We start from the raw sequence: 57,671 nt of genomic DNA, 5'->3' as shown, positions 1-57,671 counted from the left end.
CGATCTGGTAATAAGGACGCTTCTTGGAACCGCCGCGTGCAAGACGAATTTTCAGGGCCATGTGTTTACTCCTTCAGGCTTTCTTGGACCGTTTGTTTCAAACGGCATTTAGGTTGCGCTGCCGTGCTCGGCAGCAATGGCTTCATGGTGACGGATCACTTCCTTGATAATGAAATTCAGGAACTTCTCCGCAAAATCCGGATCAAGCTGGGCATCGTGAGCGAGTTCGCGCAGCCGGGTGATCTGGTATTCTTCGCGCGCCGGATCTGCCGGCGGCAATTCATGTTGTGCTTTCAAAACACCCACTGCCTTGGTGCAGCGAAAGCGTTCAGCCAGCATATGGACAAGCGCTGCGTCGATATTGTCGATCGACTGGCGGTAACCGGCGAGCTGCTCCTTGATGGCGGGATCAATCATGCTGGTTCCTCATCACTTCTTCTTGGGCAATCCGGGAAGGCCACCAAGACCTGGCAGTTTCGGACCGCCAAGGCCAGGCAATCCTCCGCCACCCATGCCTGGCAGGCCACCGCCTTTACCAAGACCCATGGCATCGGCCTGCTTGGCCAGTTGTTCCATCTGCTTGGGATCCATCTTGGAAAGGTCCGGCATTCCACCGCCCATTCCGCCGAGGCCCATCTTGCCGGCAAGACCGCCCATCATCTGCTTCATCATGCCGCCGCCTTTGCCTTTGCCGCCCATGGCTTTCATCATATCGGCCATCTGGCGGTGCATCTTGAGCAGCTTGTTGATGGCAGCAGCGTCAGTGCCGGAGCCCGCAGCTATACGCTTCTTGCGGCTGTGCTTGAGCAGATCGGGGTTGGCGCGCTCGGCCTTTGTCATGGAAGAGATGATCGCCAACTGACGGGCGAACATCTTGTCGTCCATGCCAGCGGCAGCCATCTTGTCCTTCATGCCGGCCATACCAGGCATCATGCCCATGATGCCCCCCATGCCGCCCATGTTCTGCATCTGCTTGAGCTGATCGGCGAGGTCGTTCAGGTCGAACTTGCCCTTGGCCATTTTCTCGGCCATGACCTTGGCTTTTTCGGCATCGATCGTTTCCGATGCTCGCTCGACCAGCGAAACGATGTCGCCCATACCGAGAATGCGGTCGGCGATACGGCGAGGATGAAACTCCTCGAGTTCCGTCATCTTTTCACCAACACCGATCAGCTTGATCGGTTTGCCGGTTACCGCACGCATCGAAAGTGCCGCACCGCCACGACCGTCACCGTCCATACGGGTCAGAACAAGGCCGGTAATGCCAACGCGCTCATCGAAATTGCGAGCCAGATTGACAGCATCCTGACCGGTCAGCGCATCCGCGACCAGCAGGATTTCATGCGGATTGGACTTCTTCTTGATGTCGGACATCTCGACCATCAAGGGTTCGTCGATATGCGTACGACCAGCCGTATCGAGGATCACGACATCGTGGCCGCCAAGCTTTGCCGCCTGAACCGCGCGTGCCGCGATATCTGTCGGCGACTGGCCGGCAATGATCGGCAAGACATCGATCTTGATCTGTTCGCCAATCTGGCGAAGCTGCTCCTGCGCGGCCGGACGGCGCGTATCGAGCGAAGCCATCAGAACTTTCTTGCGGTCCCGATCCGTCAGCCGCTTGGCAATCTTGCCGGTGGTTGTTGTCTTACCCGAGCCCTGCAGACCGACCATCATCAAGACGACCGGTGCTGCTGCATGAAGATCAATGGTGACGCCTTCGGCACCCAGCATGTCTACCAGCTCATCGTGAACGATCTTCACGACCATCTGGCCAGGCTTGATCGACTTCACAACGGCGGCGCCAACGGCTTTTTCGCGCACCTTCTCGGTGAATTCGCGCACCACTTCCAGCGCGACGTCGGCTTCGAGAAGCGCACGACGCACCTCGCGCAGGGCAGCGGAAACATCCGCCTCCGACAGTGCGCCACGGCCCGTCAGTCCATTTAGAATGGATCCAAGGCGGTCCTGGAGGTTTTCAAACATCGGCTCTTCCTTGTCGTTTCGAGTTGGCTATAGCTTCGCCCGCAACGTTGGTTCTTTCGGCGGCAAAAACAAGACGCAAAGCCAAAAAGCACCCGAGGGCGCATCGCGCTGTCGGGTGTTGACCTCCGGGATCTGTTTATACCTGTTAGGGGTCCCGGTCGGCGGCTCAAGAGTCTGCTCTTGTCGCTGATTTCGGCGCGATAAACAGGAAATCCATCATAAAGTCAAGACTGCGGGGCCTTTTGCTTTAAGGTCAGCGTCTTTCAATTGACGTTATGAAGCTTAGGTAACACTGGACACGGTTTCGTTGCGAGGAGGGAAGAATGCCAAAGAAGCTGCCCAACCCCTATTATGATGGTCCGCCCTCCAAGCATTTCGACGGCGTTCGCTTTTTCAACCCTGGCGGCATCAAACCGGCAGGCCTGCGCGATCTGTTAAAGTGGAAGTTCAAAGGTGAACGGGCGAAATGGCCAAAGTCGGCCCCCAGCCCCTTTGCACCGACAAAACCGACACAGCGCATCACGGGCGATGGGCTTCGCGTCACGATGATCGGCCATGCCTCTCTGCTCATTCAGGTCGCAGGCCTCAACATTCTGACAGATCCCCTCTGGTCTGATCGCGCAAGCCCCTTGAGTTTTGCCGGGCCGAAAAGGGTGGCCAAGCCGGGGATCGCCTTCAATGATCTTCCGGATATCGACGTGGTGCTCGTGACACATAATCACTATGACCATCTCGACATCTCGACGTTGAAACGCCTCTATGCCGAGCACGGTGCCCACATCATCACGCCGCTTGGCAATGACACGGTCATCCACAAATCCATTCCCGACGCCAAGGTCTCGACCATGGATTGGGGAGAGCAGCTATCCTATTGGGACGGCGTAACGATTGATGCAGAACCTTGCCATCACTGGTCAGCCCGCGGGGTGACCGACAGACGTATGGCACTCTGGGCCGCATTCGTGATTTCAACGCCATTCGGCAAAATCTATCATGTCGGTGATACCGGTTTTCACGACGGCATAAACTATCGAGCAGCCCGGGAAAAACACGGTGGTTTCCGTCTCGCCAATTTACCGATTGGCGCCTATGAACCGCGCTGGTTCATGAAGGGTCAGCATCAAAGTCCGCAAGAAGCCGTGGACGGTATGGCGCTTTGCAATGCAGCCCATGTGGCAGGTCACCACTTCGGCACATTCCAGCTGACCGACGAGGCCATAGACGCGCCCGTCACCGCGCTGAGCCAGGCCTTAGCAGAAAGGGACATAGCGGCATCCCGCTTCCGCCCGCTTCATGCCGGCGAGGTGTTCGACGTGCCCATGCCCTAAACGGCATTGACAAATCGTCATTCGCGGAAGAACCTTGAAGCCATTCACCAGGGGTGTCCCGACAAGGGGCTGAGATTCCGCTAGGTTTGCATAAACAGCGCGGTGACCCGTTGAACCTGATCCAGTTCATACTGGCGTAGGGACGGTGCGAGCGCTGTGCAATCAAGGCCCGAATATTTTGGGGCTTGTGGCGTCTTTTCATCATTCCGGCTGACATGACTGGGTCTCCAAACCGAATACTTGGAGCCTCACGATGAACATTGCCTCGAAAATTCCAACACCCGAAGTCACCACTGGTCCGCTGCCGGCATCGACAAAAATCCATGTCACAGGCGAGGTCCATACCGATATCCGCGTTCCCATGCGCCAGATCAGCGTCCACCCGACCGCTGGCGAACCACCGGTCACAGTCTATGATTCTTCTGGTCCCTACACAGACCCTGGCAACACCATAAACATTGAACAGGGCTTGCCCCGCCTGCGAGAGGCGTGGATATCAGCGCGCGCCGATACGCAAGCCTATGACGGTCGCTCGGTGAAACCCGAAGACAACGGATTTGTCTCGGGTGAGAAACTGACCCCGCAATTTCCTGCCTTGCCGACACCCCGAAAAGCGCTCGCCGGGCAGGCTGTCACCCAGCTTGCCTATGCCCGCGCCGGCATTATCACGCCAGAGATGGAATTCGTGGCGATCCGCGAGAATCTTGGCCGCAAGGCCGTGAAGGAAATGCGAACACGCGATGGAGAAGACTTCGGCGCGGCGATCCCGGATGTCATAACGCCGGACTTCGTGCGCGAGGAGATCGCCCGGGGGCGGGCGATTATCCCAGCCAACATCAACCATCCCGAAGCCGAGCCGATGATCATCGGCCGCAACTTCCTGGTCAAGATCAACGCCAATATTGGCAACTCCGCAGTCACCTCCTCCATGGCAGAGGAGGTGGACAAAATGGTTTGGGCCACCCGCTGGGGTGCCGATACGGTGATGGATCTCTCCACAGGCCGCAACATCCACAATATCCGCGAATGGATCATCCGCAATTCACCCGTACCGATCGGCACCGTGCCGCTCTATCAGGCACTGGAAAAGGTGAATGGAATTGCCGAGGACCTCACCTGGGAAGTCTATCGCGATACGCTGATCGAGCAGGCCGAGCAGGGCGTCGACTATTTCACCATCCACGCCGGTGTCAGGCTCTCCTATATCCATCTGACCGTCGACCGGGTCACAGGTATCGTCAGTCGCGGCGGCTCGATCATGGCCAAGTGGTGTTTGCATCACCACAAGGAGAGTTTTCTCTACGAGCATTTCGAGGAGATCTGCGACATCTGCCGCGCCTACGACGTGTCTTTCTCACTCGGCGATGGCTTACGCCCCGGTTCGATTGCCGATGCCAATGATGCCGCCCAGTTTGCCGAATTGGAGACGCTGGGCGAGCTTACCCGGATCGCATGGGCAAAGGACTGCCAGGTGATGATCGAGGGCCCAGGCCATGTGCCAATGCACAAAATCAAGGCCAATATGGACAAGCAGCTCGCTGTTTGCGGCGAGGCCCCCTTTTACACCCTGGGGCCACTGACCACCGACATTGCCCCCGGTTACGACCACATTACCTCCGGCATCGGCGCCGCCATGATCGGCTGGTTTGGCACGGCCATGCTCTGCTACGTCACGCCGAAGGAACATCTGGGCCTGCCAGACCGCAACGACGTGAAGACCGGCGTCATTACCTACAAGATCGCGGCCCACGCCGCAGACCTCGCCAAGGGCCATCCGACAGCACAGGCCCGCGACGATGCGCTGTCCCGCGCCCGCTTCGAGTTTCGCTGGGAAGATCAGTTCAACCTCTCGCTCGACCCGGAAACGGCTCGTGCGCTGCATGACGAGACCCTGCCAAAAGAGGCGCACAAGACAGCGCAATTCTGCTCCATGTGCGGCCCCAAATTCTGTTCCATGCGCATCTCCCACGACATCCGCGCCGAGGCCCAGAAAGAAGGAATGGCCGCCATGGCCGAGAAATACCGTGCGGGCGGCGATCTCTACATGCCGGTCGAAGGGGGAAAGCAATGAGCCGCTTTCACGATCGACAATCGGGCAAGCCGGCTCATCACCCAGAGCAGGCTTCAGTCACGGAGTCGCGTCCATGGCTGTTCTGATCAAAGGCGCAGGCGTTGCAGGCCTCACGGCTGCCTTCGAACTCACGCGTCGCGGCATCAAGGTTGAGGTCAGTGAAACCCGCTCTGTCATAGGCCATGGCGCGTCGCATTATGCGGGCGGCATGTTGGCTCCGTATTGCGAGCGTGAGGCGGCGGAAGAGTGCATTCTTGAACTTGGCCTTTCGGCAGCCGACTGGTGGGAGGCGGCACTTCCAGGCTCGGTGAAGAAGAATGGAACTCTCGTCGTCGCTCCACCCCGCGATAGAGAAGAACTGAAGCGATTTGCCGGCCGTACGCGCGGCTTTCGCTGGCTGGACGCAGAGGAGATCGCGGCGCTGGAACCCTGCTTGGCCGGCCGCTTTTCCAAAGCTCTCTTTTTCCCCGAGGAAGCGCATCTTGATCCACGAGCAGCCCTGGCCGGTCTCCATCGGTCTTTGCAAGCAAGCGGCGTCACCTTTCATTTGGGTGCAAAAGCAAAGGACACCGGCTGTTTCGACACCATCGTTGACTGCACCGGACCAGCCGCCATTGGCCCCGCCAACAGCCTGCGCGGTGTGCGCGGCGAGATGCTCTATCTCGACACACCAGACATCACGTTATCGCGCCCGGTGCGCCTCCTTTATCCGCGCCACCCGGTCTATCTGGTGCCCCGCGAGAAACATCGCTTCATGCTGGGCGCCACCATGATCGAAGCTGCCGACGATGGCCCGATAACCGCGCGTTCAATGATGGAGCTTTTGAACGCGGCTTACGCGCTTCATCCCTCTTTTGGAGAGGCTCGCATCATTGAGACCGGCACCGGCATTCGACCCGCCTTTGCCGATAACATTCCACGCATTGAAGAGACGCCGGACGGCTTTGCCCTTGCCGGGCTTTACCGCCACGGTTTCCTGCTTTCTCCAGCACTCGCGGTCGCAGCTGCAGACCGACTTTCGCACCCGACGCGCAGAAAAGAAAGGCTGACAGCATGACACTGATCGTAAATGGCGAACCCGTTACAATCGAAGCTGTAACGCTTCTCGATCTCATGACAGCCCTCGACTACGAGGGTGATTGGCTGGCGACCGCCGTCAATGGCAACCTCGTTCATCGTGAGGATCGCGCCGTCCATCGCCTCGACGAGGGCGACCGGATCGAAATCCTGAGCCCCAAGCAGGGAGGCTGACGATGACGCTGATCCTATACGATGTCGCGCTTCAATCGCGTCTTCTGCTTGGCACGGCGCGCTATCCGTCGCCAACAGTCCTTGAGCAGGCCGTCAGATGCTCCGGAACTGAAATTGTCACCGTCTCGCTTCGCCGGGAAACAGCAGGCGGCAAGTCGGGTGGCGAGTTCTTCGATCTGATCCGGGCACTCGGGGTTCGGGTTCTGCCCAATACGGCCGGCTGCCACTCCGTTTCCGAGGCCATACTGACAGCAAGGATGGCCCGTGAGGTCTTTGGCACAAACTGGGTCAAGCTTGAGGTGATCGGCCATCAGGATACGCTGCAACCTGATGTTTTTGCTCTGGTAGAGGCTGCCCGCATTCTCTCAGAAGATGGCTTCAACGTCTTCCCCTACACAACCGACGATCTTGTGGTTGGCGAAAAGCTGCTCGATGCCGGATGCAAGGTGCTGATGCCCTGGTGCGCACCGATCGGCTCTGCCATGGGGCCGCAAAACATGGTGGGTTTGAAAGCAATGCGGGCCGAATTTGCCGATATCCCATTGATCGTCGATGCCGGCATAGGACGCCCCTCCCATGCACTGCAGGTCATGGAACTCGGCTATGATGCTGTTCTGCTGAACACCGCCGTATCCGGGGCCGGCGATCCGGCATCGATGGCGCAAGCCTTCGGCTCCGCGATCACTGCCGGCCGCATCGCCTATCTGGCAGGCCCGCTGGAACCGCGCGACATGGCTGTGCCCTCCACACCCGTCATCGGCAAAGGCGTTTTCGCATGAAGCTCGATCCCTTCTATCTGATCGTCGATAGCGCCGACTGGATCGAGCGTCTGGTCCCCCTTGGGGTGAAACTCGTGCAACTCAGGATGAAGAACATCGATGACACGATGCTCAGGCATCATGTTCGAAGGTCAAGGCGCATCTGCAAAGCCCATGAATGCCAGCTAATCATCAATGACCACTGGCAGATCGCGATTGAGGAGGACTGTGATTTTGTCCATCTCGGTCAGGAAGATATGGTCGAAGCGGATCTGGGTGCCATTCATAGGGCCGGGTTGAAGCTCGGTGTGTCAACCCACGACGATGCTGAACTCGACACGGCGCTTGCCGTCAATCCCGACTATGTTGCGCTCGGCCCCGTCTGGCCAACAATCCTGAAACAGATGAAATGGGCGCCTCAAGGGGTTGAGCGCGTAACCGACTGGAAGGCACGGATAGGCAACATTCCCCTGGTCGCCATCGGCGGTGTCACCTCGGAGCGCGCGCCTCTCGTATTGCATGCCGGTGCCGACACTGCTGCAGTGGTGACCGACATTACCTTGAACGACGATCCGGAGACACGCACGTGTCAATGGCTGCAAGCAACCGAGCAATGGAGGCGCCTGTAAAGCTGGCGACATCGGATAGCGTGGAAAAGTCGCCGTAAACCGAGACAAACTGACATCCGGTATGCGTATCGAAACTGCCTTAGACACTGGCAATTCACGGTCAATTCCGCCATATACACGCAAGAACCCCAAACGGAATGAAAATGTCATGGTCGCAATGGTCGAATTCGCAAAGATGAACGGGCTTGGCAACAAGATCCTGGTTGTCGACATGCGCGGCCGCAAGGATCATGTGACTGCAGAAGCCGCAATCGCCCTTGCGGCCAATGCCGAGACCACGTTCGACCAGATCATGGCCATCCACGACGCCGTGACGGACGGAACGGATGCATGGATCGACATTCTCAATTGCGATGGCACAAAGGCGCAGGCCTGCGGTAACGGCACCCGCTGCGTCGTGCAGGCACTTGCAGCCGAAACGGGGCGCAAGTCCTTCACATTTCAGACGGTTGCTGGAATCCTAGGTGCGATTGAGCATGACGATGGACTGATCTCGGTCGATATGGGACGTCCGGTCTTCGAATGGGACCGCATCCCGCTTGAGGAAGAATTTTACGACACAAGCCGCATAGAACTGCAAATCGGGCCGATCGACGCGCCAATCCTGCATTCGCCCTCTGCTATGTCCATGGGCAACCCGCATGCGATCTTCTGGGTCGACGGCGATCCCATGAGCTACGATCTGGAACGTTTCGGACCGCTTCTAGAAAACCATCCGATCTTCCCGGAAAAGGCCAACATTACATTGGCGCAGGTGACGGGACCATCTTCGCTCAGAACACGCACATGGGAGCGTGGTGCCGGATTGACGCTTGCCTGCGGATCTGCCGCCTGTGCCGCCGCAGTATCTGCTGCACGCACGGAGCGTACAGGGCGCAATGTGACGATTGATGTTGCTTCCAGCCCGATCCGCCAGCCACTCGTGATCGAGTGGAGAGAAGGCGATGGCAAGGTCATCATGACAGGCCCGGCTGAATGGGAATGGTCAGGTCAGCTTGATCCGTCGACAGGTGCCTTTGAGCGGGAAGCAGAAGCCGGAGTTTCGGCCAAGTGACGATGGACACGAAAGCTGGCATCGATGTCGTCACCTTCGGCTGCCGGTTGAATACCTACGAGTCCGAGGTGATGAAGGTTGAGGCTGAGCAGGCCGGCCTTCACAATGCCATCCTTTTCAATACCTGCGCGGTCACCAGTGAAGCGGTCCGCCAGGCCCGCCAGGCCATACGTCGGGCGCGTCGCAACAATCCGGAAGCCCGCATTGTCGTGACCGGCTGTGCCGCCCAAACCGAAGCTTCCGTCTTTGCAGCAATGCCTGAAGTGGATCTGGTGCTTGGCAATGAAGAGAAGCTGAAAAGCGAAAGCTATCAATCGCTTCCAGATTTCGGCATCGCGGCTGAAGAGAAGCTGCGCGTCAACGACATCATGAGCGTCACGGAAACCGCGCCGCAGATGATCGCCCATCTCGACGGCCATGTGCGCGGTTTCATCCAGGTGCAGAACGGCTGCGACCATCGCTGTACGTTTTGCATCATTCCCTACGGTCGCGGCAATTCGCGCTCGGTTCCCATGGGCGCAGTGGTCGATCAAGCGCGGCAACTTGTTGAATCCGGCTATCGGGAGGTCGTTCTGACCGGCGTCGATGCAACCAGCTATGGCGCTGATCTTCCCGGCCAGCCAAGCCTCGGCAAATTGGCGAAAACGCTTCTACGACTGGTACCGGAGATCGAGCGGTTGCGATTGTCATCGATCGACAGCATTGAGGTCGACACTGACCTTCTCGATCTGATCGCCGATGAATCCCGCTTCATGCCGCATTTGCACCTGTCGCTGCAGCACGGAGACGATCTGCTTTTGAAACGCATGAAGCGTCGCCACAGCCGGCAGGACGCTCTTGAATTTGTGTCGCACGTGAAACAATTGCGCCCATCCATGAGTTTCGGTGCCGATATGATCGCTGGCTTTCCTACGGAATCCGAAGAGATGTTTGCCAATGCGGAAAGCCTGGCGGAGGAGATCGGCATCTCCAATCTTCATGTCTTCCCATATAGCCCGCGTCCGGGTACCCCAGCGGCGCGCATGCCCCAACTCGATCGTCGTCTGATCAAGGAGCGTGCCGCGCGTCTGAGGCAAACAGCAGACAGACTTCGGCTGCGACATTTGAATGCTCAAGTGGGTAGCCGGCATAAGGTATTGGTCGAAAATGGCGGTGTGGGTCACACCGAAGACTTCACGGCCGTAGCAACCCCTGGCCTGACACCTGGGGACCTTGTGGCCGTCACCATCACCGGTCACAATGACCGTCATCTTGAAATGCAACTGGTAGGCCGTTCGGCAGCCTGATTTTCAAACGGACAAAAAAATGGCTCTCGGCTTCATCAAGAAAGTGTTCACGTTCGGCAAGGACAAACCCGCTACTGAAGAGGCGCAGGTGTCCGATGCCGAGCATATGGAAAATCTCGTCGAGGAGGCGGAAACCGCATCGGCTTTGCAAGAGATCCCGGTTGCGGCGGATCCCGTAGCGCCAGAGGAAATCGAAACGGCCGGCGGGCCGGCACCGGACGAGGTTGAGGCCGCGGCAGAACCTGCTGCGGAGCCTGATTTTGCCGAACGGGACATCACGCAGAACAAAAACTCTGACGCCGACAGCACCTCGGAATCCCCAGCGGTAGACGAATTCCACCCGCAGCCGGAGCAGCCAGTCGATCTGAGCCATGGCGAACTTCAGCAAAATGCCAACGGCGCGATTTCGCTTCCCAAGGGTTTCTCTACCGGTTCACTCGTTCCGGACCCATCGCCAGAAGCACCGACTGTCAGACTGACCTGGTTCCAGCGTCTTCGCCAGGGACTTTTCCGCACCTCATCGCAACTGTCAGGTCAGATCGCCGCCCTCTTTACCAAGCGCAAGCTTGATGACGACACGCTTCAGGATCTGGAGGATCTTTTGATCCAGGCAGATCTTGGAGTCGAAACGGCGCTGCGGATAACAGACACGCTCTCCGCCGAACGCTATGGCAAGGATGTGACCGGTGAAGACGTGAGCCGCATCATGGCAGCCGAGATCACCAAGGTTCTCAAGCCCGTCGCAAAGCCGCTTGCGCTCGACCTCAGCCACAAACCGCATGTCATCCTCGTGGTCGGTGTCAACGGCACCGGCAAGACCACGACGATCGGCAAGCTTGCCGCCAAGCTGTCCGGATCAGGATTGAAGGTCATGCTCGCCGCTGGCGATACCTTCCGTGCAGCCGCGATCGAACAGCTCAAGATCTGGGCCGACAGAACGGGATCGACCTTCATTGGCAGCAAGATCGGTGCTGATGCAGCAGGCCTTGCCTATGACGCATTCGAGCAGGCGCGCGCCGAAAAATCAGACGTCCTGATCATCGATACCGCTGGCCGACTGCAGAACAAGGCCGAGCTGATGGCCGAGCTCGAGAAGATTGTAAGGGTTCTCGGCAAGCTCGATCCGGACGCGCCGCACACGGTATTGCAGACACTGGATGCCACCACCGGGCAGAATGCATTGAACCAGGTCGAGATTTTCCGCAACATTGCCGGCGTTAACGGCCTGATTATGACAAAATTGGATGGCACGGCCCGCGGCGGCATCCTTGTCGGCATAGCCGCCAAACACAAGCTGCCTGTCTATTTCATTGGCGTCGGTGAAGGCGTTGAGGACCTCGAACCTTTCGAGGCCGAGGATTTCGCCAACGCAATCGCCGGCCACGCACATCAGGGATAAATGTCGACCATGGCTAATTTCGAAAGCGACACCAAGCCGACGACCGAAGAAAAGCACCATCCGCTGCTGAAGCTGGCATTGGAAATCGGGCCTCTGCTTGTCTTCTTCTTCGGTAATCTGCGTAGTGAATGGCTGGCGCAGAAATTTCCGGCTCTGTCCGTGATCGGCGGACCGCTGTTGATCGCGACGGCCTTGTTCATGGTGGCAACCGTAATATCGCTGATCGTGTCGAAGATTGTCTTCAAGCATCTGCCGGTGATGCCATTTGTCTCTGGCGTGGTGGTTCTCGTCTTCGGCTCGCTGTCGATCTGGCTCCAGGATGAGACCTTCATCAAGATGAAGCCGACAATCGTCAATGCGCTGTTCGGAACCGTGCTCCTGGGCGGCTTGTATTTCGGCAGGTCCTTGCTCGGCTACGTATTCAATGCCGCCTTCCAGCTTGATGATGAGGGCTGGCGCAAACTCACACTCCGCTGGGGTATCTTCTTCCTTTTTCTGGCTGTCCTCAACGAAGCGGTCTGGCGCAATTTCTCGGACGATGTCTGGGTGAATTTCAAGGTCTGGGGCACCATGCCGATCACCATTCTCTTCACCCTAGCCCAGATGCCGTTGATCATGCGCCACACTGTCGAGCAAGAGCCAAAGGACCAAAAGTGAGCGCGAGCCCGGGGGAAACGACGGTTCATCGCTCAACCGTGTTCTGGTCCGTGGCACTTGCAGCACTCATTCTGGCTCAGATCGTGACGCTTTATCTGATGGGCCGGGTGCCGATCTGCGAATGCGGTTACGTCAAGCTGTTCGAGGCCGGCGTCAATACGCCCGGCAACTCCCAGCACATCGCCGACTGGTATACGCCGTCGCATATTATTCACGGCTTCATCTTCTATGGTCTGGCCTGGGCTGTGCTGCGCCGGGCAAGCTTTGGTGCGCGCCTGACATTGGCAGCCGTCATCGAGATCGGTTGGGAAATCCTGGAAAACTCGCCGATCATTATCGATCGCTATCGCAACGCAACCATGGCTGTCGGTTATAGCGGTGACAGCATTCTCAATTCGACCATGGATACGGTCTGGATGGTCATTGGTTTCGTCTTTGCAAGCCGCGTGCCGGTGTGGATTACCATCCTCGTCGCCGTGGCGTTTGAGCTACTGACCGGCTACCTGATTCGCGACAATCTGACCCTCAACGTGTTGATGCTGGTCTGGCCGGTTGAGGCGATCCGGAACTGGCAGGCGGCGCTTTAACAGCCAGGTTCAGCTTGACGGCGAAGACAAGGCCTTCTCGATAGCCGGCTTGAGCTGTGTCTCGACCGATTCCGGATCGAACGGTCCGACCTTTTTGTACACGATCGTACCGTCAGCTGCGACGAGATAGCTTTCCGGAATGCCATAAACGCCCCAGTCGATGGCTGCCTTGCCATTGGGGTCAACCCCAATGGCGGCATACGGGTTGCCGAGCTCGCCTAGGAACCGCAGCGCATTTTCCTGCTTGTCCTTGTAGTTGATCCCGACAATCGTAATGCGCGGATCGCGGCTCAGCTCTTCGATGACCGGATGTTCCTGCCGGCAGGGCACGCACCAGGACGCAAAGACATTGACGAGTGTGAGTTTGCCACGAATTTCAGAGCTCGTCAGGGCCGGGACATTTGCCCCTTCAAGCGGCGAAAGAGCGAGCTGAGGCGCTTTGGTGCCAATCAGGGCAGAGGGAATATCAGAGGCATTCTTGCCGTTGAAGTCCTGCTCATAGAGCATCTTTCCCGCCGTCGCGGCAATCCCGACAAAGACCAGCAACGGAATGGCGGCAACCAGATAGCGGCCGATACCCTTGCGCTGGACAGCCACGTCCTCTTTCCCCGCCTGCTCACTCATCTTTGCGCTCCATCCGGCTTGACCGAAGAGCGACGACGAATACCTGCGGCCTCAAGGGCTTTCAGCTCCTTTTGCCGTGCGCGCCCGTCAAGCCATGTCCATAAAACGGCAAAGGCAATCAGTCCGAAGGTGATGAGGTAGGACGCAGTGATGTAAAAGGTGTGGCTCATGACTTGTCACCCTGGCTCGCCAGCCGCGCGGCCATTCGCCGTTGCGAAGCCACCCGGCGGCGCCAGATTTCGTTCCTCATGGCCATGATATGCAAGGTGAAGAACAGCAGCGTGAAGGCAATCGCCATGACGAACAGCGGCCGCAGAAATTCTGAATCGATAGTTGGCCCACCCAGGCGCATCACGCTTGCCGGCTGATGCAGCGTGTTCCACCAGTCGACCGAGAACTTGATGATCGGGATATTCACGAAGCCGACAAGAATGAGCACCGCGCTGAGCTTGGCCGCTTTGGACGGATCATCCATGGATCGGTTGAGTGCGATCACACCCAGATACATCAGAAACAGCACGAATACGGAGGTCAGGCGAGCATCCCAGACCCACCAGGTGCCCCACATGGGCTTACCCCAAAGAGACCCCGTGACCAGTGCAATCAGTGTGAAGATCGCGCCGAGCGGGGCGGCAGCCCTGTGGCTGACATCGGCGAGAGGATGACGCCAGACCAGTGTGCCGATCGCCGAGAGAGCCATCACCGTGTAGCACATCATCGAAAGCCAGGCCGCTGGCACATGGATATACATGATGCGGACCGTCAGTCCCTGCTGATAATCGCCTTCTGTCGTGAAGCTCATATAAAGCCCGAGCGCCAGCAACACAGCCGTAATGACCGCCATCCAGGGCAGAATACGCGCAGCCAGGGCCAAAAACCGCGTGGGGTTTGCCAGATCGCTAAGCTTGGTAATCGTGAGGCTATTGTCGGTCATGCGGCGTTTCTAGCCTCATCAGTAGGCTTCTGCAATTGATCTTGCTCAATCTGTAGCGTGACGCAGGGCAAGCGCTGCCGCAAGCGGACCGATGACCGCAAAGAACAGGGTGATCGCAATCAGAAACAGAAACGGCGGCATAAATGGGGCCGGATCCTCAACCGCAGCATAGCTCGCGCTCACGCCAAAAATCAGCACCGGAATGGCAAGCGGTAAGACGAGGATCGACACCAGGAGACCGCCGCGCGGCAAGGCGACGGCCACAGCAGCACCCGCAGCCCCGATAAATGTGATGGCCGGCGATCCAACCAGCAGCGTCAACACCACGGCGCCGATGGCCACTTCGCTCATATTCATGAAGAGCCCGAGCAACGGAGCGGCGATGACCAGTGGCAGGCTGGTGCCAATCCAATGGGCGAGACACTTGACGAAGACTGTCAGAACCAACGGTGTCTCCTGCATCAGGATCACATCCAGCGAACCATCATCGCGATCGGCCTGAAACAATCTGTCGAGCCCAAGAAGTGCTGCCAGCAAGGCGCCGATCCAGACAATCGCCGGACCTATGCGCGACAGCAAATTGAGATCCGGGCCAACGCCGAAGGGAATGACGGCTACCACGGTCATGAAAAACAACACACCGATCAGGGCGCCACCGCCAGCCCGGATCGAAAGTTTGATATCCCGAAAGAATAAAGCCGTCATGGCATTGGCTCCGGCTCGCCATACGCGAACCCGCGCATCCGGATTTCTTTGGCACCTTCCAGCCCCAAAGGCTGGTGAGTGGCGGCAAGGGCTATCCCGCCGTTTTCGAGATGTGTGCGAACAAGACCTGCAAACATGGCATCCGCGCTCGAATCAAGGGCCGCGGTCGGCTCATCGAGGATCCAGACTGGCCGATAGGCAACCAGCAACCTGGCCATGGCAAAACGGCGCTGCTGGCCGGCAGACAGATAACCGTATGGCAGATGCGTGATACCGCTCAGTCCAACGCCGTCGGCCGCCTCTTCCACCTCAATCCCCTGCCCGCCCTCAAAATTGCCCAGATGGGCTTTCCAAAAGGAGAGATTCTCCTCAACGGTCAGCTCGCGCTTCATCCCGTTGCGGTGGCCGAGATAGTGGCTTGCCTCGCGAACGGGCCGGCTTTCCCTCTGATCTGAAAGATGAAAATTGATTCGCCCCGCCTCAGGTGCCAGCAGTCCAGCGACAACCCGAAGCAAGGTCGACTTTCCCGACCCGTTCTTCCCGGTGAGAATCAACGCCTCTCCGGCGTTCAGAACAAAACTGACATCGGAGAAAAGAATGTCTTCACCGCGCTCAACTGCAAGGTTTTCAGCGGTAAGCCGCATGGAATGGTCTTTCCGGCAACGTTTCGGTCACCCAATTAAAATTTTGTCAGATTTAGCCTATGGTTGCTCTGGTACCTTTCATAGAAATTATCTATAAGTCCCGCAACCACGCCAGCGGCCGGCGTGAAGGTTCATCCTTGTACCGAACATGATGATTGTACTCTACAATTCTCACGGGCGGACAGCGGAAATGGTCGCACCCGCATCCTGATGTGCATTACGTGCATAGGCGTCCGCACGAATGTGTTGGCTCTCAGAAATAAGCGGGGTTTCTATCCGTGTCCAAATCACTCGACAGCTTTAATTGTCGCTCCACTCTGACCGTAGATGGCAAAGACTATGTCTATTACAGCCTTCCCAAGGCTGAAGCCAACGGTCTGGCCGGAGTTTCGAAACTTCCTTATTCGATGAAGGTGCTCCTTGAGAACCTTCTCCGCAATGAAGACGGTCGCTCCGTCACCAAAGCCGATATCGAAGCCGTTGCCGCCTGGCTCAATGACAAGGGCACTGCCGGCGCCGAAATCGCCTACCGTCCGGCCCGCGTGCTGATGCAGGACTTCACCGGCGTTCCAGCCGTTGTCGACCTCGCTGCCATGCGCGACGGCATTGTTAACCTCGGTGGCGATCCGGAAAAGATCAATCCGCTGGTTCCCGTCGACCTCGTCATCGACCACTCGGTCATCGTCGACGAATTCGGCTCACCGCAGGCTTTTGCGAAGAACGTTGAGCTGGAATACCAGCGCAATGGCGAACGCTACCGCTTCCTGAAATGGGGCCAGCAGGCGTTCAAGAATTTCCGTGTTGTTCCTCCGGGTACCGGCATCTGTCACCAGGTTAACCTCGAATATCTCGGCCAGACCGTATGGACGAAGGAAGAGGATGGTGAAACAACCGCCTATCCCGATACCTGCGTTGGTACAGACAGCCACACCACCATGATCAATGGTCTGGGCGTTCTGGGCTGGGGCGTTGGCGGTATTGAAGCCGAAGCGGCCATGCTCGGACAGCCGGTTTCCATGCTTCTGCCGGAAGTCATCGGTTTCAAGCTGACCGGCAAGCTCAAGGAAGGCGTAACCGCGACCGATCTCGTACTGACCGTCGTTCAGATGCTGCGCCAGAAGGGCGTTGTTTCCAAGTTCGTCGAATTCTTTGGCCCGGGCATGGACAACATGCCACTCGCTGACCGTGCAACGATCGGCAACATGGGTCCGGAATACGGCGCGACCTGCGGCTTCTTCCCGGTCGACGGCGAAACCATCAACTACCTCACCATGTCTGGCCGTACACACGAGCGGATCGCGCTTGTCGAAGCCTATTCCAAGGCTCAGGGCATGTGGCGTGAAGGCGATGGTTCCGACCTGGTCTTCACCGACACGCTGGAACTCGACCTCAATGACGTCGTCCCGTCCATGGCCGGCCCGAAGCGTCCAGAAGGTCGTCTGCCACTCGAAACCATTGCGCCGAACTTTGCCACATCTCTTGATGAGGTCTATAAGAAGCCGGGTCAGCTTTCGAACCGTTACGCAGTAGAAAGCACCGACTTCGATCTCGGACACGGTGACGTCTGCATCGCAGCCATCACATCCTGTACCAACACGTCGAACCCCAGTGTACTGATTGCAGCCGGTCTTCTGGCCCGCAACGCAGTTGCCAAGGGCTTGAAGTCCAAGCCTTGGGTCAAGACCTCGCTCGCACCCGGATCCCAGGTCGTCGGCGAATATCTCGAAAAGTCCGGTTTGCAGAAGGACCTCGACGCGCTGGGCTTCAATCTCGTCGGCTTCGGTTGCACCACCTGCATCGGTAACTCCGGCCCGCTTCCGGCTCCGGTCTCTAAGACCATCAACGACAAGGGTCTGATCACAGCCGGTGTGCTCTCGGGCAACCGCAACTTCGAAGGCCGTATCTCTCCAGACGTTCAGGCCAATTACCTGGCATCTCCGCCGCTGGTCGTTGCCTATGCCCTGGCAGGCTCCGTGCAGAAGGATCTGACCTCCGAACCGCTCGGCGAAGACACCGACGGAAATCCGGTCTATCTGAAGGATATCTGGCCGACTTCGAAGGAAATCCAGGAATTCATCCTGAAATACGTGACACGCGAACTCTATGAGTCACGCTATGCCGACGTGTTCAAGGGTGATGAAAACTGGCAGGCGGTTCAGATCCCGCCTGGCCAGACCTATGCCTGGGACAATAATTCGACCTATGTGCAGAACCCGCCTTACTTTGTTGGCATGGGCAGGACCGGTTCCGGTGTTGCAAACATCGAGAACGCTCGCGTGCTGGGCCTGTTCGGCGACAAGATCACCACCGACCACATTTCTCCGGCCGGTTCGATCAAGGCGCAGTCCCCTGCTGGTGAATACCTGTTGGAAAATGGCGTCGGCATTGCTGACTTCAACCAGTACGGTACGCGTCGCGGTAACCACGAAGTCATGATGCGCGGCACTTTCGCCAACATCCGCATCCGCAACCACATGCTCGGCCCGAACGGTAAGGAAGGTGGCTACACCATCCACTATCCGTCCAAGGAAGAGATGTCGATTTACGATGCGGCCATGATGTACAAGGAAGAAGGCGTTCCGTTGGTCATTTTCGCAGGTGGCGAATACGGCAACGGTTCGTCGCGTGACTGGGCTGCCAAGGGTACCAACCTGCTCGGCGTTCGCGCAGTCGTGGCCGAAAGCTTTGAACGTATTCACCGTTCGAACCTGGTTGGCATGGGCGTTGTTCCGTTCTGCTTCGAGAACGGCACGACCTGGACCTCGCTGGGCCTCAAGGGCGATGAAACGGTTACGATCGAGGGCCTGGATGGTGAAATCAAGCCCCGCGAGAAAAAGATCGCCAAGATCACCTACGCCGACGGCACTGTGAAGGAAGTTCCCCTGATCTGCCGTATCGATACGCTCGATGAGGTGACCTACGTCAACAACGGCGGCATCCTTCAGACCGTTCTGCGCGATCTGGTCGCCTGATCCGTCTTCAGCCAATTTAACGAGAAGCCGCCGGACAGTTCCGGCGGCTTTTTTCATGGCGCATTTTTCATCAACCCAGCCTCACCCCATCGTGACTTTCTGTTGAAAAACGGACGGAGTATGTGTCTCATGGAAATTGCGGCGTCTGCGCGGAAATTGCGGACGGACCAATGGCATTGAATAGAGCGGTTCCCATGATTTCGAGATTACTTGCGTCGATCCTGCTTCTGAGCATCTCTCTTACGGGGAATGCACATGCTGACGACGTGGGAAAAACGCCCAAGGGCGTCATAGAACTGTTCGTATCGCAAGGCTGTATGTCATGCGTGGCGGCAGACCGAGCCATGAGTTATCTTGCCGTCCAGCAGGATATCGTCGCGCTCGCCTATCATGTCGATTACTGGAACTACCGCGGTTGGACTGACCCTCTGAGCAGGCCGGAGAACTCAAACCGTCAATATGGCTATGCTCATACGCTGGGGCGCAGCGGCGTCTATACGCCGCAAGCCATTCTCAACGGACGCGAGCAGCAGAAGGGCACAGACGTCGCCGTGCTGAACAAGCGCCTGGATGTGATGCGTGCAAGAGGCAGCGGTCTCCACGTTCCGATCCGCGCCGTCAGCCGTGGCGGCAAACTCAAGATCACGGTGGGCGAAGGATCAGGCGAAGCGGATATCGTCGTCGTTTATTTCCGCAAGCGGCAGGACATGGAAATCACCAAGGGCACCAATGAGGGCCAGAAGGTCTCCAACTGGAACAGCGTAACAGATGTCCAGACCGTCGGCGTGTGGAGCGGCGAAGAGACGAAGCTTGTCTTGCCGTCAAAGGTAATGGGTGAAGACAAGAGCGACGGTTGCGCTATTCTCGTTCAAATGCGGGGTCCAAACGGCGAACCCGGCGCAATCCTCGGCGCAACCATACTTACCGCCAAGCAAAGTTCCTGAAGTGACTGCCAAGGCTTGAAAACCGGCGGTCCGATCCAGAACATTGGGGGGCTGGGGGTAAGGGGTCAATGCGCCAGACCGGACCATTGGCGCCAGGCGCCAACCGGAAACTCAATGTCGTCTCTAATTGGGGCGCTCTTTTGACCAAAATACGGCACGCCCCAAAATCTCATTTTGTCGACCCTAAGCGACTGTAAATTCAGGATTTTACTGGCGCCCTTGCATTTTTTTCAGGCTCCGGCAAACTGTCGCTCGCCTGTCATAATGAAAGGACGAGGAGCGCCTATGACCGATTTTCCGCGTGACGATGAGAACCGTATGGAAAGCGGCGTGGCCTCAGTCGTCGATCTGCGGGAATACAAGAAAAGCCGAGACCCGCTTCCCGTCACATTCCACCGGCGTGAACTCGATGCCATACTCTGGGTCTATGGCCGCATGGTGGGTGACGGTGAATGGCGTGACTATGCAATCGACCACACGAGGGAAAAAGCGGTCTTTTCAGTATTCAAGCGCTCAGGTGAACTGCCGCTGTATCGGATAGAGAAAAATCCGAAACTCGCGGCAAAACAAGGTGCCTTCAGCGTGGTCAATACGGCAGGCATGGTGCTGAAGCGTGGCCACGAGATCAAGCAGGTGCTGAAGGTTTTTGACAAGGTCTTGAAGCTGATCGATTGATGCGTCGGCAAAACATCGTCGCTGCAGGATGGAACCGGGCACCGGACTCTTTGGTCATCCACTCAACATTCACCCTCAGATAATATCTTCAATGATAGCCTGAGCAATGCCCAACCGCTGTTCCAGCCGAGGATCGACCTTGACTTGCGGCAAAAACCTTTTAATAGCAGGCAGCGAAAGGAAACCGCGCATGCGCTCGATAGCTGCTGCATCTGCCGAATATTGTCACCTGGCACTGTGTGTCCGGGCAATTTCTGCGGTTTCCAATTCATCCAAGACCACGGCCAAAACGACGACGAAAACCGTCTGACGTCTCTGGCCAACCGCTCTCTCCCCGGCAAGGCCGGGGACAAGGTCGCTGCATCCCTGCAGCACCCCCTCACCACCGCGGAGAGAAAGAAAGAGAGCAGTTTATCATGGGTTTCAAAGTTGCAGTCGCAGGCGCCACCGGCAATGTCGGTCGCGAAATGCTGAACATTCTGGCCGAGCGCGGTTTCCCGGCTGACGAGGTCGTGGCACTTGCCTCCGCGCGCTCGCAAGGCACAGAAGCATCCTTTGGCGACAAGACGCTGAAGGTCCAGAATCTGGAGAACTACGACTTTTCCGACACCGACATCTGCCTGATGTCGGCTGGCGGCGATGTCTCCAAGAAGTGGTCGCCAAAGATCGGTGCCCAGGGCTGCGTTGTCATCGACAACTCTTCTGCCTGGCGCTACGACGCAGACGTTCCATTGATCGTACCGGAAGTAAACCCGGACGCCATCAAGGACTTCACCCGCCGCAATATCATTGCCAACCCGAACTGCTCGACAGCCCAGCTTGTCGTAGCGTTGAAGCCATTGCACGATGCCGCCAAGATCAAGCGTATCGTGGTCTCCACCTACCAGTCGGTCTCTGGTGCCGGCAAGGAAGGCATGGATGAGCTGTTCTCCCAGACACGCGCCGTCTTCGTCGCCGATCCGATCGAATCGCGGAAATTCACCAAGCGCATCGCCTTCAACGTGATCCCACACATCGATTCCTTCATGGAAGACGGCTACACCAAGGAAGAGTGGAAGGTTCTGGCCGAGACCAAGAAGATGCTCGATCCGAAGATCAAGGTCACCTGCACTGCTGTGCGTGTCCCGGTTTTCATTGGCCATTCGGAATCGGTCAATATCGAATTCGAAAACGAAATGACCGCCGATCAAGCCCGCGACATCCTGCGCGAAGCACCCGGCTGCCTCGTCATCGACAAGCACGAAGACGGCGGCTACATCACGCCTTACGAATGCGCGGGCGAAGACGCGACTTACATCTCGCGGATTCGCGAAGACGCGACTGTCGAAAACGGCCTCAACATCTGGGTCGTCTCAGACAACCTTCGCAAGGGCGCTGCACTGAATGCAATTCAGATCGCCGAACTGCTTGTGAACCGCGGACTGATCAAGCCAAAGAGCCAGGCCTGAGCCATTGGAACCCCGGACCCCTTCTGGGAGACCGGGGTTTTCCATCACGTGGACACGCGCAATAAGCTGACTATTCAAGACCACGTGATCAGATCCCTGCATTTTAAACGTGTATTTGAATTCGCTGATCGTTCTCACTAATGTGACAAACAGCCTTCGACGGATATCTGTCGGGCATTTTCCAAACTGACAAACAGGTCGAGTGACCGGGAGCTTTTATGCGGATTGCAAAAACGGCGGCAGCAACACTGCTCATCACAGGGAGTTTCCTCGCGTCCGCATCAGGTCTGCTCGCCGCCCAGTGCGGCAATACCTCTGCTGGGTTCTCGAACTGGGTCGAGCAGTTCAAGGTTGAAGCGGTCAGCAAGGGACTGAATGCCCGGCTGGTCGATCAGGTCATGTCAACCGTCAACTATAACAGGCCGACAATCAGCGCAGACCGGGGCCAGAAAAGCTTCAAGCTGTCCTTTGACAGCTTCATGAAGAAGCGCGGCGGATCAACCATCATTTCAAAGGGCAAGCGGATGAAGAGCGCAAACGCGGCGCTGTTCTCCCGCATCGAAAAACAGTATGGCGTGCCAGCCGGTCCACTGATTGCTATCTGGGGCATGGAAACAGGGTTTGGCGGCTTCCTGGGCAACCAGCACACGCTCTCTGCCGTTGCCACGCTCTCCTATGACTGCCGCCGCAGTGCGTTCTTTACCGACCAGCTCTATGCAGCAATCCAGCTCGTCGGCGACCGTTCGCTCAGCCTCCAGGCACGCGGTGCAGCCCATGGTGAAATCGGCCAGACACAGTTTCTGCCGCGCAACGTCGTCAAATTCGGCGTCGACGGTGATCGCGATGGTCGCATTGATCTCGTGAGGTCGCGTGCAGACGCGCTAGCCTCCACGGCGAATTTCCTGCGTGGCCACGGGTGGCGTGCCGGCGCCGGCTATCAGCCTGGCCAGCCGAATTTTGCAGCTTTACAGGGCTGGAATGCCGCAACGGTGTATCAGCAGGCCATCGCCTATATCGGCGCACAAATCGACGGCAACTGATCAGCTAAAACTGTCGCGACCGCTTAGAGATAAAGGCGCCCGAAATCTTTGGTTTCGGGGTCCATGATCCAGAGTTCGCCATTGGAAATGTCGAACCAGGCGCCGTGGATCTTAAGCTTTCCACGCTCTTCCAGAATCTTCACGCAAGGGAAGGTCCGCAGGTTCTCGATGGAATTCCGGATCGACACCCGCTCCAGCGCCGTCTGTCGTTCGCCGGGCGTCATATTGGAATTGCCATTGATCTGCGCGGCGGCGGGCTTGACCAGATTCATCCATTTTCCGATGAAATCACCGGGCGAGAGAGGCTCCGCATTCGGATCGAGCGCTGCCTGAATACCGCCGCAACGACCATGTCCCATGACAATGATATCGCGCACCCTCAGGGACTGGACAGCAAATTCCAGTGCAGCCGAGGTGGAGTGATACTGGCCATCAGGCTCATACGGCGGTACCATGTTGGCGACGTTGCGCACAACGAATAGTTCCCCCGGCCCGGCGTCGAAGATTGTCTCAGGCGCGGCGCGTGAATCACAGCATGCGACCACCAGCGTATGAGGCTTCTGACCATTTTTCGCCAAAGTGCTATAGCGCTCACGCTCGTCGGTGTAACGACCGGTCATGAAGTTGCGATAGCCATCGAGGAGTGCATTCGGAAACTGCTTCATGAGTTTTCGATTAAACTGACTAGGTCGTCATGGCAACATAGTTTCGACGAGAGGCGGGCTCACGGACCGCTCGCGGGTGTCGATCCGTGGACAGCTTCTCACAATTGACCAAAGAGACTATAAGAAATCAGAAATATTCAACCAGAGCAAATTTCCGGCCATCGCTATGTTAAGTACATTAAATTGAAAACATTTCTGCGCAATGTCCGTGACAAACCAATAGTCCTCGGGAGGGCACATCAGCATGGCCGCGAGCAAAAAGTCGAAACGTGACAATCTACACGAGAGCGCCCGGCAGATCGCCACGGCCATAGGGGAGCCCTTTCTCGATCCTTCGACCTTGTTCGAACGTGCCAGCAATGACGACATGGAGCGTTACACACCTGAAATGCTCGCCTTTTCAGCGCTTCGTGCAGCGCAGGATCTGGCGTCGTGGGATGGCAATGCACCGCAAATCAACATAGCCTCGATCACGGGTGTCGAACCGGATGGCGTTCCGGTCACGGTCTTGTCGGTCACAGATATCAACAAGCCGTTCCTTTACGATTCGGTGATGGGCGAGGTGACGAGCAGTCATCGCGATATTTTCCTCGCCGTTCATCCAATCTTGCCGGCAAGCGAGGCCCGCAACGCCAAGCTGGAAGCGCCGGCCGACAGCCCAAGCGGTGCCATTCGGATAAGCTATATCCAGCTTCATCTTGCACCGCTGGACGCCCAGCAAAGCGAGGCACTGATTGGCCGCCTCCGCACCGTCCTCTCCCAGGTCGATATTGCAGCAACAGACTGGAAGCCCATGCTGGCAACGCTCGATGGAGCGATGCAGGATCTCGAAAGCCTTCCATCCACACGCCGCAAGCGAGAGCGCGACGAAGCGCTTTCGTTTCTTGACTGGCTGCGAAAGGACAATTTCACCTTTCTGGGAATGCGCGAATATATCTATTCGGGCGAAGGCGCCGATGCGAAGATAGAGCGCGGCAAGGGAAGGGGCCTCGGCATCCTGGCCGATCCGGATGTTCTGGTGCTTCGGCAGGGAAAAAATGCCGTCACCACGACACCGGAAATTCTGGCCTTCCTGCAGGGGACCGATTTCCTCATCGTCACAAAAGCCAATGTCAAATCCGTCGTCCATCGCCGCGCCTATATGGATTATGTCGGCGTGAAACGCTTCAATGCCGACGGCAAGGTAATCGGCGAGCTGCGCATCGTCGGCCTCTTTACCGCCACTGCCTATACGCATTCCCTCAACCAGATCCCGCTCTTGCGCGCCAAGGCAGAGAAGGTCACCGATCATTTCGGTTTTGATCCACGAAGCCATTCTGGCCGCATTCTGCAAAACACACTCGAATCCTACCCTCGCGACGATCTCTTCCAGATCGATGTGGATCTGATGATTCGCTTCTGCGAGCAGATCATGGATCTGAGCGAGCGGCCGCGTGTTCGCGTCTTGCCGCGCATCGATCATTTCGACAGATTTGTGTCCCTGATCGTCTATGTGCCGCGCGAAGACTATAATTCGACGGTGCGTGAGAAGCTTGGCGACTACTTCGCAGCGATCTATGACGGCCATGTTTCAGCCTACTACCCGGCATTTCCCGAGGGCGGTGTTGCACGTGTCCACTTCATCATCGGTCGCTCCAGCGGCAGGACACCCCGTATTCCGCAGGTCAAACTGGAACAGGCCGTTCTTGAGATCACCACCCGCTGGGAAGACCGTTTTGCAAGCCTCGCCGGGATCAATACGCCAGACGTCAAGATCAGCAGCGCCTATCAGGATGCCTTCGAACCTGAGGAGGCGGTTGCCGATCTTCACCATGTCAGAGCCTGCCTGCATGGTTCTGCCATCAGCATTGCCTTCCATGAGCGGCAGAGCGAAAACGGTTCGGCGCTTTACCTGAAGATCTTCCACGCTGGCGAACATCTGCCGCTATCGCGCCGCGTCCCACTGCTCGAAAATCTCGGCTTCAACGTCATCAGCGAGCGCACATTCGATATTGGCGCGGTCCCTGAGGATGGCGAGCACCGTCTGGTTATCTTGCATGACATGGAGCTTCAACTTCAGGGCGGAAAGCCTTTCTCTTTCAAGACCCAGGCCCCTATCGTTGAAGAAGCATTCCTTGCCGCCTATAACGGCGTGGTGGACAACGACACCTTCAACCGGCTGGTATTGTCCGCCGGTTTGACAGCGCGGGAAGTCACCGTCCTCAGAGCCTATGCAGCCTATTTGCGCCAGAGCGGCATCGTCTATTCGCAAAGCTACATCGCCGATACCCTGAACAAGTATCCGGCTATAGCGACCTCGATCTTCGCATTGTTCCACGATAGCTTCGATCCCGAACTGGACGAGAAGAACCGGGCTCGTAAAGGCACCGACCACCACAAGATGATCGAGCAGAATCTTGCAGACGTGCCAAGCCTCGACGAGGATCGCATTCTGCGACGCTACGTGAATGCCATCGATGCGACGCTCAGGACCAACTATTTCCAGACAACCCCTGACGGCCTGTCAAAGGCCATGCTGGCATTCAAGTTTGATCCAAAGAGGCTGGAAGGCCTGCCCGATCCACGGCCCTTCCGTGAAATCTTCGTCTACGGTGTGGAGGTCGAAGGCGTTCACCTGCGCTTCGGCAAGGTCGCACGTGGCGGATTGCGCTGGTCTGACCGCGCTCAGGATTACCGCACGGAAGTCCTGGGGCTGGTAAAGGCTCAGCAGGTCAAGAACGCCGTCATCGTGCCTGTCGGCGCCAAAGGCGGCTTCTACCCGAAACAACTGCCCGTGGGCGGCAGCCGTGATGAATATCTGACGGCCGGCAAGGACGCCTACAAGACCTTCATCACCACACTGCTGTCCATCACGGACAATATCGTCGATGGCGAAGTTGTGCCGCCTGCAGACACAGTGCGCCTGGATGAGGACGATCCCTATTTCGTTGTAGCAGCGGACAAGGGAACCGCCACATTCTCCGATACGGCCAACGAACTGGCACGCGCTGCCGGTTTCTGGCTCGACGATGCCTTCGCCTCCGGTGGATCTGCCGGTTACGACCACAAGAAAATGGGCATCACGGCACGCGGAGCATGGGAAGCCGTCAAGCGGCATTTCCGTGAAATGAATGTCGACATTCAGACGACCCCGTTTACCGTCGTCGGCGTCGGCGACATGTCCGGCGACGTGTTCGGCAATGGCATGCTGCTGTCGGAGAAGATCCGGCTGATTGCCGCCTTCGACCATCGCGACATCTTTATCGATCCCGATCCGGATATTGCACGGTCCTTTGCCGAGCGGCAGAGGCTTTTCGATCTGCCCCGCTCGAGCTGGCAGGACTATGATCGCAAAGGTCTGTCGAAGGGCGCGATGATCATTTCACGCTCCGAGAAATCCGTAACGCTCACACCGCAGGCGGCAGCGGCCATCGGTCTCGACAAGACTATCGCATCGCCCTTCGAAATCATGACGGCCATCCTGAAGGCGCCGGTTGATCTCCTCTGGTTCGGCGGCATTGGCACCTACCTCAAGGCTGCGAGCGAGAATGATTCCGATGTTGGCGATCGCGCCAATGATGCAATCCGCGTTTGCGCAAGCGATGTGAACGCGAAGGTGATCGGCGAGGGAGCCAATCTCGGCGTTACCCAGAAGGGACGTATCGCCTTTGCCATGAAGGGAGGTCGATGCAATTCCGACGCCATCGACAATTCGGCCGGCGTGAATTCGTCTGACGTCGAGGTCAACATCAAGATCGCCTTTGCTTCGGCCATCACCCATGATCGATTGACCTTGCCCAAGCGCAACAAGCTTCTGGTCGAGATGACCGAGGATGTGGGCGAACTGGTGCTGCGCAACAATTATCTCCAGAGTCTGGCCATTTCGCTGATTGACGAGAAGGGCACCGATAATCGTGAAGAACTGAGCCGGCTCATGAACGTGCTCGAATCGTCAGGTCAGCTGAATCGCGAGATCGAGACACTACCGGGCGAGCAGGAACTGCACGAAAGATATGCGGCTGGCAAAAGCCTCACGCGACCGGAAATCGGTGTGCTCCTGTCCTATGCAAAGATCGTCCTTTTCGATCAGCTGGTCGCCAGCGGCTTGCCGGACGATCCCTATTGCATGACGTCGCTCATGAATTATTTCCCGACAAAGATGCGAAAGGCCTTCCCCGACGATATCGCAGGTCACCGTCTTCACCGGGAAATCATCGCAACGGTTCTGGCCAACCATGCCATCAATCGCGGTGGACCGGGCTTCATCGTCAAGATGAGCGATGCCACAGGTGCTCTGGCAGCCCAGGTGGTGAAGGCAGCCCTGCTCACGCGTGATGGCCTCGAACTGCCGGATATCTGGGACAGGATCGACGCACTGGATGCACAGATCCCAGGTGCCGTGCAAAACAGGCTCTACGCAAAAGTGACTGACGTCTACACAGACGTCACCCGTCTTTTGCTGGAGACCGACGGTGCCACCGGGGATATCGCAACAGCCCTGGAGCGCATCAAGTCAGCTGTGAAGGCCCTGAAACAGACCGTGACCAAGATCATGCCGGAAGGACTGCGTCTGGCGACCGAAAGCCAGATCGCTGAACTGGTGGCAGCCGGAGCTCCAGTCGATATTGCCACTGAAGTAACCGGTTTGAGGCTGCTGTCTCTGGTTCCCGAAGCGATGCAAATCGTGGATGAAACCGGTGCGCAGCTTGCCCGTGTCGTCGAAAGCTATTTTGCCGTCAGCGAGCTGTTCCGCGTCAGCGATGTCTTGAGAGCTGCCGAGCGGATTACCACGACCGATCATTATGACAGCCTTGCACTGACACGCAGCATCGACCAGATCGCGTCCGCACGGCGCAATATCGTCATTTCGGCTCTGTCCAAACACGGCGACGAGCGCGAACCGGTCAAAGCCTGGCGCGCCGACGATGAGGCGCGGATGGACAAGATCGCAGTCGAACTGGCGAATATCAGCGAAGGCGGGGAGCCCAGCCTGTCACGCATCACGGTTGCTGCGGGCCTGCTCACCGATCTTGCACATGAAAGGACAAAGTGACACTGTCGCCATCGGTTAAAACCGTAGGTAAAATCAGTGAATGACTAATGTTGTATCGGCGGGTCAGCCGCGAAAAGCGGCTGACAGAGGCGTCATAGGCTGGATGCTGTTCGACTGGGCGGCGCAACCTTTTTTCACCGTGGTCACGACATTTATTTTCGGACCTTATTTCGTCTCCCGCATGACCTCGGACCCCGTGTCCGCACAGGCAAGCTGGAGCAATATGGCCACCATTTCCTCCATCATTATTGCCTTGCTGGCCCCTGTTCTCGGTTCGATCGCCGACAGATCGGGAAGCCGAAAACCATGGATCGCGTTCTTTGCGGTGGCAAAGATCATCAGCCTTTGCCTGCTCTGGACCGCAGCACCCGGATCGCCTGTGATTATTCCGCTGATCCTGATGATAGTGGCGTCGATCTCGGCCGAGTTCTCCATCGTCTTCAATGACTCGATGATGCCGCGCCTGGTCAGTTCGGAAGATGTCGGGCGCATTTCCAATATCGCCTGGGGCATGGGCTATCTCGGCGGTATCATTGTCCTGATCGGCGTTGTGCTCTTCATCGCAGCAAACCCGGACACTGGCCTTACTCTGCTGGGCCAGCGTCCGCTCTTCGGCCTCGATCCGGTAGCCGGAGAGGATGCTCGCATTACCGGGCCACTCTCGGCCATGTGGTATTTTATCTTCATACTTCCGATGTTCTTCTTCACACCGGATGCAAAGCGTGGATTGCCGCTGGGCCAAGCCGTCAGATCCGGCTTCGGCGATCTCAAGGCCACCCTGCACGAGCTGAAGACAAGACCGGCCATCACCCGCTTCCTGATCGCGCGCATGATCTACCAGGACGGCGTGAACGGTTTGCTTATCCTCGGAGGCGTCTTTGCCGCTGGCATGTTCGGCTGGTCGACGATGGAGATTGGCGTCTACGGCATTATTTTGAACGTCGTCGCCATTGGTGGCTGTATCGGTGCCGGCTATATCGACCGCGGCTTCGGATCCAAATTCACCGTGGTGATGAGCCTTGTACTATTGCTCATCGCAACCGTCGGCATCATCTCGACGGGACCGGGTTTCACACTCTTCGGCGCGCTGGAATTTAACGATACGGGATCGGTGGGGCTGTTCTCAACAGCGGCGGAAAAGGCCTATATCTTCTTCGGTACACTTGTCGGCCTTGCATTCGGACCCGTTCAGGCCTCATCGCGGTCTTATCTCGCTCGCAGTGTGAGCATCGAGGAAGCCGGCCGATATTTCGGCATCTACGCGCTGTCCGGCCGAGCCACAAGTTTCATGGCGACGCTCAGTTTTTCCATACTGACCTACTGGAGCGGATCAGCCCGGGTGGGCATGGCTAGCATGATCTTCTACCTGGCGGTCGGTCTCTTCATCCTCGCCCGGACACCTTACCCGGCTTCCGATGCTGACCGGTCCATCTGACCGGCCGGCATCGGATAGAGACAAAAGGCTCTAGTGGCGGAAATGCCTGACGCCTGTGAAGACCATGGCAACGCCATGCTCATCGGCAGCGGCAATCACCTCTTCATCACGCATCGAACCACCCGGCTGAATGACAGCAGTGGCGCCGGCAGCAATGGCTGCCAGAAGGCCGTCTGCAAACGGGTAGAAGGCCTCTGACGCCACAGCAGATCCCTTCGTCAACGGCTCTGGCAATCCAAGAGCCTTGGCGGCATCCTCCGCCTTCATCGCCGCAATCCGGGCGGAATCGACGCGGCTCATTTGACCGGCACCGATACCGGCGGTCTGTCCGCCCTTGGCGTAGATCACCGCATTGGACTTCACATGCTTTGCAATCTTGAAGGCGAACTTCATGTCCTCAAGCTCGGTCTCGGTCGGCGCGCGCTTGGTCACCACCTTCAGATCCAGATCCTCAACAACCGCATTGTCGCGGGACTGCACCAGAAGCCCGCCGGAGACCGTTTTGGCTGTCAATCCGGCAGCCCGTGGATCGGGCAGGGCACCAACGCGCAGCAGCCGAAGATTGGGCTTCTTGGCAATGATCGCCCGTGCAGCATCATCGATCTCCGGAGCGATGATGACTTCGGTGAAGAGCTTGACGATTTCCTCGGCAGTCGCCGCATCGAGCGTCTGGTTGAGTGCGACAATACCACCGAATGCCGAAACGGAATCGCAGGCCAGCGCCCGCTTATAGGCCTCAACAAGGCTTGAACCGGTCGCCACACCGCAAGGGTTCGCATGCTTGATGATAGCGCAGGCCGGTGCGTTTTCCGGCAGGAACTCCGCTACAAGTTCATAGGCCGCGTCGGTGTCGTTGATATTGTTGTAGGAGAGCTGCTTGCCCTGCAAAAGTTCAGCCGTCGCAACGCCCGGGCGCTGGTCCCCGTTTACGTAAAAGGCAGCGCTCTGATGCGGGTTTTCGCCATAACGCATCTTTTCCTTCAGTGCACCACCGACAACCCGGTATGCCGGCGTATCGATCATCAGTGCGTCGGCAAACCAGTTTGAAATCATCGCGTCATAGGCAGCTGTGCGCGCAAACGCCTTTGCAGCAAAACGCTGGCGCAGGGCATAACTCGTCTGGCCTTCATCGGCCTGAAGCGCTTCCAGCAATTCGGCATAGTCGGACGGATCGGTAATGGTGGTCACATAGGCATGGTTCTTTGCCGAAGCGCGGATCATCGCCGGACCGCCAATGTCGATGTTCTCGACAGTCGTTGGATAATCGCCGCCGGCAGCGCGAACCTGTTCGAAAGGGTAAAGGTTGATCACGGCCAGATCGATGGCATCGATACCGTGTTCCTTCATCGCAGCAACATGGTCTTGATCATCACGAATGGCCAAGAGACCGCCATGAACATTCGGATGAAGCGTCTTGACGCGACCGTCCATGATTTCCGGGAAACCCGTCACCTCGGAGACATCGGTCACCTCAAGGCCAGCCTTTGCGATTTCCTTATGGGTGCCACCGGTGGACAGCAACCGCACACCAAGTGCGCTCAATGCCTTCGCCAGATCCACAATTCCGGATTTATCCGACACCGACAGCAATGCCGTGCGGATCTTTACCTTTTCGGGAATAGGCGTTTTCTTGGAAACGACGGCCATGGCGATGCTCCGATTGCATGAGGGGGATCAAGCCCAGACAGGCTTTTGCCCGCGCCCTAGCATAGCTTTACGCCGGAGGAAACTATTCTTGGCCTCCGACGGGACGCCCATCCGTTCGAAATGCGCTCGGCGATCAGGAATGGTAGGTGAGAAACCAGCGAATCTCGGCACCATCGAATGGGAATTCGATCTGTTGCGACGGTCGAACGCCGGAGCTATCGGCGAAGAAGATATCTTCGGTGATCTCAAGCTCACCCACCGGCGTGGTGAATGTCCAGCTATCGCCGTCAGGGGCCTCCATGCGGATCGTACCGCCGTCGACCTGCGAGAGCGCGATTATCGGATGAATATGGAAGCGCGCCACAGCAGGCTGCGGAACCACGCCCGTTGCAGGCTCACCATCAGGCAAAAGAATTCGATCGCGACCAACGACTTTCTTGCCATCGGCACTCATGCGGATCTCGCGCTCGTGTATGACGCCGAAGGGATGCACATAGCCGTCATGACTGGCCACAAGCCGGTCGCTGCCGTCACTGCCTGCACTGCGCGCAATCTTGACCTCACGCACGCCGTTGCTGAACACGGGCCCAAGGAAGGGCGATCCGGAAATCCGGCTGGACGCTCTGTCGGCCAGAATAACGGTGGAATGCGCGGCAGTTTCCCGCGCAATGCGCTGCAACCTCGCGCTGGCAAACCGGGGCGACCCGGAATTGACGATGAAACGGTGCCTGCCTGAAGACAGCTCGAATGACAGACAACCCGCATGGGCTGTTCTGGAGAGTTGCGGCGAGAGCGGCTTTCCACCATCGACAATGATCACTGTGTCGCCAGCAGCCAGTCGTTGGTACTGAGAGTGGGGCAGGGCCTTGAACGGCTGGCCAGCAGTCTCGTCATATCGAAGGACGGACATCAAATCATGCGCAAGTGTTGAACTCGCGCCATTGAACAGTGCCAGATCTCCACCTTGGTGGCGGAAGAAGCGGATCGCCGGAAAGATACGATCAATCGCCGGTATGAGCTTGATCGGAACGTCGTGGCCCAGATTGATATAGGTCTGTCGGAGCGGCAAGAGATCAAAAAGCAGCTCGACGGCTGTTTGCGGATTGCGCGAGATGTGGCCACCATCTGGCAGGATCTGCCGCTCTAGCTCACGGTCCAATGCGTGAGCAGCACGAGTGATCGCCGACGCCCGCGTGTCCATCGAAATGGACGCCATCGCAAGTGCAATTCGGATCCTGAGCCTGACAAATCCGTCCGGTGCATGTTTTACTTGAGAGCGAAGATAGGCGACCTGGAAATCCAGGCTGGTCAGAAAGCGGCGGTGAAACCCGCCATCCGCATCGTGAAGCACGATTGGCGAATGCGACAACCAGGCAACGACCCGCTGTGCAACAATTTCCAGATCCCAGGCAAGACCACGAACGCGCCTTCCATGCAATTCGATCCAGTCGTCGACGATCAGCCGCACATTGGCACAACTCTCCGACGTCTTGTCTGCACGAACATGACGCAACCAGCCGAAAGCATGCAGCCGTTCTTCGAAGATCATCGAGGGCAGTTCAACCCGAAAAGGCGAACCCCCTCCGACATCCAGCACGCGACCGGCTAGCGGAAAGCGACCTGCCAAAATTTCTTCGGCAACATACGGATCGACGGTTCTAAGATCGGTGGGCGCGACGATGAGACGGCGTGCGTTTCCGGTAAAAGGTCGCAGCAATGCCAGGCGCCGCGATGAGATCCAGCTGCGCAGTTTCCGGTTTGCCTCTGTCACATAAAGCGAGATCAATCGCCTATGCTCCTGTCGTGCCCACTTCCAACGAAGCCGTCACCCCGCAAGATATGGAAATCTGCGAAGAAAACGCGCTCCAAGGAGCAACAACTGGCATGCATGCTATGACACAACTCATGAAGCGTTATCAGAATGTCCTCCCTCGACGGCTTTTCGAAAAGCAGCTTTCCGCGCCGAAACATTCCTGCAATCGGGACAATATTCCAATTTAACGAACGCTTATATTAAAATCTTATTAGTTTTTGCGAATCACGCAGGCGTAGAAGCCGTCCATACCACTCGAAAGGTGGTCATCTGATGGCAGCATCGCCGGCGTCGTGCGGAACTCGCCGAGTGAAGTGATCGCTTCTTCAAGGCCCGGCCAATCCTCCTTATGGATGGCAACTCGCTGCAGATCAGCTCGCTGATCGAGCACGCGGGCGACAACGTCCTCACCTTCCTTTGGATCCAGTGAGCAGTTGGAAAACACCAGGGTGCCACCGGAATTGACAAGGTCGGCAGCCTTCAGAAGAAGCCTCTCCTGGACACCGGCCAATTTCTCGATGTCAGCCGTGCTCTTCGTCCACAACACGTCAGGATGCCGACGGGTCGTTCCCGTAGAAGAGCATGGAGCATCCAGCAAAACGGCATCAAAAAGACCGTCTGGTTCATAATCCATCAGGTTCGTCTTGATGCAGTCGGCTTCAAATCCGAGCCTTGCAAGGTTGCTGCGAAGACGATCGAGCCTGTTCGGGGATTGTTCGACAGCAGTCACAGCGGCACCGGCCATGACAAGCTGCGCGGTCTTGCCGCCGGGCGCGGCGCAAAGATCGGCAACACGCTTGTCGGAAATATCGCCAAACAGCTTTGCCGGGATCGTCGCAGCTGCATCCTGAACCCACCAGTCACCGGCCTCGAAACCCTCAATCAGCGGAATAGCCCCTCTGAACGCGGGCAGGCGGACGCTGCCGGTAGGCAGAACCCGGCCCTCGAGCTTGGCAGCCCAGACTGCCGGGTCGCCCTTTACTGTCAGGTCAATGGCCGCGGGATGGAGTTGAGCCTCGGAGATCGCCCGGGCATCCTCTTCGCCATAAATCTCGACAAGCCGTGCGAAAAACCATTGCGGAATGCAATTAATGCCGGCGGCCTGCTCAAGCAGATCCTCCTTTTCGCGACCGACACGACGCAAAATCGCGTTGACCAGCTTGGCGAAGCGCCGGCTGCGCGGATCGCGATTGGCCAGTTCGACTGCGATATCGACAGCTGAATGGTCGGGAACATCGAGATAAAGGATCTGAACGGCGCCAACCACCATCAACTCGTGAAGCGACCGCGCGCCCTGCGGCAGCGGCGATTGCAGCAACGACGACAGCATGGCCTCTATCCGCAAGCGATAGCGCAATCCGGTCTGCACAATGGCGCGGACCAGACCACGGTCGGCTTCATTCAGCGCGATGTAGGCGGGGTTTCCATGCTCGGCGTCCAGCATGCCATCAAGCGGGGTCTTCCGGTCAACGACGGCCGCGAGGATCTTGGCCGCGGCGGCACGCGCCTCCATGCCAGGCTTCGCAGGAGGGGATCTGAAACCACCCTCACCACGGTTTCCTTGTTTTCTGGCATCGCCGTTGCGGTTGTTTGTCAATGTCAAGACCAGGGACCTTTACGCGGTTGGGAGCTACCGCGGCCCCAGCCAACATTGGGTACAGAGCGCGATTTGCGCGCGGGCTTAGCAGGTGGCGCCGATGGCGTCGACCCCTGACCCATCTCCTGCGCCATGCCCTGAAGCGCTGCGATGCGGTTTTCCGTATTCGGATGGGTTGAAAAGAGATTATCCATTCGTTCGCCACTCAGCGGATTGATAATGAACATGTGCGCGGTCGCCGGATGCCGTTCGGCATCAGGATTATGGATCTGCGATGCATCTCCGGCGATCTTGCCCAGTGCTGAGGCGAGCCACAGAGGATTGCCGCAGATTTGAGCACCGCGCTTGTCAGCGGCATATTCGCGCGTGCGGCTGATCGCCATCTGCACCAGCATGGCGGCAAGCGGCGCCACGATCATCGCCAGAAGAATGCCCACAAACCCGAACGGATTGTTGCGATCGTCGCGAGAACCACCAAAGAAGAATGCAAAATTTCCGAGCATGGAAATCGCACCCGCAAGCGTGGCTGTAATCGTCATGGTCAGCGTATCGCGGTTCTCCACATGGGCAAGTTCATGCGCCATGACGCCCGCGACTTCATCCGGAGACAGTCGGCGAAGAAGCCCTGTCGATGCGGCCACTGCGGCGTTTTGCGGGTTGCGACCGGTGGCAAAGGCGTTCGGCTGGGGGCTGTCGAAAACAAAGACCTTCGGCATCGGCAGGCCGGCGTTGGCCGTCAGCCTCTGGATCATCTGATAGAATTCTGGCGCAGATCGCTCATCCACTTCCTGCGCATGATAGGCCTTCAGGACCATGCTGTCCGAATTCCAATAGGAATAGAAGTTCATACCAGCCGCGATCACAAGAGCGATCAACATGCCGCTTTGCCCGCCGATCATATAGCCAACCCCCATGAAAAGCGCCGTCATGAAGGCAAGCAACATCGCGGTCCGAATTGTATTCATGGCCTGTCTCCATTCTCAACGGCCTTGCTTTGCAAGGATCAGACTCCTATGTGCCTGTGCTATAAGATGTAAATCCGAACTTGTTTTTTCAATATTCGCGGAGCGGGAGACGATGACCGACGCTAACTTTGACAAGCAGACAGCCGATGCGCCCGCCGAAAAGCCCGAGAAAGTGCTTTCCGCCGCAGCCAGGCGCGCATTGGCAGAAGCCGAAGAGCGACGATTGAATTCTCCAGAGGTCGAGCCGCCCCAGGAACTCGGTGGGCGTGGCGGCAAAGACCCGGCACGCTTCGGCGATTGGGAGATCAAAGGCCGCGCCATAGACTTTTGATCTGAATTAATTCCTGTTGAATTGGAATTAATTAAGGAATATGATCCTATCATGTTTCTTCGTCCACCATATCTTTTGACTCTGGTCTCAGTAATGGCCGTTCACCTGCCCACGGCATCCGCACGGCAGGGCGTCATCGCAGGACCCGTAGAAGCTGAGATCATCCGGGTTATCGATGGCGACACCGTTCTGGTTGCAGCCAAGCCCTGGCCGTCCCAGAGAATTACAACCTATGTGCGGCTACGCGGGATCGATGCGCCGGAGATGAAAGATCGTTGCCCGGCAATGAGAGACGCCGCCCATCGGGCCCACGAGGCACTCAGCAACCTGCTGCAAAACAGCCCATCAATATTCCTGACAGAGATATCAGGCGACAAATATTATGGGCGGATACTCGCAGATGTGAGGCTCCCCAATGGCGACGATCCAGCCGACAAATTGATGCAATCAGGCCTTGTCGTTCGCTATGATGGTGGGAAGAAGATCAGGCCGATCTGCCCGCAAACCCAATGACCAAAGAAAAAGTCCCCGCCTTTACCCAGCAGGGACTTCATGGATCTGGCCAGAGCTTTATCGCTCAGCTTGCGCGGTTCTGCCGATTGGCGATCAGATCGTCGACCACAGCCGGATCCGCAAGTGTCGACGTATCGCCCAAGGCGCCGAAATCGTCCTCGGCAATCTTGCGCAAGATACGCCTCATGATCTTCCCGGAGCGGGTCTTGGGCAGGCCCGGCGAGAACTGGATCTTGTCCGGTGTTGCAATCGGCCCGATTTCATTGCGGACATGGCGAACGAGATCCTGGCGCAGCGCATCATCGCCTTCGTGATCCCCCATCAGCGTCACGTAGCAGTAAATGCCCTGACCTTTGATCGCATGCGGATAACCCACAACTGCGGCTTCTGAAACCATCTCATGGGACACAAGTGCCGATTCGACTTCCGCAGTGCCAAGACGGTGACCTGAAACATTGAGCACGTCATCGACGCGTCCGGTGATCCAGTAATAGCCGTCCTCATCTCTGCGGCAGCCATCACCGGTGAAATATTTCCCTTTATAGGCCGAGAAATAAGTCTGGATGAAGCGCTCATGGTCGCCATAGACGGTGCGCATCTGGCCTGGCCAACTGTCGGCGATACAAAGATTACCGTCGGTAGCGCCTTCCAGAAGATGGCCTTCATTGTCGACGAGTTCCGGCTTTACCCCGAAGAAGGGAAGGGTCGCAGAGCCGGGCTTTAGATCGGTTGCACCGGGCAGCGGGCTGATCAGGATACCGCCCGTCTCCGTTTGCCACCAGGTATCGACGATCGGCGATTTCTGCTCGCCCACCACGTTGTAATACCATTCCCAGGCTTCCGGATTGATCGGTTCGCCCACGGAACCGAGCAGGCGCAGGCTGGCCCGTGATGACCGTTTGACGAAATCGTCGCCAGCGCCCATCAGCGCACGAATGGCGGTCGGCGCGGTATAGAAAATATCGACCTTATGCTTGTCGACGATTTCCCAGAACCGTCCCTGATTGGGGAAATTCGGCACGCCCTCGAACATGACAGTCGTCGCCGCATTCGCAAGCGGCCCGTACACGATGTAGGAATGACCGGTCACCCAGCCGACATCGGCCGTGCACCAGTAGATCTCACCGTCTTTGTAATCGAAGACATATTGGTGCGTCATCGATGCATAGACGAGGTAACCACCGGTCGTGTGCAGCACACCCTTCGGCTTGCCGGTCGATCCCGATGTGTAGAGAATGAAGAGCGGATCCTCCGCATTCATTTTCACAGGCGGGCATTCCGGCTCCACCTTGGCGATTGCCTCGTGGTACCAGATGTCTCGACCGCGCGCCCATTCGATCTTTCCACCGGTACGGCGCACCACCAGCACATTGCTTACGGTGACATATTGCTTTGCCGCGATATGGATCGCCTTGTCGGTGTTTTCCTTGAGCGCAATAGGCTTGCCGCCACGCACACCCTCGTCACAGGTGATTACGAAGGTCGACTCGCAGTCGACAATACGACCTGCCAGCGCTTCTGGCGAAAACCCGCCGAAGACAACCGAATGAACAGCACCGATGCGCGAGCATGCCAGCATCGCATAAGCCGCTTCCGGGATCATTGGCATATAGATTGTGACCCGATCGCCCTTTTTGACGCCGTTTTCCTTCAGGACGTTCGCAAGACGGCAAACCTGCTCGTAGAGCTGATTATAGGTGATCTTCTTGTCGATATAGGGGTTGTCCCCCTCCCAGATGATCGCCGTCCTTTCGCCATGGGTTTCCAGATGGCGGTCGATGCAGTTGTAGGAAACGTTGGTCAGGCCGTCTTCGTACCATTTGATCGATACATCGCCCTCAAACGACGTATTCTTGACCTTCGTATAAGGCTTGAACCAGTCAATGCGCTTGCCATGCTCACCCCAGAATGCATCGGGATCGTCGATGCTGTCCTGATACCACTTGAGGTAAGTTTCCTTGTCGATCAAGGCGCGACTTTTAGCCGATGGAAGCACCGGATAGGTTTTGGCTGACATGAACTCCTCCTCATGTTGACGCGCGTCTTTATTATTTGAAGGCCTCCGCCCCCCAATTTGAGCCCATACATAGCAAATCAAAGCGCATGAGCAATTAGACAAAGGTCATTGCGGCTTCAGAGAATTGCAATTTACGTAAGTTACGGTTATATCCCCAACGAATTCCCGGAAATTGTGGTAGATTCCACGGCCCGCGAGCCCCGGCGCGGACGTCTAAGAGGACTATTGTAAATGGCTCAAACACTGCTCATGCCCAAGGCGACGGCTGTATGGTTGGTCGACAACACAGCACTTTCGTTCGATCAGATCGCCCAGTTCTGCAAGCTGCATCCACTTGAAGTGAAGGCAATCGCCGATGGCGAAGCGGCGCAGGGCATCAAGGGTCTCGATCCGATTGCGACCGGTCAGCTATCGCGCGATGAAATCAAGCGCGCCGAATCTGATACGAATCACAAACTCAAGCTCTCCGAGCCAAAGGTTCGCGTTCCGGATTCCAAGCGCCGTGGCCCGCGCTACACCCCGGTGTCCAAGCGTCAGGACCGACCGAATGCCATTCTCTGGCTGGTGCGCAACCATCCTGAACTCAAGGATGCGCAAATCTCGCGTCTGGTTGGTACAACCAAGAGCACCATCGAGCAGATTCGTGATCGGACCCACTGGAACTCGGCCAATCTCGCGCCAATGGATCCGGTAACGCTTGGCCTTTGCAGCCAGATTGATCTCGACCTGGAAGTCGAAAAGGCCTCCAAGGGCCGTCCGTTGCCGACCGAGGCAGAACTGGATGCGACGCTGCAATCGGCCAGCGACACAGAACACTATATCGGCAGTGATCATGGCGCAGAAGAGAAGGAAATCGATGCGGATGCGGTTTTCGCTAAGCTGAAGTCTCTCAAGTCCGATCAGCCTCAGGATGAAGACGAGGACTGATATCCTCCATTTGCTTTGAATTGATTGAAGGCCCCGGCAATATCAGTGCCGGGGCCTTATTGATATCACGCAGTCTCTGCCATTCCGTGCTGCTGGAGAACGGCAGTGATCTCGTCGAGAATCGCCGGATCGTCAATGGTCGCCGGCATCTTCCAGGGCAATCCATCGGCGATTTTCTGCATGGTTCCACGCAAGATCTTGCCGGAGCGGGTTTTCGGCAGCCGCTCGACAATCATCACATTCTTGAAGGCAGCCACCGGACCGATCTCGTCTCGAATGAGCTGTATGATTTCACGTGAAACGATCGCTTGGTCGCGCGAGACGCCCTTCTTCAACACAAGAAATCCGCAAGGGACCTGCCCCTTGAGCGAATCGGCGATGCCGACCACTGCACATTCCGCCACATCAGGATGCGTTGCCAGCACCTCCTCCATCGCACCGGTCGAGAGACGGTGACCCGCGCAATTGATGATGTCATCGGTTCGCGCCATGACGAACAGGTAACCGTCCTCATCGATCAGACCCGCATCCGATGTCTTGTAATAGCCCGGAAACTCCTCAAGGCAGGATGTACGGAAGCGCTCATCGGCATTCCAGAACGTCACCAAAGCCCCGGGCGGCAACGGCAGCTTCACAACGATATTGCCGAGCGTGCCATCGGCGACGGGATGCCCTTCATCATCAAGAACCTCCACCGCATATCCCGGCATGCACACCGCCGGAGACCCGTATTTGACCGGGAGAAGCCCAAGCCCGTACGGGTTTGCAGAAATCGGCCATCCGGTTTCCGTTTGCCACCAATGGTCGATCACCGGCACACCGAGCGCGCGCTCAGCCCATTTGATCGTTTCGGTATCGGCCCTTTCACCGGCCAGATAAAGCGCTCGGAAGCGCGAGAGGTCGTATTTCTGAACGAAGTCTGCCTCCGGATCGTCTCGACGAATGGCCCGGAATGCGGTTGGCGCCGTAAACAGCGTCTTCACGTTATGCTCGGCGATCACCCGCCAATATGTGCCGGCATCCGGTGTCCCTATGGGCTTTCCTTCAAACAGGATGGTTGTGTTGCCGGCCAGCAAGGGGCCATAGACGATATAGGAATGTCCAACGACCCAACCGATATCGGATGCAGCCCAGAATACCTCACCCGGCTTTACGCCAAAGATGTTCTCCATGCTCCAGTGTAGCGCCACCATGTGCCCGCCATTGTCACGGACCACCCCTTTGGGCTCGCCTGTCGTGCCGGAGGTGTAGAGAATATAGAGCGGATCGGCGGCCAGAACCGGCACACAAGGCACGTCGGCGCCCAACAATTTCTCCGCTTCAATTGCCTGCGCGAGATCCACATCGCCGTACTCGTAACGCAAAGGCGCATGCAACTCGTCGCGCTGAAGAATAAAGCTGTAATTCGGCTTCGTCTTGGCAAGGTCAATGGCGTGATCGAGCAGAGGCTTGTAAGGCACCACGCGCCCGGGCTCCAGGCCGCAACTGGCGCTGATAACCGCCTTTGCCTGGCAATCATCTATACGCGTTGCCAGTTCATGCGCGGCGAAACCGCCGAAAACCACGGAATGCACAGCACCGATGCGCGCGCAGGCCAGCATCGAGAACACCGCCTCGGGGATCATCGGCATATAGATGATCACACGGTCACCCTTACTGATGCCGTGGTTGACCAGAACAGCTGCGATCGCCTGAACCTCTTCAAGCATCGCATCATAGGTGAAATGGGTCTTCGCGCCTGTCATCGGGCTATCGTAGATCAGCGCATCTTGAGCACCGCGACCGGCTGCAATATTTCGGTCCAGGCAGTTGTGGCAGGTATTCGTCTCAGCGCCGACAAACCAGCGACCATAGACACCCGCGCTTTCGTCCAGCACCTTTTCCGCCGGCTTGAACCAGTCGAGGTTTTCAGCCGCCTCAGCCCAGAATTGTTCAGGCGCATCACGCCATGATTCATAGACGTCGCGATATCGTGACTGCATGGTTTCCTCCCCAGAAAACAAAGGATGTCTCATCCTCCGTCGTCATCTTAGCCGGGGTGAAGCCTCGCTGAAAAGCCAGACGAAAGCGGTACACGTATCAAATAGTGCGGAATATACGCTCAGCGTGCACCGAAGATCGCAGAACCGACACGAACACTGGTGGCGCCGAACTCGATGGCCGTCTCGAAATCGCCGGACATGCCCATGGAAAGACGCTCCACACCGCAGTCTTTTGCGATCTTGGCGAGCAATGCAAAATGAGGGCCGGGGTTCTCATCAACAGGTGGTATGCACATCAGACCTTCAATCTGAAGCCCCAGTTCGTCCCGACATAAAGTCACGAATTCAGCTGTCTTCTCCGGCTCGATGCCGGCTTTCTGCGGTTCGAGCCCGGTATTGACCTGTACATAACAGCGCAAGTGGCGATCCTGACGCTTCATTTCCTCAGCAAGCGCACGCGCGATCTTTTCCCTGTCCACTGTCTCGATGACATCGAACAGTGCGACAGCGTCCGCCGCCTTGTTGGACTGCAAAGGGCCGATCAGATGAAGGTCGATGCCAGCAGTCTCGGCCTTCAGCTCGGGCCACTTCGCTTGCGCTTCCTGCACGCGGTTCTCGCCGAATACACGCTGACCACAGGCAATGACCGGTCTGATCGCATCCGCATCGAATGTCTTCGACACAGCAACGAGTTCCACCGAACCCTCGTCGCGTTTCGACCTGTCAGCCGTCTTGGCGATCCGTTCGCGAACTTCGGAGAGTCTTTCTTCAATCGTCATATTTCAATTCCGTCGTTTTGACCTATCTAGGGCTGACATCCATTACCATTCACCGCCAGGATGCCAAAGCCCGTTTGAGGACCTCTTAAACTTGACGCTTGGGCGGTTTCATGGTGAAGGTCTCGCCAACTTCCCCTTATCCCGGAATAGCATGACATGAGCAGTGAACGTTATAATCCTCGTGATGCCGAGCCCCGATGGCAGGCCAAGTGGTCGGATGCCGGCGTCTTCACGACCGACAACAGCGATCCACGGGAAAAATATTACGTCCTTGAGATGTTCCCCTATCCATCGGGGCGCATCCATATGGGCCACGTTCGCAACTACGCCATGGGTGATGTCGTGGCACGCTACAAGCGCGCCCGCGGCTTCAACGTGTTGCACCCCATGGGATGGGACGCGTTCGGCATGCCCGCGGAGAACGCCGCGATGCAGAACAATGTCCATCCCAAGGACTGGACCTACCAGAATATCGCAACCATGCGTACCCAGCTGAAGTCGATGGGCCTCTCGCTTGACTGGTCGCGAGAATTCGCAACATGCGATGTCGAATACTATCAGCAGCAGCAGCACCTGTTCCTCGACATGATGGAAAAGGGCCTGGTCTACCGCAAGCAGTCCAAGGTCAACTGGGACCCGGTCGACCATACGGTGCTGGCCAATGAGCAGGTCATCGATGGTCGCGGCTGGAGATCTGGCGCGCTGGTGGAACAGCGTGAATTGACCCAGTGGTTCTTCAAGATCACCGATTTCAGCCAGGATCTGCTGGATTCGCTGGATGATCTCGATCACTGGCCCGAAAAGGTCCGATTGATGCAGAAGAACTGGATCGGTCGCTCCGAAGGACTGACCCTGCGCTGGGAGATCACGCCTGCATCTGCACCGGCCGGCTTCTCGGAATTGTCTGTTTACACCACTCGCCCGGACACCCTGTTTGGTGCGTCTTTCATGGCGATTGCCGCAGACCACCCGCTGGCCCGATCCGTCGCCGAAAACAATGCCGAGATCGCTGCATTCTGCGATGAGTGCCGCCGTGCCGGTACCTCCTTGGCCGCCCTGGAAACGGCGGAAAAGAAGGGTATGGACACCGGAGTGCGGGTCAAGCATCCGTTCGATCCAGAATGGGAACTGCCGGTATACATCGCCAATTTCGTCCTGATGGATTACGGCACAGGCGCCATCTTCGGCTGCCCGTCCGGAGACCAGCGCGATCTGGACTTTGCACGTAAATATGACCTGCCTGTCGTAGCCGTGGTCATGCCGAAAGACGCCAACGCCGACACGTTCGAGGTTGGTGACACCGCCTATGACGGCGACGGCGTCATGATCAATTCACGTTTCCTCAATGGCCTCTCCACCGATGAAGCTTTCCGGACGGTAGCCGACAAATTGTCGGAGACGAGACTGAATGGACAAGCGCAGGGCGAACGCAAGGTACAGTTCCGCCTGCGCGACTGGGGCGTCTCACGCCAACGTTATTGGGGCTGCCCGATCCCGGTCATTCATTGCGAGGACTGCGGTGTCGTACCGGTTCCGAAATCAGATCTTCCGGTCAAACTTCCAGATGATGTGACTTTCGACGTTCCTGGCAATCCGCTGGACCGCCATGCCACGTGGCGCCATGTCGATTGCCCGATCTGCAGCAAACCCGCGCGGCGGGAAACCGACACGATGGATACCTTCGTCGATTCGAGCTGGTACTACACCCGCTTTACCGCGCCGTCGGAAGCCAATCCGACGGATCCGGCTGTTGCGGATCACTGGTTGCCGGTGGATCAGTATATCGGCGGTATCGAGCATGCGATCCTGCACCTGCTCTATTCGCGCTTCTTTACCCGCGCCATGCGTGAAACCGGCCATGTGAGCCTGTCTGAGCCTTTCAAGGGCCTCTTCACGCAGGGCATGGTGGTTCATGAAACCTATCGTCTGGGCTCGGGTTCCAACGGCCAGTGGGTCGCCCCGGCAGATATCCGGATCGAGGAGACCGATGGCACCCGTCGGGCATTCATGCTGGAAGGCGGCGCAGAAGTCGAGATCGGCTCCATCGAGAAGATGTCCAAGTCGAAAAAGAATGTGGTCGACCCGGATGATATCCTGGCCTCCTATGGAGCCGACACTGCGCGCTTCTTCGTATTGTCTGACTCTCCGCCGGAACGGGATGTGATCTGGTCCGAGGCTGGCGTCGAAGGGGCACACCGCTTCGTCCAGCGTGTCTGGCGCGTGATCTCCGAAGCTGCCGCTCAATTAAAGACGGTAGAGCGGAATCCGGCTAAGGATGGCGATGCTCTGGCATTGTCACAGGCCGCGCACAAAACGCTGAAGGCCGTTGGCGAAGATCTCGACAAGCTGTCCTTCAACAAGGCGATCGCCCGCATCTATGAGTTCGTGAACATGCTGGCGCCGGCGCTCAGCAAGGTTGCCGCCGGCAAGGATGTGACGCCCGGCTATATCGCGGCAACACGCGATGCCACAGAGATCCTCATCCACATCATCGCGCCAATGGTACCGCATCTGGCGGAAGAATGCTGGAAGGTACTGGGCAATGACGGCATTGTCGCGCAGACCGCTTGGCCAATCTTCGATCCTGCTCTCGTGGTCGAAGACGAGATCGTCCTGCCAATTCAGGTCAACGGAAAGAAACGTGCTGAATTGACAATCGCGCGCGATGCGAACCAGAATGAGGTCGAACAGGCCGTTTTGGCGCTCGACGCGATCAAAACCTTGCTCAACGGCCAGCAGCCGAAGAAGATTATTGTTGTACCTCAAAGGATTGTGAACCTTGTCGTCTAGTTCGATTGCGGCCTGGTTTGGCCGATCAGCCTCCGCCGGCATTGTCGCTGCCCTGGTGATCCTTTCCGGTTGTCAGGTACAGCCGCTCTATAGTGAAACATCACCGGCCGCGCACAGCCTCGGATCGATAGCCTTCTCCGATGCCAAGGACCGCGTCTCCCAGGAGGTGCGCAATCACCTGATCTTCCTGACTGCCGGTGGGGCAGGGGAACCGGCCAATCCGGAATACCGGGTGGACCTGCGTGTCAAGACCGTGTCGTCAGGCGTCCTGTTGGAACGCTCCTCCGATACAGCGAAAGCTGGCCGCGTCGTCGTGTCTGCAGACTACACCGTAACACGGACGGGCGATGCGACCGTTCTTCGGGCAGGTCACCGCCAGGCGGTTGCGCTTGTCGATTATCCCGCGCAGGAGTTTGCAAAGCTCCGCGCCATACGTGATGCCGAAAACCGTGCTGCGAGGCAGCTGGCTGAACTCATTCGCGCAGACCTTGCTGCCGTTCTTGGTCGTTGATCATCAGAGCGAGCCATGTGACGCGGCTGACCGCCGAGCCAACGACTCTGGACCTGTGATCGCAAATGACCGAGATAAAATCCCACGAATATGACGGGTTCCTGAAAGGATCAGCGCGCAGCTATCGCCTGTTCATCCTGTACGGTCCCGACAGAGGTCTTGTGTCCGAACGCGCAGTCCAGCTTGCCGCAGTCACCGGCGTGCCTCTTGACGACCCGTTTGCCCTCATCCGCCTCGATGCAACAGACCTGCAGGGTGACCCCGGCAGGCTCCTCGACGAGACCGGTTCGATAGGCCTCTTCGGCGGCGAGAAGCTGATCTGGCTTCGTGCCGGTGGCACGGAAAAGGCCCTCACAGATGCCGTCGACCAGCTCGCCAAGGGGACGCTTGAAGGATCATTTGTAATCATCGAGGCCGGTGATTTGAAAAAAGGTGCCGCACTGCGCCGGATTGGTGAATCCTCCCGCATTTGTGCACAGATTGCCTGCTACCAGGACGATGCCCGATCCCTCAATGCCCTGATTGACTCTGAGCTTGGACAGACAGGCCAGCGAATCACGCCGGCAGCGCGCGACATGCTGGTCTCCTCACTTGGCGGAGACCGCATCGCGTCGCGCAACGAGATCAACAAGCTGCTTTTATACTGCCTCAATCTGCCACAGATCGACCTAGAGCACGTGGTCGAGATCATTGGGGATGCCAGCGCCATATCGGTCGATGAAGCCGTCGACGCCGTCCTGAAGGGCGACCGCGAAGGTTTCCTGCATGCCACAAATAAGATCGTGAGCTCAAAGACACCAGTATTCCTGTTGCTGCAAGCCTGTCTGAGGCAATTTCAGCAACTGGATGTGATGAAGACAGAAATGGAAGATAAACGGCTGCAGGCAGGCCAGGCAATGCAGACCTTGGGTCGTGGCATTCACTTCAAGCGCAAACCGGTGGTCGAACGTGCCTTGCGAAACTGGACCAGCACCGATCTGGCCAAAGAAACCTCAAGGATGCTGAGCGCTATCTTGCTGTGCCGGCAACGGCCACAGCTGGAAGACGATATAGCCATGCAGACGCTTCTGTCGACGACATTGCAGTCCGCACGGCGCAATCGATAGCCAGCTAAATCAAACGCGGCCTTCAAGAAGGCGGCAGATTTCTTCGAGTTGTTCCAGTGACTTATAAGCAATCTTGATTTGCCCACCTTCGCCCTTGTGGTTGATCACCACAGACAGACCGAGGCTATCCGACAGACTGCGTTCCAGCGCGACCGTATCGGAATCCTTCTCCACCTTCGGCTGTGCGCCCGTCGAGGGTTCGTTCTCCGCGCGAATATGATTCTGTGCCAGGCGTTCCGCGTCGCGGACTGAGAGTCCCTTGGAGGTAATCGTCTTGGCCAAACCGACGGGATCCGACGTCGAGACGAGGGCGCGGGCGTGACCAGCCGACAGGCTCCCACCCGCAAGCATCTCACGAACGGGTTCCGGCAGTTTCAAGAGGCGCAGGCTATTGGCCACATGACTGCGGCTCTTGCCGATCACTTCGCCCAGATCGTTCTGCGTATATCCGTAGTCAGCAATCAGCTGCTCATAGCCAAGAGCTTCTTCCAGCGGGTTGAGATCCTGCCGCTGCACGTTTTCCACGATTGCCAACTCAAGCGCGGTCTTGTCATCGACGTCTCGAACAATCACCGGAATTTCAACCAGGCCGGCAAGCTGCGCGGCGCGCCAACGACGCTCCCCCGCGATAATCTCGAAACGATCCTTCTCCCGCGTTCTCACAACAACGGGCTGCACAATGCCGTGCTGACGAACGGAACCCGCAAGATCCTGCAACTCGCTCTCATCGAAATAACGACGCGGGTTGCGCGGATTGCGCGATACAAATTCGATGGGAACCGTGCGATCCGCCGAAATCACCGAGGCATTGTCGGCAGATTGCGTCGGTTGATCCATCTCACCGATCAAGGCGGCGAGGCCACGACCGAGGCGGCGTTTCGAAATATCGTCGTTCATACTAAACTCACTTTTGCAGATGCACGCTCAATCACGCGGCAGCCTTCCGCTGACGTTCCCGCTGTATCACCTCGGAGGCAAGTTGAAGATAGGCTTGGCTACCTGCACATTTCAAATCGTAGAGGATCGCCGGCTTGCCGTAAGAGGGTGCCTCGGACACCCGAACATTTCTCGGGATAAGCGTATGATACACCTTCTCGCCGAGATGCGTTCGCACATCAGACACCACCTGCTGCGCGAGATTGTTTCGCGCATCATACATCGTCAAAACGATGCCCTGGATATCGATAGCGGGATTTACGCTACGTCGAACCTGATTGATTGTTTCCAGCAACTGGCTAAGACCCTCAAGCGCAAAGAACTCACACTGAAGCGGCACAAGGACGGAATGTGCAGCCGCCATTGCGTTCATCGTCAACAGGTTGAAGGATGGCGGGCAATCCAGAAGAATATAGGAATATTCAGCGGCACTGGCCTCTTGCAATGATTTCTTCAGACGGAACACGCGGTCTGCCTGCTGCGAAATTTCCATTTCAAGACCAAGCAAATCGAGTGTTGACGGCACAATGGCGAGGTTGGGCACAGCCGTCTGGATCGCCGCCTGGGCCACCGTATGACTACCGATCAGAAGGTCATAGGACGAATGCGTACGATCTCTGCGATCGATACCAAGTCCAGTACTGGCATTGCCCTGGGGGTCGAGGTCGACGATCAGGACTTTCTCACCGATCGCAGCGAGCGCCGTTGCCAGATTGATAGCGGTTGTTGTCTTACCAACGCCGCCTTTCTGGTTTGCAATAGTGATAATTCGGTTCTTGTCACTGGCCATGCCGCACCTGACTACAGTTAAACCCTACGCGAAAGACCGGTAATTTCCAGGATAAAGGAATCCGCCTCGATGGCGCTAGGATGTATTACCAGATCGAAGCGCCAGCGGTCACGCGCTTTGTCGACTTCTGCTACGTAATCCCGGCCTTTATGGAAGAAACACCGCGTATTTTCTTGCACCTCTACCCATGGAATACTGAAACCCAATAATTTGTCGAGATCAGCGAGGGCGCGCGCAGAAATAGCGTCGCAAGAAGGCAGTTTTTTTACGGCATCTTCAATGCGGCTGGTATGGACAGTTCCTCGAGCGCCGGTTTCCAACAACGCAGCGCGCAAAAATGCAGCCTTCTTGTGGTTGCTCTCGACCAGGTCCACCCATCCGGCATCGGACTCTGCCAAGAGAATGGCGGTTATGATGCCCGGAAAACCGCCCCCACTTCCGAGATCGATCCATTGTTTCGGTTCGGATACAATCTTCATGAGTTGAGCGCTGTCGGCAATATGTCGGGTCTGCAAATCACCCTTTGTTGAAGGCGCCACAAGATTGATGCGTGCCGCCCACTTCTGAAAGAGATCTGAAAAATGCTGAAGCCTCTCAAACGTTTCACGTGAAACAGTGCGTCCCAAAACATTTTCAAGGTATTTTCTATCCATTAACAGTAATACCTCCTCTACCGCCCGCCGATCTCTGCAACAAACCAATAACAAGCGCGACCGCTGCTGGTGTGACGCCATCTATCTTCGAGAGCTGCGAAATGTTCTGAGGTCTATACTTCGACAGCTTCTGCTGCATTTCAATCGAGAGGCCTGGCAAACCTTCAAACTCAAAATCCACCGGAATGACCCGATTTTCTTCACGCCGTGTACGCTCGATATCATCGGCCTGCCGATCAAGATAGACAGCATATGTCGCAGTATTCTCAAGAGCCTCGACCACACGAGGCTCTATCGTCGCCAACTCTGGTAGTGCTGAAGCCAGATCGACGAAGCTGACCGCAGGGTATGACAGAAGCTCCATGGCCGATCTGCGTCGTCCATCTTGATTCACGTCCAGACCGATGCGCCGCGCGTCAGAAGGCGTGAGGGAAAGCGATGATAGGATAGCTCTGCCTGCCTCGTAGCTGGACGAGTATTGTCGAAACTTTTCCGATCTTGCTGTTTTGACGCAGCCGAGCTCCACCCCAATGGGCGTCAGACGCAAGTCTGCATTATCGGCCCTTAGTGTCAGACGGTACTCAGCGCGCGACGTAAACATTCTATAGGGCTCCAGAACGCCCCGTGACGTCAAATCATCAATCATGACACCGATATAGGAAGTGGTACGCGAAAACACATATCCATCCTGACCGGATACAAATCGTGCAGCGTTGATGCCGGCAACCAATCCCTGGGCTCCGGCCTCTTCATAACCGGTAGTGCCATTGATCTGACCTGCCAAAAACAGACCCTTCAAGGCGCGCAACTCCAAAGTCGGTTCCAGCTGCCGCGGATCTATGTAGTCATACTCAATCGCATAGCCTGGTTGGAGAATGGTGACATTCTCAAGTCCCGGGATGGTGTGAATGAACTCGCCCTGCACATCCTCAGGTAAAGACGTCGAAATGCCATTGGGGTAGACTGTATGATCCTCAAGGCCCTCAGGCTCGAGGAAGATCTGATGGCCGTCTCGATCACCGAAGCGCTGGATCTTGTCCTCAATTGAAGGGCAATAACGCGGTCCAATGCCTTCAATCTGCCCGGAATACATCGCCGATCGATGCATGTTATCACGAATGACCTGATGCCCGGCTTCCGTTGTCCGGGTGACACCACAATCAATTTGCCGATTGGTAATAGCATCGGTCATGAAGGAGAACGGTACCGGATCGTCATCCGCGCTCTGCCGGTCCAACGACTGCCAATCAATAGTACGACCGTCCAGGCGCGCCGGCGTACCGGTCTTCAGGCGGCCGAGATCGAGACCCAATTGCGACAGACGTTCACTCAAGCCAAGTGAGGGCGCCTCTCCCATTCGGCCGGCCGGTATCTTTCGATCGCCAATATGAATAAGCCCATTCAGGAACGTGCCTGTTGTCAGCACCACCGCCCGGGCTTCGATTGTCCGTCCATCTCTCAGGCAAACGCCTGTAAGAACCCCTGACTTGACCTGCAGATCAAAGACATCACCCTCAATCACTTGAAGATTATTCGTTTCGGAAACGGCATTCTGCACCGCGCTTTTGTAGAGTGACCGGTCAGCCTGCGTCCTGGGTCCGCGCACAGCCGGACCCTTTTTTCGATTAAGCAGCCGAAACTGGATCCCGCCTTTGTCTGCGCAAACACCCATCAGCCCATCGAGAGCGTCAATCTCACGCACAAGATGTCCCTTGCCCAAACCACCAATGGCGGGATTACAAGACATGGCGCCGATAGTATCCGCCCTGTGCGTGATCAGGACCGTCTCCGCGCCAGTTCTGGCAGCGGCAGCGGCAGCTTCTGTGCCCGCATGGCCGCCACCAATTACAATGACATCAAATTTATCGGTCATCTTTTCTCTCCAGAACAACAAACAGATTGCTCGAACGCACTGAGTGTTTCACGTGAATCATTTTCCAACACAAAACTCGGAAAAGATCGAACCCAATAATGTTTCGACATCGATTCGACCGGTCAATCGACCAATCGCGTCTCCCGCAGTTCTGAGATATTCCGCTCGGACCTCTAATGCAAACTCTTCACCGTTAAGGGCTTGGTCTACAGAAGCATACACGTCACGCACGTGTTCCGCTTGCCTCAATCGGGCCGGCAGCATTCCCAACAGATGTCCGACATCGGTAACGATTGCCCTCCGCAATGCATCCAGCAATGTATCCAAACCAGATGAAGTCATTGTCGATATGATAACATCATAGCTGCAGCTCTCGGACGTTGCTGCATGTGCATCGCTTTTCGTTCCGACAGACAATAACGGTACCGAAATGTTTAGATCGGCCGCATCCATTGGTCTCTGGCCGATTTCACACAGGCTCAGAACAAGGTTGCACTGTTCGAGCAGCGAGGTGGCCCGTCTGATGCCCTCAAGCTCAATCGCATCCGCAGTCTCGCGCAGACCAGCGGTGTCATACAATTGAACAGCATAACCATCAATATCCAGATCGCATTGAATGATATCGCGTGTTGTCCCCGCATGCTCCGTGACTATGGCTACATCACGTCTCGCTAAGGCGTTTAAAAGACTGGATTTTCCGGCATTCGGCGGGCCGATGATCGCCACCTTGAACCCATCGCGGATGATTTCGCCGACGCGGAATTGGCCAAGATGCCGTGCGATCTCAGCTCTCAATCCCTTCAGCTCATCCCAGATCTGATCACTAACCGAACCAGGAATGTCACCCTCATCCGAAAAGTCGAGCTCTGCCTCGATGAGCGCCCGAGACCGAATCAGTTGAGCGCGCCAAGCTGAGTAGAGCTCTGACAGATGACCGCCGCTCTGTTCCAGGGCCAACCGTCGCTGCATCTCGGTCTCAGCCGTGATCAGATCTGACAGCCCTTCAATCTCTACCAGATCCAGTTTGCCGTTTTCGAATGCCCGGCGTGAAAACTCACCGGCTTCCGCCATCCGGCAACCCGGATACTCGGAAATTGCCGCCAACAGCGCTCTAACGACGGCTTTGCCCCCATGAACCTGAAATTCGACGCTGTCTTCGCCCGTAAAGGAACGCGGAGCTCGAAATACCAGGATCAGTGCCTGATCGATGGGTAAACCATCACGGGAACGAATCGTTTTGAGGGTAGCAACCCGATCTCTGGGAATGGACCCTGCAAGCTCATGACAAACATCCAATGATGCAGGTCCACTCACACGGATTACTGCCACCCCTGACGGTAACCCACCGCTGGAAAGGGCAAAGATTGTATCCCGTTCCGTCATGATCTCTTATTACGCTCCAGAACCAAAAAGCATCAACGTCATGACGCATTGAACATTCAAAACGACAATGGCGGAACGGACATATAATTGCCCGCTCCGCCACATCTCAACATCCCAAAAGGAACGGTATCAAGTATTCATCGAGTCGAAGAAATCACCATTGGTCTTGGTCTGCTTCAATTTGTCGATCAGGAACTCGATGGCATCAGTTGTGCCCATCGGTGCCAAAATACGACGCAGCACGAAGATCTTCTGCAGATCCTGACGTGGCACGAGCAAGTCTTCCTTACGTGTGCCGGACTTGAGAATATCCATCGACGGGAAGATGCGCTTGTCCGCCACCTTGCGGTCGAGAACGATTTCCGAGTTACCAGTACCCTTGAATTCTTCAAAGATAACTTCATCCATACGGCTACCGGTATCGATTAGCGCCGTGGCGATAATGGTGAGCGAGCCACCTTCTTCAATGTTACGGGCAGCACCAAAGAAACGCTTTGGACGCTGCAACGCATTGGCATCCACACCACCGGTCAGAACCTTGCCGGAGGAGGGCACAACGGTGTTGTAAGCACGGCCGAGGCGCGTAATGGAATCCAGCAGAATGACAACGTCTCGCCCGTGCTCGACCAAACGTTTGGCCTTCTCGATCACCATTTCGGCAACCTGAACGTGGCGTACAGCCGGCTCATCGAATGTCGAGGAGACAACTTCGCCGCGCACGGAGCGCTGCATGTCGGTCACTTCTTCTGGCCGCTCATCAATGAGCAGTACGATCAGATAACATTCCGGATGATTGGCCGTAATCGAATGGGCGATGTTCTGAAGCAGAACCGTCTTACCGGTACGTGGTGGCGCAACAATCAATCCACGCTGGCCCTTGCCAAGGGGAGCAACAAGATCGATGACGCGAGCGGAAAGATCCTTCGATGTCGGGATTTCGAGTTCCATCTTGAAGCGCTCATCCGGATAGAGAGGCGTCAGATTGTCGAAATGCACCTTGTGGCGGATCTTCTCAGGATCTTCGAAATTGATCGTGTTGACCTTCAGGAGGGCAAAGTAACGCTCTCCTTCCTTCGGTCCGCGGATTGGCCCTTCAACCGTATCACCGGTCTTGAGCGAGAACCGTCTGATCTGTGACGGTGAGATATAGATATCATCCGGGCCTGGCAGATAGTTGGCGTTCGCGGAACGTAGAAAACCGAAGCCATCCTGAAGAACTTCAACGACTCCTTCTCCGATGATCTCGACATCCTGGCTGGCGAGCATCTTGAGGATTGCAAACATGAGCTCCTGCTTGCGCATTGTGCTCGCATTTTCAACTTCAAGAGATTCGGCAAAGGCCAGAAGATCTGTCGGAGATTTGCTTTTAAGTTCTTGTAGCTTCATTTCAGCCATGAAGGGGACCACGTTCAGTTCTGCTGGGAAAGGCGTGCGATGTGGAATTCAATGCGATTTTTGGAACCGCATAATACAGAAAGCAACACATGCCACGAAGATGAGATGTGCGGAAAATAGCGATTTCAACCGCATACCGCAAGGTAAAAAGGAAAATGCGTTGATTTTATGCAACCGCATCGAAAATCAGCTCAAAACGGTTTCACAATCACCATTATCACGATGAAAATCATCAAAATCGTCGGAATCTCGTTGGCCAACCGCCAAAAACGGGCGTTCTTGATGTAGCGACCCTGCTCAAACGCAGTCACGGCTTTGGCGAAATAAACATGCGTAGCGGTCAGCAGGACCACAGCCAGCAACTTCGCATGCAGCCAACCGCCGCTAAAGCCGTAGATATCCCAAGCGATGAACAGTCCAAACAGCCAGGACAGGATCATGGCCGGTGTCATGATGATCCGCATCAGCCGCTTTTCCATGATGCTGAAGGTGCGCGCCTGGTCAGACTCCGGCTGACTGTCGATGTGGTAGATGAAAAGGCGCGGCAGATAGAGCATGCCGGCCATCCAGGAAATCACTGCAATGACGTGCAGCGATTTGATCCAGAGATAGCGCGTCCCTGGATCCATGAACATCAAACCGACTGCAGCAGCGACAAAGACGGTGAGCGCAATTCCGGCCCGCAGAGCAACACGACTGCCAGATTTGCGTTCGCCGTCCACGGTCATTGCCCGTAGCTCCGTACGCGCTCGACAAGCGTCGTCACGTTTGCCGGATCGGCCTGTGGGGTAATGCCGTGGCCGAGATTGAAGATCAGCGGACCATTGCCCAACTTGTCAAGAATACGATCGATGCCGTCTACCAAGGCCTGACCGCCCGCCACCACACGCATTGGGTCGAGGTTACCCTGGATGGGGCCGTCTTTCTGCAACTCTGCCGCAAACTCGAGCGGGACTGCCCAATCCAAACCGATCGCGTCCGCACCGGTTTTCCTGCGATAATCTTTCAACAGCACGCCGGCGCCCTTAGCAAATGCAATGATCTTTGCCGATGGACGCCTGGATCGAACGATGTCGATCATCCGCGAAACAGGCTTCACACAGAACTTTTCAAACTCATCTTCGCCAAGCACGCCTGCCCAGGAGTCGAAAATCTGCACGGCGTCGGCGCCAGCATCAATCTGTGCAACCAGATAATCGGCCGAAATTTCAGCCAGCAGTGACAGCAGATGCTCAAAAGCTTCCGGATGCCGATAGGCGAATAAACGCGCCGGCGCTTGATCAGGCGTTCCATGCCCGGCAATCATGTAGGTCGCGACAGTCCACGGAGCTCCGCAAAAACCAAGAAGCGTTGTTTCCTCGGGCAGCTCCCTGCGCAAGCGTCCAACTGTTTCCATGACAGGGGCCAGATAGTCGATGGCTCTACTTCCATCGAGTGTGTGGATCGTCGCCTCGTCAATGGGATCCATCTCCGGACCCTTACCTTCTGTGAAACGAACATTGCGTTTCAACGCATCGGGAATAACCAAAATATCGGAAAACAGGATAGCGGCATCAAATCCATATCGACGAATTGGCTGGTGTGTCACTTCCGTTGCGAAGTCTGGTGTGTAGCACAGATTGAGGAAGCTCCCGGCCTTGGCTCGTGTTTCCCGATATTCCGGGAGGTAACGTCCGGCCTGTCTCATGAGCCAGACCGGTGGTGGCATCACCACCTGGCCATTGAGAACTTCGAGCATCTTACGACGTTTCTGGGTCACCACCACTTACTTTCAATAAAATAAAGAGAATCTGATTCTTCTTTTATTTCTAAGAGTCGGTGACTATCAAGGATTAACAATGTCGCACATTTCCTCCCCATCCTCGAATTCACCCACAGGCTTGCAATTCATTCGCGTGCAAAGAGATGATAAAATGGGGAAACGTCAAAAGTCGTTATATTTCACAAAGACTTAGTGCTTTCCGCTATATTCCCCCAGCTGTGGATAAGCTGTGGAGTGCCTATAGCAACTCTATCTTATCCCCAGGACCCACATGACCCGATAACGTGAAGCAGACAGAGAGCACCATGTGGATAAACCGGTGGGTTATCCCGAGCCAGAACCGCGACGTTGATGGTCGAGCTTGTTGTCCCGTGTTTTCAACAGCCCCAGGAGAAAAACGTGGAGAACAAGAAACTTTTCTTTCATCTGCACCTCATTTCTGACTCCACGGGAGAAACACTCATTTCCGCCGGTCGCGCAGCCGCGGCGCAATTTCAGTCCAGTGCGGCGATAGAGCACGTCTATCCTCTCATCCGTACCCGCCGACAGCTCGAACCCGTTCTGGAAGCCATAGATCAGAAACCCGGCATCGTGCTTTACACAGTCGTTGACAGAGAGCTTGCCGATCTCATCGATGAGCGATGCAAGGCCATGAGCGTGCCGAGCGTTAACGTGCTTGAACCCGTGATGGTGACATTTCAGACCTATCTCGGTGCACCGTCCAAGCGAAGGGTAGGGGCGCAACACGCGCTCAACTCTGAATATTTCGCGCGGATCGAAGCCCTCAATTACACCATGGATCATGATGATGGTCAGATGTCTGATGATTATGAAGAGGCTGATGTCCTGATCATTGGCATCAGCCGCACCTCGAAAACGCCAACCAGCATCTATCTTGCCAACCGAGGTATCAAGACGGCGAACCTGCCGATCATTGAAGGCGTGCCATTACCCGCCAGTGTCCTTGAGGCGAAGAGACCATTGATTGTGGGGTTGATTGCGACCAGCGATCGGATCTCGCAAGTCAGAGAAAACCGGGAACTGGGAGCCACCGGGGGCTTCGACAAGAGCCACTATACGGACAGGGCAACGATTGCCGAAGAGCTGAAATATGCCCGAGCCCTCTGCGCTCGATATAACTGGCCCATTATTGATGTCACGCGCCGGTCTATTGAAGAGACAGCTGCCGCCATCGTTGCCCTGCGGCTGAAGCTGCGCTAAGGCCGTTCCTGCCGCTAGCCTAATGGAAAATCACGATGAGCCGAATGTTGATACTGGCCTCCACAAGCCCCTTCCGGAAATCATTGCTGCAGAATGCCGGCATTAGCTTTTCGACAGAAGCCCCAGGCGTTGATGAGCGGGCGATAGAGGAAGCCAATGGTCTGGCTTCAATGTCTGCCTCAGACGTGGCAATCGAACTGGCAAAAGCCAAGGCGCTGGCAGTGAGCAGAAGACACCCCGATGCACTCGTCATCGGCTGTGACCAGACAATGTCACTTGGGGATAGGGCCTATCACAAACCGTCAGATAGAGGCATGGCTCGACGTCAGCTCATGGAATTGCGTGGACGGACCCATTGCCTCAATAGCGGTATTGTCATCGCCTCCGGTGGAAATGTGCTGTGGCAACAGGTTGAGACAGCTCGTCTTTCCATGAGAAATTTTTCGGAATCGTTTGTTGATCTGTATCTCGATCGTGTTGGCGACAGCGTCTTGCAGAGCGTCGGCGGCTATCAGTTGGAAGCCGAGGGCATCCAGCTATTTGACAAGGTGGATGG

Annotated in this window: 50 protein-coding genes and 1 riboswitch (2 of these 51 cut by a window edge); of the genes, 26 read left to right on the top strand and 24 right to left on the bottom strand. The window is 56.7% G+C overall.

Features of this window, described 5'->3' with window-relative positions; translation table 11 throughout:
• The 3 genes in view from rpsP to ffh are tightly spaced (at most 47 nt apart) and all read right to left on the bottom strand, a layout consistent with a single transcriptional unit that may run on beyond the window.
• A protein-coding gene (rpsP, locus tag ACQQ2Q_RS17575) for a 30S ribosomal protein S16 (protein ID WP_428188425.1) crosses the window boundary here: on the bottom strand, positions 1–61 show its 5' end (the start). 323 nt of this gene lie to the left of the window's left edge; only the first 61 of its 384 coding nucleotides appear in the window; its start codon is at positions 59–61; its stop codon lies off the left edge, out of view.
• A 47-nt stretch (positions 62–108) separates the two neighbouring features.
• Positions 109–417: a chorismate mutase gene (locus ACQQ2Q_RS17570; protein WP_428188424.1), complete on the bottom strand. Its 309-nt coding sequence runs from the start codon at positions 415–417 to the stop codon at positions 109–111.
• Positions 418–429: 12 nt separating this feature from the next.
• Positions 430–1,986: a signal recognition particle protein gene (ffh, locus tag ACQQ2Q_RS17565; RefSeq protein ID WP_428188423.1), complete on the bottom strand. Its 1,557-nt coding sequence runs from the start codon at positions 1,984–1,986 to the stop codon at positions 430–432.
• Positions 1,987–2,309: 323 nt separating this feature from the next.
• Here ffh and ACQQ2Q_RS17560 point away from each other — a divergent pair, with 323 nt between their 5' ends.
• The 11 genes from ACQQ2Q_RS17560 to ACQQ2Q_RS17510 all read left to right on the top strand — a co-directional run bounded on the left by ACQQ2Q_RS17560 (position 2,310) and on the right by ACQQ2Q_RS17510 (position 13,006).
• Positions 2,310–3,314 carry an MBL fold metallo-hydrolase gene (locus ACQQ2Q_RS17560; RefSeq protein WP_428188422.1) on the top strand — a complete coding sequence of 335 codons (1,005 nt, stop codon included), beginning with the start codon at positions 2,310–2,312 and terminating at the stop codon, positions 3,312–3,314.
• Between the two features lie 39 nt (positions 3,315–3,353).
• A riboswitch (TPP riboswitch) is annotated at positions 3,354–3,475 on the top strand.
• 92 nt (positions 3,476–3,567) lie between these two features.
• Entirely contained in the window at positions 3,568–5,385 is a 1,818-nt protein-coding gene (gene thiC / locus ACQQ2Q_RS17555) for a phosphomethylpyrimidine synthase ThiC (RefSeq protein ID WP_428188421.1), read from the top strand.
• Positions 5,386–5,458: 73 nt separating this feature from the next.
• Positions 5,459–6,442, top strand: a complete 984-nt coding sequence (gene thiO, locus ACQQ2Q_RS17550) for a glycine oxidase ThiO (protein WP_428188420.1) — start codon at positions 5,459–5,461, stop codon at positions 6,440–6,442.
• Complete coding sequence (thiS, locus tag ACQQ2Q_RS17545) at positions 6,439–6,636, top strand: sulfur carrier protein ThiS (RefSeq protein ID WP_428188419.1); 198 nt, start codon at positions 6,439–6,441, stop codon at positions 6,634–6,636. The genes thiO and thiS overlap by 4 nt, the downstream gene beginning before the upstream one ends.
• Before the next feature lie 2 nt (positions 6,637–6,638).
• On the top strand, positions 6,639–7,415 hold the full coding sequence (locus ACQQ2Q_RS17540) for a thiazole synthase (protein WP_428188418.1): 777 nt from the start codon (positions 6,639–6,641) through the stop codon (positions 7,413–7,415).
• Positions 7,412–8,023, top strand: coding sequence for a thiamine phosphate synthase (locus ACQQ2Q_RS17535; RefSeq protein ID WP_428188417.1), 612 nt, complete (start codon positions 7,412–7,414; stop codon positions 8,021–8,023). Before ACQQ2Q_RS17540 ends, ACQQ2Q_RS17535 begins: the two co-directional genes overlap by 4 nt.
• Before the next feature lie 148 nt (positions 8,024–8,171).
• The gene (dapF, locus tag ACQQ2Q_RS17530; protein ID WP_428188416.1) at positions 8,172–9,077 is read left to right on the top strand and encodes a diaminopimelate epimerase; all 906 of its coding nucleotides are present in this window, start codon (positions 8,172–8,174) and stop codon (positions 9,075–9,077) included.
• Positions 9,078–9,079: 2 nt separating this feature from the next.
• Positions 9,080–10,363 carry a tRNA (N(6)-L-threonylcarbamoyladenosine(37)-C(2))-methylthiotransferase MtaB gene (mtaB, locus tag ACQQ2Q_RS17525; RefSeq protein WP_428188415.1) on the top strand — a complete coding sequence of 428 codons (1,284 nt, stop codon included), beginning with the start codon at positions 9,080–9,082 and terminating at the stop codon, positions 10,361–10,363.
• A 19-nt stretch (positions 10,364–10,382) separates the two neighbouring features.
• On the top strand, positions 10,383–11,762 hold the full coding sequence (gene ftsY / locus ACQQ2Q_RS17520) for a signal recognition particle-docking protein FtsY (RefSeq protein ID WP_428188414.1): 1,380 nt from the start codon (positions 10,383–10,385) through the stop codon (positions 11,760–11,762).
• Between the two features lie 9 nt (positions 11,763–11,771).
• Positions 11,772–12,419 carry a septation protein A gene (locus ACQQ2Q_RS17515; protein WP_428188413.1) on the top strand — a complete coding sequence of 216 codons (648 nt, stop codon included), beginning with the start codon at positions 11,772–11,774 and terminating at the stop codon, positions 12,417–12,419.
• A complete protein-coding gene (locus ACQQ2Q_RS17510; RefSeq protein ID WP_428188412.1) occupies positions 12,416–13,006 on the top strand; it encodes a DUF2585 domain-containing protein in 591 nt (196 codons plus the stop codon). The genes ACQQ2Q_RS17515 and ACQQ2Q_RS17510 overlap by 4 nt, the downstream gene beginning before the upstream one ends.
• Before the next feature lie 9 nt (positions 13,007–13,015).
• Here the strand turns inward: ACQQ2Q_RS17510 and ACQQ2Q_RS17505 are convergent, their stop codons facing one another.
• From ACQQ2Q_RS17505 to ccmA, 5 genes are read right to left on the bottom strand one after another with little or no spacing between them, the layout of a single operon-like run.
• Positions 13,016–13,630, bottom strand: coding sequence for a DsbE family thiol:disulfide interchange protein (locus ACQQ2Q_RS17505; RefSeq protein WP_428188411.1), 615 nt, complete (start codon positions 13,628–13,630; stop codon positions 13,016–13,018).
• Positions 13,627–13,800, bottom strand: a complete 174-nt coding sequence (gene ccmD / locus ACQQ2Q_RS17500; protein WP_428188410.1) for a heme exporter protein CcmD — start codon at positions 13,798–13,800, stop codon at positions 13,627–13,629. The genes ACQQ2Q_RS17505 and ccmD overlap by 4 nt, the downstream gene beginning before the upstream one ends.
• Positions 13,797–14,564: a heme ABC transporter permease gene (locus tag ACQQ2Q_RS17495; RefSeq protein WP_428188409.1), complete on the bottom strand. Its 768-nt coding sequence runs from the start codon at positions 14,562–14,564 to the stop codon at positions 13,797–13,799. Before ACQQ2Q_RS17495 ends, ccmD begins: the two co-directional genes overlap by 4 nt.
• Before the next feature lie 45 nt (positions 14,565–14,609).
• Positions 14,610–15,269, bottom strand: a complete 660-nt coding sequence (ccmB, locus tag ACQQ2Q_RS17490) for a heme exporter protein CcmB (RefSeq protein ID WP_428188408.1) — start codon at positions 15,267–15,269, stop codon at positions 14,610–14,612.
• Positions 15,266–15,913 carry a heme ABC exporter ATP-binding protein CcmA gene (gene ccmA, locus ACQQ2Q_RS17485; protein ID WP_428188407.1) on the bottom strand — a complete coding sequence of 216 codons (648 nt, stop codon included), beginning with the start codon at positions 15,911–15,913 and terminating at the stop codon, positions 15,266–15,268. The genes ccmB and ccmA overlap by 4 nt, the downstream gene beginning before the upstream one ends.
• Positions 15,914–16,191: 278 nt before the next feature.
• Between ccmA and acnA the strand changes: the two genes are divergently transcribed.
• From acnA to ACQQ2Q_RS17460, 5 genes are all read left to right on the top strand, one after another.
• On the top strand, positions 16,192–18,885 hold the full coding sequence (gene acnA / locus ACQQ2Q_RS17480; RefSeq protein WP_428188406.1) for an aconitate hydratase AcnA: 2,694 nt from the start codon (positions 16,192–16,194) through the stop codon (positions 18,883–18,885).
• Between the two features lie 170 nt (positions 18,886–19,055).
• Positions 19,056–19,829, top strand: coding sequence for a DUF1223 domain-containing protein (locus ACQQ2Q_RS17475; RefSeq protein ID WP_428188405.1), 774 nt, complete (start codon positions 19,056–19,058; stop codon positions 19,827–19,829).
• Between the two features lie 285 nt (positions 19,830–20,114).
• Positions 20,115–20,504 (top strand): DUF2794 domain-containing protein, encoded by a 390-nt coding sequence (locus tag ACQQ2Q_RS17470; protein WP_428188404.1) that lies wholly within the window; start codon positions 20,115–20,117, stop codon positions 20,502–20,504.
• Positions 20,505–20,920: 416 nt separating this feature from the next.
• Positions 20,921–21,952: an aspartate-semialdehyde dehydrogenase gene (locus ACQQ2Q_RS17465; RefSeq protein WP_428188403.1), complete on the top strand. Its 1,032-nt coding sequence runs from the start codon at positions 20,921–20,923 to the stop codon at positions 21,950–21,952.
• A 218-nt stretch (positions 21,953–22,170) separates the two neighbouring features.
• A complete protein-coding gene (locus tag ACQQ2Q_RS17460) occupies positions 22,171–22,992 on the top strand; it encodes a lytic murein transglycosylase (protein WP_428188402.1) in 822 nt (273 codons plus the stop codon).
• Positions 22,993–23,015: 23 nt separating this feature from the next.
• On the opposite strand, the gene ACQQ2Q_RS17455 is transcribed toward ACQQ2Q_RS17460, so the two are convergent.
• Entirely contained in the window at positions 23,016–23,657 is a 642-nt protein-coding gene (locus ACQQ2Q_RS17455) for a carbonic anhydrase (protein ID WP_428188401.1), read from the bottom strand.
• Between the two features lie 244 nt (positions 23,658–23,901).
• Between ACQQ2Q_RS17455 and ACQQ2Q_RS17450 the strand changes: the two genes are divergently transcribed.
• Positions 23,902–28,689, top strand: coding sequence for an NAD-glutamate dehydrogenase (locus ACQQ2Q_RS17450; RefSeq protein WP_428188400.1), 4,788 nt, complete (start codon positions 23,902–23,904; stop codon positions 28,687–28,689).
• A gap of 40 nt (positions 28,690–28,729) precedes the next feature.
• Complete coding sequence (locus ACQQ2Q_RS17445; protein ID WP_428188399.1) at positions 28,730–30,124, top strand: MFS transporter; 1,395 nt, start codon at positions 28,730–28,732, stop codon at positions 30,122–30,124.
• A gap of 30 nt (positions 30,125–30,154) precedes the next feature.
• Here ACQQ2Q_RS17445 and purH read toward each other — a convergent pair whose 3' ends face one another.
• The 4 genes from purH to htpX form a co-directional block, all read right to left on the bottom strand.
• The gene (gene purH / locus ACQQ2Q_RS17440; RefSeq protein ID WP_428188398.1) at positions 30,155–31,771 is read right to left on the bottom strand and encodes a bifunctional phosphoribosylaminoimidazolecarboxamide formyltransferase/IMP cyclohydrolase; all 1,617 of its coding nucleotides are present in this window, start codon (positions 31,769–31,771) and stop codon (positions 30,155–30,157) included.
• A 133-nt stretch (positions 31,772–31,904) separates the two neighbouring features.
• On the bottom strand, positions 31,905–33,557 hold the full coding sequence (locus tag ACQQ2Q_RS17435; protein ID WP_428188397.1) for a heparinase II/III family protein: 1,653 nt from the start codon (positions 33,555–33,557) through the stop codon (positions 31,905–31,907).
• A 238-nt stretch (positions 33,558–33,795) separates the two neighbouring features.
• The gene (locus ACQQ2Q_RS17430; protein ID WP_428188396.1) at positions 33,796–35,097 is read right to left on the bottom strand and encodes an RsmB/NOP family class I SAM-dependent RNA methyltransferase; all 1,302 of its coding nucleotides are present in this window, start codon (positions 35,095–35,097) and stop codon (positions 33,796–33,798) included.
• 86 nt (positions 35,098–35,183) lie between these two features.
• Complete coding sequence (gene htpX / locus ACQQ2Q_RS17425; protein WP_428188395.1) at positions 35,184–36,146, bottom strand: zinc metalloprotease HtpX; 963 nt, start codon at positions 36,144–36,146, stop codon at positions 35,184–35,186.
• Positions 36,147–36,258: 112 nt separating this feature from the next.
• Between htpX and ACQQ2Q_RS17420 the strand changes: the two genes are divergently transcribed.
• Together ACQQ2Q_RS17420 and ACQQ2Q_RS17415 are read left to right on the top strand one after the other, a co-directional pair.
• Entirely contained in the window at positions 36,259–36,477 is a 219-nt protein-coding gene (locus tag ACQQ2Q_RS17420) for a DUF1674 domain-containing protein (protein ID WP_428188394.1), read from the top strand.
• Between the two features lie 51 nt (positions 36,478–36,528).
• On the top strand, positions 36,529–36,990 hold the full coding sequence (locus ACQQ2Q_RS17415) for a thermonuclease family protein (RefSeq protein WP_428188393.1): 462 nt from the start codon (positions 36,529–36,531) through the stop codon (positions 36,988–36,990).
• Positions 36,991–37,054: 64 nt separating this feature from the next.
• On the opposite strand, the gene acs is transcribed toward ACQQ2Q_RS17415, so the two are convergent.
• On the bottom strand, positions 37,055–39,007 hold the full coding sequence (acs, locus tag ACQQ2Q_RS17410; protein WP_428188392.1) for an acetate--CoA ligase: 1,953 nt from the start codon (positions 39,005–39,007) through the stop codon (positions 37,055–37,057).
• 231 nt (positions 39,008–39,238) lie between these two features.
• On the opposite strand from acs, the gene ACQQ2Q_RS17405 reads away from it, so the two are divergent.
• Positions 39,239–39,934: a DUF1013 domain-containing protein gene (locus ACQQ2Q_RS17405; protein ID WP_428188391.1), complete on the top strand. Its 696-nt coding sequence runs from the start codon at positions 39,239–39,241 to the stop codon at positions 39,932–39,934.
• 65 nt (positions 39,935–39,999) lie between these two features.
• On the opposite strand, the gene ACQQ2Q_RS17400 is transcribed toward ACQQ2Q_RS17405, so the two are convergent.
• On the bottom strand, positions 40,000–41,916 hold the full coding sequence (locus ACQQ2Q_RS17400) for a propionyl-CoA synthetase (protein WP_428188390.1): 1,917 nt from the start codon (positions 41,914–41,916) through the stop codon (positions 40,000–40,002).
• Positions 41,917–42,035: 119 nt separating this feature from the next.
• A complete protein-coding gene (locus ACQQ2Q_RS17395) occupies positions 42,036–42,695 on the bottom strand; it encodes a YggS family pyridoxal phosphate-dependent enzyme (protein WP_428188389.1) in 660 nt (219 codons plus the stop codon).
• A 156-nt stretch (positions 42,696–42,851) separates the two neighbouring features.
• Here ACQQ2Q_RS17395 and leuS point away from each other — a divergent pair, with 156 nt between their 5' ends.
• From leuS to holA, 3 genes are all read left to right on the top strand, one after another.
• Positions 42,852–45,485 (top strand): leucine--tRNA ligase, encoded by a 2,634-nt coding sequence (leuS, locus tag ACQQ2Q_RS17390; protein ID WP_428188388.1) that lies wholly within the window; start codon positions 42,852–42,854, stop codon positions 45,483–45,485.
• Positions 45,475–45,996 (top strand): LPS assembly lipoprotein LptE, encoded by a 522-nt coding sequence (gene lptE, locus ACQQ2Q_RS17385; RefSeq protein ID WP_428188387.1) that lies wholly within the window; start codon positions 45,475–45,477, stop codon positions 45,994–45,996. The genes leuS and lptE overlap by 11 nt, the downstream gene beginning before the upstream one ends.
• A 65-nt stretch (positions 45,997–46,061) precedes the next feature.
• Positions 46,062–47,102: a DNA polymerase III subunit delta gene (holA, locus tag ACQQ2Q_RS17380; RefSeq protein WP_428188386.1), complete on the top strand. Its 1,041-nt coding sequence runs from the start codon at positions 46,062–46,064 to the stop codon at positions 47,100–47,102.
• Positions 47,103–47,111: 9 nt separating this feature from the next.
• On the opposite strand, the gene ACQQ2Q_RS17375 is transcribed toward holA, so the two are convergent.
• The 8 genes from ACQQ2Q_RS17375 to hemE all read right to left on the bottom strand — a co-directional run bounded on the left by ACQQ2Q_RS17375 (position 47,112) and on the right by hemE (position 55,891).
• Entirely contained in the window at positions 47,112–47,999 is an 888-nt protein-coding gene (locus ACQQ2Q_RS17375; protein ID WP_428188385.1) for a ParB/RepB/Spo0J family partition protein, read from the bottom strand.
• A gap of 31 nt (positions 48,000–48,030) precedes the next feature.
• Positions 48,031–48,828, bottom strand: a complete 798-nt coding sequence (locus ACQQ2Q_RS17370; RefSeq protein ID WP_428188384.1) for a ParA family protein — start codon at positions 48,826–48,828, stop codon at positions 48,031–48,033.
• Between the two features lie 17 nt (positions 48,829–48,845).
• Positions 48,846–49,481: a 16S rRNA (guanine(527)-N(7))-methyltransferase RsmG gene (gene rsmG / locus ACQQ2Q_RS17365; RefSeq protein WP_428188383.1), complete on the bottom strand. Its 636-nt coding sequence runs from the start codon at positions 49,479–49,481 to the stop codon at positions 48,846–48,848.
• Entirely contained in the window at positions 49,474–51,354 is a 1,881-nt protein-coding gene (gene mnmG, locus ACQQ2Q_RS17360; RefSeq protein WP_428188382.1) for a tRNA uridine-5-carboxymethylaminomethyl(34) synthesis enzyme MnmG, read from the bottom strand. Before mnmG ends, rsmG begins: the two co-directional genes overlap by 8 nt.
• Before the next feature lie 57 nt (positions 51,355–51,411).
• Positions 51,412–52,737, bottom strand: a complete 1,326-nt coding sequence (mnmE, locus tag ACQQ2Q_RS17355) for a tRNA uridine-5-carboxymethylaminomethyl(34) synthesis GTPase MnmE (protein WP_428188381.1) — start codon at positions 52,735–52,737, stop codon at positions 51,412–51,414.
• Between the two features lie 129 nt (positions 52,738–52,866).
• Complete coding sequence (rho, locus tag ACQQ2Q_RS17350) at positions 52,867–54,132, bottom strand: transcription termination factor Rho (RefSeq protein WP_428188380.1); 1,266 nt, start codon at positions 54,130–54,132, stop codon at positions 52,867–52,869.
• A gap of 191 nt (positions 54,133–54,323) precedes the next feature.
• Positions 54,324–54,860, bottom strand: coding sequence for a protoporphyrinogen oxidase HemJ (gene hemJ / locus ACQQ2Q_RS17345; RefSeq protein WP_428188379.1), 537 nt, complete (start codon positions 54,858–54,860; stop codon positions 54,324–54,326).
• Positions 54,857–55,891 (bottom strand): uroporphyrinogen decarboxylase, encoded by a 1,035-nt coding sequence (hemE, locus tag ACQQ2Q_RS17340; RefSeq protein WP_428188378.1) that lies wholly within the window; start codon positions 55,889–55,891, stop codon positions 54,857–54,859. The genes hemJ and hemE overlap by 4 nt, the downstream gene beginning before the upstream one ends.
• 402 nt (positions 55,892–56,293) lie before the next feature.
• Between hemE and ACQQ2Q_RS17335 the strand changes: the two genes are divergently transcribed.
• On the top strand, positions 56,294–57,115 hold the full coding sequence (locus ACQQ2Q_RS17335) for a pyruvate, water dikinase regulatory protein (RefSeq protein ID WP_428188530.1): 822 nt from the start codon (positions 56,294–56,296) through the stop codon (positions 57,113–57,115).
• A 35-nt stretch (positions 57,116–57,150) separates the two neighbouring features.
• Positions 57,151–57,671, top strand: the 5' portion of a protein-coding gene (locus ACQQ2Q_RS17330) for a Maf-like protein (RefSeq protein ID WP_428188377.1). It continues 79 nt past the right edge of the window; the window shows 521 of its 600 coding nt (coding positions 1–521); it begins with the start codon at positions 57,151–57,153; the stop codon falls past the right edge of the window.

Source organism: Agrobacterium sp. ES01, assembly GCF_050320885.1.
Taxonomy (GTDB): Bacteria; Pseudomonadota; Alphaproteobacteria; order Rhizobiales; family Rhizobiaceae; genus Allorhizobium.
The sequence above is the reverse complement of the archived record's forward strand: the minus strand, read 5'-3'. Positions and strand labels throughout refer to the sequence as shown.

Coding starts and splice junctions, on each gene's coding strand:
- ACQQ2Q_RS17570 (WP_428188424.1), bottom strand. CDS start 417: ATGATTGATCCCGCCATCAAGGAGCAGCTCGCCGGTTACCGCCAGTCG.
- ffh (WP_428188423.1), bottom strand. CDS start 1,986: ATGTTTGAAAACCTCCAGGACCGCCTTGGATCCATTCTAAATGGACTG.
- ACQQ2Q_RS17560 (WP_428188422.1), top strand. CDS start 2,310: ATGCCAAAGAAGCTGCCCAACCCCTATTATGATGGTCCGCCCTCCAAG.
- thiC (WP_428188421.1), top strand. CDS start 3,568: ATGAACATTGCCTCGAAAATTCCAACACCCGAAGTCACCACTGGTCCG.
- thiO (WP_428188420.1), top strand. CDS start 5,459: ATGGCTGTTCTGATCAAAGGCGCAGGCGTTGCAGGCCTCACGGCTGCC.
- thiS (WP_428188419.1), top strand. CDS start 6,439: ATGACACTGATCGTAAATGGCGAACCCGTTACAATCGAAGCTGTAACG.
- ACQQ2Q_RS17540 (WP_428188418.1), top strand. CDS start 6,639: ATGACGCTGATCCTATACGATGTCGCGCTTCAATCGCGTCTTCTGCTT.
- ACQQ2Q_RS17535 (WP_428188417.1), top strand. CDS start 7,412: ATGAAGCTCGATCCCTTCTATCTGATCGTCGATAGCGCCGACTGGATC.
- dapF (WP_428188416.1), top strand. CDS start 8,172: ATGGTCGCAATGGTCGAATTCGCAAAGATGAACGGGCTTGGCAACAAG.
- mtaB (WP_428188415.1), top strand. CDS start 9,080: ATGGACACGAAAGCTGGCATCGATGTCGTCACCTTCGGCTGCCGGTTG.
- ftsY (WP_428188414.1), top strand. CDS start 10,383: ATGGCTCTCGGCTTCATCAAGAAAGTGTTCACGTTCGGCAAGGACAAA.
- ACQQ2Q_RS17515 (WP_428188413.1), top strand. CDS start 11,772: ATGGCTAATTTCGAAAGCGACACCAAGCCGACGACCGAAGAAAAGCAC.
- ACQQ2Q_RS17505 (WP_428188411.1), bottom strand. CDS start 13,630: ATGAGTGAGCAGGCGGGGAAAGAGGACGTGGCTGTCCAGCGCAAGGGT.
- ccmD (WP_428188410.1), bottom strand. CDS start 13,800: ATGAGCCACACCTTTTACATCACTGCGTCCTACCTCATCACCTTCGGA.
- ACQQ2Q_RS17495 (WP_428188409.1), bottom strand. CDS start 14,564: ATGACCGACAATAGCCTCACGATTACCAAGCTTAGCGATCTGGCAAAC.
- ccmB (WP_428188408.1), bottom strand. CDS start 15,269: ATGACGGCTTTATTCTTTCGGGATATCAAACTTTCGATCCGGGCTGGC.
- ccmA (WP_428188407.1), bottom strand. CDS start 15,913: ATGCGGCTTACCGCTGAAAACCTTGCAGTTGAGCGCGGTGAAGACATT.
- ACQQ2Q_RS17475 (WP_428188405.1), top strand. CDS start 19,056: ATGGCATTGAATAGAGCGGTTCCCATGATTTCGAGATTACTTGCGTCG.
- ACQQ2Q_RS17470 (WP_428188404.1), top strand. CDS start 20,115: ATGACCGATTTTCCGCGTGACGATGAGAACCGTATGGAAAGCGGCGTG.
- ACQQ2Q_RS17465 (WP_428188403.1), top strand. CDS start 20,921: ATGGGTTTCAAAGTTGCAGTCGCAGGCGCCACCGGCAATGTCGGTCGC.
- ACQQ2Q_RS17460 (WP_428188402.1), top strand. CDS start 22,171: ATGCGGATTGCAAAAACGGCGGCAGCAACACTGCTCATCACAGGGAGT.
- ACQQ2Q_RS17455 (WP_428188401.1), bottom strand. CDS start 23,657: ATGAAGCAGTTTCCGAATGCACTCCTCGATGGCTATCGCAACTTCATG.
- ACQQ2Q_RS17450 (WP_428188400.1), top strand. CDS start 23,902: ATGGCCGCGAGCAAAAAGTCGAAACGTGACAATCTACACGAGAGCGCC.
- ACQQ2Q_RS17445 (WP_428188399.1), top strand. CDS start 28,730: ATGACTAATGTTGTATCGGCGGGTCAGCCGCGAAAAGCGGCTGACAGA.
- purH (WP_428188398.1), bottom strand. CDS start 31,771: ATGGCCGTCGTTTCCAAGAAAACGCCTATTCCCGAAAAGGTAAAGATC.
- ACQQ2Q_RS17430 (WP_428188396.1), bottom strand. CDS start 35,097: ATGGAGGCGCGTGCCGCCGCGGCCAAGATCCTCGCGGCCGTCGTTGAC.
- htpX (WP_428188395.1), bottom strand. CDS start 36,146: ATGAATACAATTCGGACCGCGATGTTGCTTGCCTTCATGACGGCGCTT.
- ACQQ2Q_RS17420 (WP_428188394.1), top strand. CDS start 36,259: ATGACCGACGCTAACTTTGACAAGCAGACAGCCGATGCGCCCGCCGAA.
- ACQQ2Q_RS17415 (WP_428188393.1), top strand. CDS start 36,529: ATGTTTCTTCGTCCACCATATCTTTTGACTCTGGTCTCAGTAATGGCC.
- acs (WP_428188392.1), bottom strand. CDS start 39,007: ATGTCAGCCAAAACCTATCCGGTGCTTCCATCGGCTAAAAGTCGCGCC.
- ACQQ2Q_RS17405 (WP_428188391.1), top strand. CDS start 39,239: ATGGCTCAAACACTGCTCATGCCCAAGGCGACGGCTGTATGGTTGGTC.
- ACQQ2Q_RS17400 (WP_428188390.1), bottom strand. CDS start 41,916: ATGCAGTCACGATATCGCGACGTCTATGAATCATGGCGTGATGCGCCT.
- ACQQ2Q_RS17395 (WP_428188389.1), bottom strand. CDS start 42,695: ATGACGATTGAAGAAAGACTCTCCGAAGTTCGCGAACGGATCGCCAAG.
- leuS (WP_428188388.1), top strand. CDS start 42,852: ATGAGCAGTGAACGTTATAATCCTCGTGATGCCGAGCCCCGATGGCAG.
- holA (WP_428188386.1), top strand. CDS start 46,062: ATGACCGAGATAAAATCCCACGAATATGACGGGTTCCTGAAAGGATCA.
- ACQQ2Q_RS17375 (WP_428188385.1), bottom strand. CDS start 47,999: ATGAACGACGATATTTCGAAACGCCGCCTCGGTCGTGGCCTCGCCGCC.
- ACQQ2Q_RS17370 (WP_428188384.1), bottom strand. CDS start 48,828: ATGGCCAGTGACAAGAACCGAATTATCACTATTGCAAACCAGAAAGGC.
- rsmG (WP_428188383.1), bottom strand. CDS start 49,481: ATGGATAGAAAATACCTTGAAAATGTTTTGGGACGCACTGTTTCACGT.
- mnmG (WP_428188382.1), bottom strand. CDS start 51,354: ATGACCGATAAATTTGATGTCATTGTAATTGGTGGCGGCCATGCGGGC.
- mnmE (WP_428188381.1), bottom strand. CDS start 52,737: ATGACGGAACGGGATACAATCTTTGCCCTTTCCAGCGGTGGGTTACCG.
- rho (WP_428188380.1), bottom strand. CDS start 54,132: ATGGCTGAAATGAAGCTACAAGAACTTAAAAGCAAATCTCCGACAGAT.
- hemJ (WP_428188379.1), bottom strand. CDS start 54,860: ATGACCGTGGACGGCGAACGCAAATCTGGCAGTCGTGTTGCTCTGCGG.